This is a genomic window from Macrococcus equipercicus (genome assembly GCF_004359525.2).
Taxonomy (GTDB): Bacteria; Bacillota; Bacilli; order Staphylococcales; family Staphylococcaceae; genus Macrococcus; species Macrococcus equipercicus.
The window spans coordinates 56,668-111,371 of sequence record NZ_SCWC02000005.1; the positions used below are offsets into that span (position 1 = coordinate 56,668).

71 protein-coding genes and 11 tRNA genes (2 of these 82 only partly in view) are annotated in these 54,704 nt (G+C 43.9%); 16 read left to right on the forward strand and 66 right to left on the reverse strand.

Annotation, left to right across the window (positions count from 1 at the left end; all coding sequences use genetic code 11):
- The 24 genes from ERX35_RS07885 to ERX35_RS07995 all read right to left on the reverse strand — a co-directional run.
- On the reverse strand, positions 1 to 734 hold the beginning of the coding sequence (locus ERX35_RS07885) for a terminase large subunit (protein WP_149459385.1). The gene continues 961 nt to the left of window position 1, outside the view; only the first 734 of its 1,695 coding nucleotides appear in the window; it begins with the start codon at positions 732 to 734; its stop codon lies beyond the left edge, outside the window.
- A complete protein-coding gene (locus ERX35_RS07890; RefSeq protein ID WP_149459386.1) occupies positions 734 to 1,249 on the reverse strand; it encodes a phage terminase small subunit P27 family in 516 nt (171 codons plus the stop codon). Before ERX35_RS07890 ends, ERX35_RS07885 begins: the two co-directional genes overlap by 1 nt.
- A gap of 133 nt (positions 1,250 to 1,382) precedes the next feature.
- Entirely contained in the window at positions 1,383 to 2,135 is a 753-nt protein-coding gene (locus ERX35_RS07895; protein WP_170234584.1) for an HNH endonuclease, read from the reverse strand.
- A gap of 245 nt (positions 2,136 to 2,380) precedes the next feature.
- Positions 2,381 to 3,079 (reverse strand): hypothetical protein, encoded by a 699-nt coding sequence (locus tag ERX35_RS07900; RefSeq protein ID WP_149459388.1) that lies wholly within the window; start codon positions 3,077 to 3,079, stop codon positions 2,381 to 2,383.
- A gap of 108 nt (positions 3,080 to 3,187) precedes the next feature.
- Positions 3,188 to 3,652: an ArpU family phage packaging/lysis transcriptional regulator gene (locus ERX35_RS07905; protein ID WP_149459389.1), complete on the reverse strand. Its 465-nt coding sequence runs from the start codon at positions 3,650 to 3,652 to the stop codon at positions 3,188 to 3,190.
- Positions 3,653 to 3,721: 69 nt separating this feature from the next.
- Complete coding sequence (locus ERX35_RS11440) at positions 3,722 to 3,880, reverse strand: hypothetical protein (protein ID WP_170234585.1); 159 nt, start codon at positions 3,878 to 3,880, stop codon at positions 3,722 to 3,724.
- Positions 3,881 to 4,076: 196 nt separating this feature from the next.
- Entirely contained in the window at positions 4,077 to 4,343 is a 267-nt protein-coding gene (locus ERX35_RS07910; protein ID WP_149459390.1) for a hypothetical protein, read from the reverse strand.
- A complete protein-coding gene (locus ERX35_RS07915; protein WP_149459391.1) occupies positions 4,343 to 4,675 on the reverse strand; it encodes a nucleoside triphosphate pyrophosphohydrolase family protein in 333 nt (110 codons plus the stop codon). The genes ERX35_RS07910 and ERX35_RS07915 overlap by 1 nt, the downstream gene beginning before the upstream one ends.
- On the reverse strand, positions 4,672 to 5,055 hold the full coding sequence (locus tag ERX35_RS07920; protein ID WP_149459392.1) for a hypothetical protein: 384 nt from the start codon (positions 5,053 to 5,055) through the stop codon (positions 4,672 to 4,674). The genes ERX35_RS07915 and ERX35_RS07920 overlap by 4 nt, the downstream gene beginning before the upstream one ends.
- Before the next feature lie 15 nt (positions 5,056 to 5,070).
- Positions 5,071 to 5,475 (reverse strand): RusA family crossover junction endodeoxyribonuclease, encoded by a 405-nt coding sequence (locus ERX35_RS07925; RefSeq protein ID WP_425463266.1) that lies wholly within the window; start codon positions 5,473 to 5,475, stop codon positions 5,071 to 5,073.
- Positions 5,476 to 5,488: 13 nt separating this feature from the next.
- A complete protein-coding gene (locus ERX35_RS07930; RefSeq protein WP_149459394.1) occupies positions 5,489 to 5,773 on the reverse strand; it encodes a hypothetical protein in 285 nt (94 codons plus the stop codon).
- Positions 5,774 to 5,975: 202 nt separating this feature from the next.
- Positions 5,976 to 6,371, reverse strand: coding sequence for a hypothetical protein (locus ERX35_RS07935; RefSeq protein WP_149459395.1), 396 nt, complete (start codon positions 6,369 to 6,371; stop codon positions 5,976 to 5,978).
- Positions 6,358 to 6,738 (reverse strand): hypothetical protein, encoded by a 381-nt coding sequence (locus ERX35_RS07940; RefSeq protein WP_170234586.1) that lies wholly within the window; start codon positions 6,736 to 6,738, stop codon positions 6,358 to 6,360. Before ERX35_RS07940 ends, ERX35_RS07935 begins: the two co-directional genes overlap by 14 nt.
- Complete coding sequence (locus tag ERX35_RS07945) at positions 6,723 to 6,926, reverse strand: hypothetical protein (RefSeq protein ID WP_149459397.1); 204 nt, start codon at positions 6,924 to 6,926, stop codon at positions 6,723 to 6,725. Before ERX35_RS07945 ends, ERX35_RS07940 begins: the two co-directional genes overlap by 16 nt.
- A gap of 10 nt (positions 6,927 to 6,936) precedes the next feature.
- Positions 6,937 to 7,185 (reverse strand): hypothetical protein, encoded by a 249-nt coding sequence (locus ERX35_RS07950; RefSeq protein ID WP_149459398.1) that lies wholly within the window; start codon positions 7,183 to 7,185, stop codon positions 6,937 to 6,939.
- A gap of 84 nt (positions 7,186 to 7,269) precedes the next feature.
- Positions 7,270 to 7,545 (reverse strand): hypothetical protein, encoded by a 276-nt coding sequence (locus ERX35_RS07955; protein ID WP_149459399.1) that lies wholly within the window; start codon positions 7,543 to 7,545, stop codon positions 7,270 to 7,272.
- Positions 7,546 to 7,560: 15 nt separating this feature from the next.
- Entirely contained in the window at positions 7,561 to 7,812 is a 252-nt protein-coding gene (locus ERX35_RS07960) for a hypothetical protein (protein WP_149459400.1), read from the reverse strand.
- The gene (locus ERX35_RS07965; protein WP_149459401.1) at positions 7,799 to 8,221 is read right to left on the reverse strand and encodes a YopX family protein; all 423 of its coding nucleotides are present in this window, start codon (positions 8,219 to 8,221) and stop codon (positions 7,799 to 7,801) included. Before ERX35_RS07965 ends, ERX35_RS07960 begins: the two co-directional genes overlap by 14 nt.
- A 13-nt stretch (positions 8,222 to 8,234) precedes the next feature.
- Entirely contained in the window at positions 8,235 to 8,729 is a 495-nt protein-coding gene (gene ssb / locus ERX35_RS07970; RefSeq protein ID WP_149459402.1) for a single-stranded DNA-binding protein, read from the reverse strand.
- Positions 8,719 to 9,033, reverse strand: coding sequence for a hypothetical protein (locus tag ERX35_RS07975; protein ID WP_149459403.1), 315 nt, complete (start codon positions 9,031 to 9,033; stop codon positions 8,719 to 8,721). The genes ssb and ERX35_RS07975 overlap by 11 nt, the downstream gene beginning before the upstream one ends.
- A 3-nt stretch (positions 9,034 to 9,036) precedes the next feature.
- A complete protein-coding gene (locus tag ERX35_RS07980; RefSeq protein WP_149459404.1) occupies positions 9,037 to 9,225 on the reverse strand; it encodes a DUF6877 family protein in 189 nt (62 codons plus the stop codon).
- A gap of 12 nt (positions 9,226 to 9,237) precedes the next feature.
- On the reverse strand, positions 9,238 to 10,140 hold the full coding sequence (locus tag ERX35_RS07985; RefSeq protein ID WP_149459405.1) for a helix-turn-helix domain-containing protein: 903 nt from the start codon (positions 10,138 to 10,140) through the stop codon (positions 9,238 to 9,240).
- The gene (locus ERX35_RS07990) at positions 10,118 to 10,411 is read right to left on the reverse strand and encodes a hypothetical protein (RefSeq protein ID WP_149459406.1); all 294 of its coding nucleotides are present in this window, start codon (positions 10,409 to 10,411) and stop codon (positions 10,118 to 10,120) included. The genes ERX35_RS07985 and ERX35_RS07990 overlap by 23 nt, the downstream gene beginning before the upstream one ends.
- A complete protein-coding gene (locus tag ERX35_RS07995; RefSeq protein ID WP_149459407.1) occupies positions 10,411 to 11,166 on the reverse strand; it encodes a BRO family protein in 756 nt (251 codons plus the stop codon). The genes ERX35_RS07990 and ERX35_RS07995 overlap by 1 nt, the downstream gene beginning before the upstream one ends.
- Positions 11,167 to 11,287: 121 nt before the next feature.
- Here ERX35_RS07995 and ERX35_RS08000 point away from each other — a divergent pair, with 121 nt between their 5' ends.
- Positions 11,288 to 11,644, forward strand: a complete 357-nt coding sequence (locus ERX35_RS08000; protein ID WP_149459408.1) for a hypothetical protein — start codon at positions 11,288 to 11,290, stop codon at positions 11,642 to 11,644.
- A gap of 31 nt (positions 11,645 to 11,675) precedes the next feature.
- Here ERX35_RS08000 and ERX35_RS08005 read toward each other — a convergent pair whose 3' ends face one another.
- From ERX35_RS08005 to ERX35_RS08020, 5 genes are all read right to left on the reverse strand, one after another.
- Positions 11,676 to 11,879: a hypothetical protein gene (locus ERX35_RS08005; protein WP_149459409.1), complete on the reverse strand. Its 204-nt coding sequence runs from the start codon at positions 11,877 to 11,879 to the stop codon at positions 11,676 to 11,678.
- Between the two features lie 16 nt (positions 11,880 to 11,895).
- On the reverse strand, positions 11,896 to 12,030 hold the full coding sequence (locus ERX35_RS11660) for a hypothetical protein (protein ID WP_281290591.1): 135 nt from the start codon (positions 12,028 to 12,030) through the stop codon (positions 11,896 to 11,898).
- Complete coding sequence (locus tag ERX35_RS08010) at positions 12,027 to 12,233, reverse strand: hypothetical protein (protein ID WP_149459410.1); 207 nt, start codon at positions 12,231 to 12,233, stop codon at positions 12,027 to 12,029. Before ERX35_RS08010 ends, ERX35_RS11660 begins: the two co-directional genes overlap by 4 nt.
- Positions 12,233 to 12,544 (reverse strand): DUF771 domain-containing protein, encoded by a 312-nt coding sequence (locus tag ERX35_RS08015; protein ID WP_149459411.1) that lies wholly within the window; start codon positions 12,542 to 12,544, stop codon positions 12,233 to 12,235. The genes ERX35_RS08010 and ERX35_RS08015 overlap by 1 nt, the downstream gene beginning before the upstream one ends.
- A 97-nt stretch (positions 12,545 to 12,641) precedes the next feature.
- Positions 12,642 to 12,848 (reverse strand): helix-turn-helix transcriptional regulator, encoded by a 207-nt coding sequence (locus ERX35_RS08020; protein WP_425463264.1) that lies wholly within the window; start codon positions 12,846 to 12,848, stop codon positions 12,642 to 12,644.
- Positions 12,849 to 13,004: 156 nt separating this feature from the next.
- Here ERX35_RS08020 and ERX35_RS08025 point away from each other — a divergent pair, with 156 nt between their 5' ends.
- The 3 genes from ERX35_RS08025 (at position 13,005) to ERX35_RS08035 (ending at position 15,911) form a co-directional block, all read left to right on the forward strand.
- Entirely contained in the window at positions 13,005 to 13,625 is a 621-nt protein-coding gene (locus ERX35_RS08025) for a LexA family protein (RefSeq protein WP_149459455.1), read from the forward strand.
- Positions 13,626 to 13,683: 58 nt separating this feature from the next.
- Positions 13,684 to 14,748 (forward strand): thermonuclease family protein, encoded by a 1,065-nt coding sequence (locus ERX35_RS08030; RefSeq protein ID WP_246143144.1) that lies wholly within the window; start codon positions 13,684 to 13,686, stop codon positions 14,746 to 14,748.
- A 95-nt stretch (positions 14,749 to 14,843) separates the two neighbouring features.
- Complete coding sequence (locus ERX35_RS08035) at positions 14,844 to 15,911, forward strand: tyrosine-type recombinase/integrase (RefSeq protein ID WP_149459412.1); 1,068 nt, start codon at positions 14,844 to 14,846, stop codon at positions 15,909 to 15,911.
- 164 nt (positions 15,912 to 16,075) lie between these two features.
- Here ERX35_RS08035 and ERX35_RS08040 read toward each other — a convergent pair.
- From ERX35_RS08040 to ERX35_RS08095, 12 genes are all read right to left on the reverse strand, one after another.
- Positions 16,076 to 16,164 (reverse strand) — tRNA-Ser (locus tag ERX35_RS08040).
- A 40-nt stretch (positions 16,165 to 16,204) separates the two neighbouring features.
- A tRNA-Glu gene (locus tag ERX35_RS08045) sits at positions 16,205 to 16,276 on the reverse strand.
- Positions 16,277 to 16,351 (reverse strand) — tRNA-Asn (locus ERX35_RS08050).
- Between the two features lie 7 nt (positions 16,352 to 16,358).
- A tRNA-Gly gene (locus ERX35_RS08055) sits at positions 16,359 to 16,432 on the reverse strand.
- A gap of 5 nt (positions 16,433 to 16,437) precedes the next feature.
- Positions 16,438 to 16,510, reverse strand: a tRNA-His gene (locus ERX35_RS08060).
- 12 nt (positions 16,511 to 16,522) lie between these two features.
- Positions 16,523 to 16,595: transfer RNA gene (locus tag ERX35_RS08065), tRNA-Phe, on the reverse strand.
- A gap of 10 nt (positions 16,596 to 16,605) precedes the next feature.
- Positions 16,606 to 16,678: transfer RNA gene (locus ERX35_RS08070), tRNA-Asp, on the reverse strand.
- Between the two features lie 4 nt (positions 16,679 to 16,682).
- Positions 16,683 to 16,756, reverse strand: a tRNA-Met gene (locus ERX35_RS08075).
- Positions 16,757 to 16,823: 67 nt separating this feature from the next.
- Positions 16,824 to 16,898: transfer RNA gene (locus tag ERX35_RS08080), tRNA-Glu, on the reverse strand.
- Between the two features lie 232 nt (positions 16,899 to 17,130).
- Positions 17,131 to 17,218: transfer RNA gene (locus ERX35_RS08085), tRNA-Ser, on the reverse strand.
- Between the two features lie 2 nt (positions 17,219 to 17,220).
- A tRNA-Asn gene (locus ERX35_RS08090) sits at positions 17,221 to 17,295 on the reverse strand.
- Positions 17,296 to 17,375: 80 nt separating this feature from the next.
- Positions 17,376 to 17,939, reverse strand: coding sequence for a competence protein ComK (locus tag ERX35_RS08095; RefSeq protein WP_170234587.1), 564 nt, complete (start codon positions 17,937 to 17,939; stop codon positions 17,376 to 17,378).
- 217 nt (positions 17,940 to 18,156) lie between these two features.
- Here ERX35_RS08095 and ERX35_RS08100 point away from each other — a divergent pair, with 217 nt between their 5' ends.
- Entirely contained in the window at positions 18,157 to 18,366 is a 210-nt protein-coding gene (locus tag ERX35_RS08100; RefSeq protein ID WP_149459414.1) for an IDEAL domain-containing protein, read from the forward strand.
- Positions 18,367 to 18,440: 74 nt separating this feature from the next.
- On the opposite strand, the gene lplA is transcribed toward ERX35_RS08100, so the two are convergent.
- From lplA to hemE, 4 genes are all read right to left on the reverse strand, one after another.
- Positions 18,441 to 19,421, reverse strand: a complete 981-nt coding sequence (gene lplA, locus ERX35_RS08105; RefSeq protein WP_149459415.1) for a lipoate--protein ligase — start codon at positions 19,419 to 19,421, stop codon at positions 18,441 to 18,443.
- Between the two features lie 145 nt (positions 19,422 to 19,566).
- A complete protein-coding gene (hemY, locus tag ERX35_RS08110; RefSeq protein WP_211360003.1) occupies positions 19,567 to 20,946 on the reverse strand; it encodes a protoporphyrinogen oxidase in 1,380 nt (459 codons plus the stop codon).
- A gap of 18 nt (positions 20,947 to 20,964) precedes the next feature.
- Positions 20,965 to 21,885, reverse strand: coding sequence for a ferrochelatase (hemH, locus tag ERX35_RS08115; RefSeq protein ID WP_149459417.1), 921 nt, complete (start codon positions 21,883 to 21,885; stop codon positions 20,965 to 20,967).
- A gap of 13 nt (positions 21,886 to 21,898) precedes the next feature.
- Positions 21,899 to 22,945, reverse strand: coding sequence for a uroporphyrinogen decarboxylase (gene hemE / locus ERX35_RS08120; protein ID WP_425463265.1), 1,047 nt, complete (start codon positions 22,943 to 22,945; stop codon positions 21,899 to 21,901).
- Between the two features lie 136 nt (positions 22,946 to 23,081).
- On the opposite strand from hemE, the gene ERX35_RS08125 reads away from it, so the two are divergent.
- Complete coding sequence (locus ERX35_RS08125; RefSeq protein ID WP_149459419.1) at positions 23,082 to 23,579, forward strand: hypothetical protein; 498 nt, start codon at positions 23,082 to 23,084, stop codon at positions 23,577 to 23,579.
- 71 nt (positions 23,580 to 23,650) lie between these two features.
- On the opposite strand, the gene ERX35_RS08130 is transcribed toward ERX35_RS08125, so the two are convergent.
- Both ERX35_RS08130 and ERX35_RS08135 read right to left on the reverse strand, forming a co-directional pair.
- Positions 23,651 to 24,868, reverse strand: coding sequence for an ABC transporter permease (locus tag ERX35_RS08130; protein ID WP_149459420.1), 1,218 nt, complete (start codon positions 24,866 to 24,868; stop codon positions 23,651 to 23,653).
- A complete protein-coding gene (locus tag ERX35_RS08135) occupies positions 24,861 to 25,598 on the reverse strand; it encodes an ABC transporter ATP-binding protein (RefSeq protein ID WP_149459421.1) in 738 nt (245 codons plus the stop codon). Before ERX35_RS08135 ends, ERX35_RS08130 begins: the two co-directional genes overlap by 8 nt.
- Positions 25,599 to 25,708: 110 nt before the next feature.
- Between ERX35_RS08135 and ERX35_RS08140 the strand changes: the two genes are divergently transcribed.
- The 5 genes from ERX35_RS08140 (at position 25,709) to ERX35_RS08160 (ending at position 28,772) form a co-directional block, all read left to right on the forward strand.
- Positions 25,709 to 26,122: an HIT family protein gene (locus tag ERX35_RS08140; RefSeq protein ID WP_149459422.1), complete on the forward strand. Its 414-nt coding sequence runs from the start codon at positions 25,709 to 25,711 to the stop codon at positions 26,120 to 26,122.
- Between the two features lie 47 nt (positions 26,123 to 26,169).
- A complete protein-coding gene (locus ERX35_RS08145) occupies positions 26,170 to 26,526 on the forward strand; it encodes a YtxH domain-containing protein (protein WP_149459423.1) in 357 nt (118 codons plus the stop codon).
- 84 nt (positions 26,527 to 26,610) lie between these two features.
- A complete protein-coding gene (locus ERX35_RS08150; protein WP_149459424.1) occupies positions 26,611 to 27,156 on the forward strand; it encodes an HTH-type transcriptional regulator Hpr in 546 nt (181 codons plus the stop codon).
- A 45-nt stretch (positions 27,157 to 27,201) separates the two neighbouring features.
- Positions 27,202 to 27,747, forward strand: a complete 546-nt coding sequence (locus ERX35_RS08155) for a DUF3267 domain-containing protein (protein ID WP_170234588.1) — start codon at positions 27,202 to 27,204, stop codon at positions 27,745 to 27,747.
- 98 nt (positions 27,748 to 27,845) lie between these two features.
- Positions 27,846 to 28,772 carry a foldase protein PrsA gene (locus ERX35_RS08160; RefSeq protein ID WP_149459426.1) on the forward strand — a complete coding sequence of 309 codons (927 nt, stop codon included), beginning with the start codon at positions 27,846 to 27,848 and terminating at the stop codon, positions 28,770 to 28,772.
- A gap of 38 nt (positions 28,773 to 28,810) precedes the next feature.
- On the opposite strand, the gene yhaM is transcribed toward ERX35_RS08160, so the two are convergent.
- From yhaM to xdrA, 6 genes are all read right to left on the reverse strand, one after another.
- Positions 28,811 to 29,752 carry a 3'-5' exoribonuclease YhaM gene (gene yhaM, locus ERX35_RS08165; RefSeq protein WP_149459427.1) on the reverse strand — a complete coding sequence of 314 codons (942 nt, stop codon included), beginning with the start codon at positions 29,750 to 29,752 and terminating at the stop codon, positions 28,811 to 28,813.
- The gene (locus ERX35_RS08170; protein WP_149459428.1) at positions 29,752 to 32,655 is read right to left on the reverse strand and encodes an ATP-binding protein; all 2,904 of its coding nucleotides are present in this window, start codon (positions 32,653 to 32,655) and stop codon (positions 29,752 to 29,754) included. The genes yhaM and ERX35_RS08170 overlap by 1 nt, the downstream gene beginning before the upstream one ends.
- Positions 32,652 to 33,833, reverse strand: coding sequence for a metallophosphoesterase family protein (locus ERX35_RS08175; protein WP_149459429.1), 1,182 nt, complete (start codon positions 33,831 to 33,833; stop codon positions 32,652 to 32,654). Before ERX35_RS08175 ends, ERX35_RS08170 begins: the two co-directional genes overlap by 4 nt.
- Positions 33,834 to 33,989: 156 nt before the next feature.
- Complete coding sequence (locus tag ERX35_RS08180; protein WP_149459430.1) at positions 33,990 to 35,465, reverse strand: coproporphyrinogen III oxidase; 1,476 nt, start codon at positions 35,463 to 35,465, stop codon at positions 33,990 to 33,992.
- Between the two features lie 57 nt (positions 35,466 to 35,522).
- Complete coding sequence (locus ERX35_RS08185; RefSeq protein ID WP_149459431.1) at positions 35,523 to 35,885, reverse strand: YlbF/YmcA family competence regulator; 363 nt, start codon at positions 35,883 to 35,885, stop codon at positions 35,523 to 35,525.
- A 105-nt stretch (positions 35,886 to 35,990) separates the two neighbouring features.
- Positions 35,991 to 36,455, reverse strand: a complete 465-nt coding sequence (gene xdrA, locus ERX35_RS08190; RefSeq protein ID WP_149459432.1) for an XRE family transcriptional regulator XdrA — start codon at positions 36,453 to 36,455, stop codon at positions 35,991 to 35,993.
- Between the two features lie 306 nt (positions 36,456 to 36,761).
- On the opposite strand from xdrA, the gene ERX35_RS08195 reads away from it, so the two are divergent.
- Positions 36,762 to 37,628 carry a cation diffusion facilitator family transporter gene (locus tag ERX35_RS08195; protein WP_149459433.1) on the forward strand — a complete coding sequence of 289 codons (867 nt, stop codon included), beginning with the start codon at positions 36,762 to 36,764 and terminating at the stop codon, positions 37,626 to 37,628.
- A gap of 4 nt (positions 37,629 to 37,632) precedes the next feature.
- Positions 37,633 to 38,337 carry an SDR family NAD(P)-dependent oxidoreductase gene (locus tag ERX35_RS08200; RefSeq protein ID WP_149459434.1) on the forward strand — a complete coding sequence of 235 codons (705 nt, stop codon included), beginning with the start codon at positions 37,633 to 37,635 and terminating at the stop codon, positions 38,335 to 38,337.
- 51 nt (positions 38,338 to 38,388) lie between these two features.
- On the opposite strand, the gene ERX35_RS08205 is transcribed toward ERX35_RS08200, so the two are convergent.
- The 3 genes from ERX35_RS08205 to ERX35_RS08215 are packed head-to-tail and all read right to left on the reverse strand — an operon-like array spanning position 38,389 to position 41,674.
- A complete protein-coding gene (locus tag ERX35_RS08205) occupies positions 38,389 to 39,021 on the reverse strand; it encodes a response regulator transcription factor (protein WP_149459435.1) in 633 nt (210 codons plus the stop codon).
- 4 nt (positions 39,022 to 39,025) lie between these two features.
- Positions 39,026 to 40,129: a GAF domain-containing sensor histidine kinase gene (locus ERX35_RS08210; protein WP_149459436.1), complete on the reverse strand. Its 1,104-nt coding sequence runs from the start codon at positions 40,127 to 40,129 to the stop codon at positions 39,026 to 39,028.
- 6 nt (positions 40,130 to 40,135) lie between these two features.
- Positions 40,136 to 41,674, reverse strand: coding sequence for a bifunctional GNAT family N-acetyltransferase/carbon-nitrogen hydrolase family protein (locus ERX35_RS08215; RefSeq protein WP_149459437.1), 1,539 nt, complete (start codon positions 41,672 to 41,674; stop codon positions 40,136 to 40,138).
- Positions 41,675 to 41,754: 80 nt separating this feature from the next.
- Between ERX35_RS08215 and ERX35_RS08220 the strand changes: the two genes are divergently transcribed.
- Entirely contained in the window at positions 41,755 to 42,576 is an 822-nt protein-coding gene (locus ERX35_RS08220; RefSeq protein WP_149459438.1) for an RluA family pseudouridine synthase, read from the forward strand.
- A 64-nt stretch (positions 42,577 to 42,640) separates the two neighbouring features.
- Positions 42,641 to 43,252 (forward strand): nitroreductase family protein, encoded by a 612-nt coding sequence (locus ERX35_RS08225; protein ID WP_149459439.1) that lies wholly within the window; start codon positions 42,641 to 42,643, stop codon positions 43,250 to 43,252.
- A 35-nt stretch (positions 43,253 to 43,287) separates the two neighbouring features.
- Here ERX35_RS08225 and ERX35_RS08230 read toward each other — a convergent pair whose 3' ends face one another.
- From ERX35_RS08230 to ERX35_RS11445, 4 genes are all read right to left on the reverse strand, one after another.
- Positions 43,288 to 45,447: an RNA degradosome polyphosphate kinase gene (locus ERX35_RS08230; RefSeq protein ID WP_149459440.1), complete on the reverse strand. Its 2,160-nt coding sequence runs from the start codon at positions 45,445 to 45,447 to the stop codon at positions 43,288 to 43,290.
- Positions 45,448 to 45,511: 64 nt separating this feature from the next.
- Positions 45,512 to 47,038 (reverse strand): exopolyphosphatase, encoded by a 1,527-nt coding sequence (ppx, locus tag ERX35_RS08235; RefSeq protein ID WP_149459441.1) that lies wholly within the window; start codon positions 47,036 to 47,038, stop codon positions 45,512 to 45,514.
- Between the two features lie 50 nt (positions 47,039 to 47,088).
- Positions 47,089 to 48,474 (reverse strand): class II fumarate hydratase, encoded by a 1,386-nt coding sequence (gene fumC / locus ERX35_RS08240; protein ID WP_149459442.1) that lies wholly within the window; start codon positions 48,472 to 48,474, stop codon positions 47,089 to 47,091.
- 87 nt (positions 48,475 to 48,561) lie between these two features.
- Complete coding sequence (locus tag ERX35_RS11445; RefSeq protein WP_170234589.1) at positions 48,562 to 48,714, reverse strand: SAS053 family DNA gyrase inhibitor; 153 nt, start codon at positions 48,712 to 48,714, stop codon at positions 48,562 to 48,564.
- Between the two features lie 110 nt (positions 48,715 to 48,824).
- Here ERX35_RS11445 and ERX35_RS08245 point away from each other — a divergent pair, with 110 nt between their 5' ends.
- Positions 48,825 to 49,733, forward strand: a complete 909-nt coding sequence (locus ERX35_RS08245; RefSeq protein ID WP_149459443.1) for a nuclease-related domain-containing protein — start codon at positions 48,825 to 48,827, stop codon at positions 49,731 to 49,733.
- 207 nt (positions 49,734 to 49,940) lie between these two features.
- On the opposite strand, the gene ERX35_RS08250 is transcribed toward ERX35_RS08245, so the two are convergent.
- The 6 genes from ERX35_RS08250 to ERX35_RS08275 all read right to left on the reverse strand — a co-directional run.
- Entirely contained in the window at positions 49,941 to 50,555 is a 615-nt protein-coding gene (locus tag ERX35_RS08250) for a 6-phosphogluconolactonase (protein WP_149459444.1), read from the reverse strand.
- A gap of 21 nt (positions 50,556 to 50,576) precedes the next feature.
- Positions 50,577 to 51,719, reverse strand: a complete 1,143-nt coding sequence (nagA, locus tag ERX35_RS08255; RefSeq protein WP_149459445.1) for an N-acetylglucosamine-6-phosphate deacetylase — start codon at positions 51,717 to 51,719, stop codon at positions 50,577 to 50,579.
- Between the two features lie 221 nt (positions 51,720 to 51,940).
- Positions 51,941 to 52,684 carry an oxygen-insensitive NADPH nitroreductase gene (nfsA, locus tag ERX35_RS08260; protein WP_149459446.1) on the reverse strand — a complete coding sequence of 248 codons (744 nt, stop codon included), beginning with the start codon at positions 52,682 to 52,684 and terminating at the stop codon, positions 51,941 to 51,943.
- Between the two features lie 11 nt (positions 52,685 to 52,695).
- Positions 52,696 to 53,172 (reverse strand): tRNA (uridine(34)/cytosine(34)/5-carboxymethylaminomethyluridine(34)-2'-O)-methyltransferase TrmL, encoded by a 477-nt coding sequence (trmL, locus tag ERX35_RS08265; RefSeq protein WP_149459447.1) that lies wholly within the window; start codon positions 53,170 to 53,172, stop codon positions 52,696 to 52,698.
- Entirely contained in the window at positions 53,159 to 54,295 is a 1,137-nt protein-coding gene (queG, locus tag ERX35_RS08270; RefSeq protein ID WP_149459448.1) for a tRNA epoxyqueuosine(34) reductase QueG, read from the reverse strand. Before queG ends, trmL begins: the two co-directional genes overlap by 14 nt.
- A 105-nt stretch (positions 54,296 to 54,400) precedes the next feature.
- On the reverse strand, positions 54,401 to 54,704 hold the final stretch of the coding sequence (locus ERX35_RS08275; protein ID WP_149459449.1) for an amino acid ABC transporter ATP-binding protein. It continues 419 nt past the right edge of the window; the window shows 304 of its 723 coding nt (coding positions 420–723); its start codon lies beyond the right edge, outside the window — the gene reads right to left on this strand; it ends in the stop codon at positions 54,401 to 54,403.

Consider the following 54,704-nt stretch of genomic DNA (forward strand, 5'->3'; position numbering starts at 1 on the left):
CAAGGCTTATTGAGGTCACTACCAGCTGTTGTGATGATGAAAATTAAGGGCTGCGAACGGGCACCCATACCAGTCAGCAGTACGTCATATACTTCAGTCGTATCATGCAAGTGATATTCATCAATCAATCCTGACTGCGGGTTAAAACCGTCACCTTTTTTGTTATCTTCTTTCGATAGCGATTTGATGATAGAGTCAGATTTTTTGTGAATGATCTTACCGTATTTCGCTTCGAACTTATCCTTAAACTCTGACTGCTTAATCTGCGCGGCCATTTCGTTATAGATGATGTCAGCCTGTTCTTTCTTCGTCGCACCGATATAGACTTCGGACATCCCTTCACCAAGTGCACTTGCTTCGTAGCTGCCCACGCAGGATAATGATTGCGACTTTGCATTCTTACGTGCGACTTGCCAGTATGCCAAGTTAAATCGTCTGTAGCCGGTCTGATAATGGACCCATCCGTAAATATTTGAGAAGTTAAAGATCTGAATAGGATGCGGCATGATATAAGTACCGCGTAATGGCCCTTTAGTGTGTTTAAATTTCGTCATCCACTTCATGAAACGTAATGCTTTCTGTTCATCGAATACATAGGGAAACTGCTTATGCTTCTCGCGTTCAACGTCATTTAAAAAGCGAAGACATGCCCACTTGTGTTTTTCACAAGCGATTATATCTCCGCTCAGTACATCATTTGAATATTGAATTAAGAAGTCTTTAAGCTCAGCCATCAAACATCATCAAAGTCATCATCCTCTTCCTCCTCAGCTGCCTTAGCCTGTGCGAGTGCCATCTTAGCCCGGGCAGACGGCGTGAATCCGAACTGAGTTCCAAGCTGTCTGACCTGATCATAGAATTGCTTCTTGCGCAGTATCGATTCCTTATCCATTTGATTCATGTAGATGTTCTTACCAGTCTCCTGGTCAACATCAATCAGTACTCTCCGGATAAGTCCGTTCTCATTGATTGCCTTCGTGACTTCAACATAGTTAGAGTAAGCATCGCAGTACATGGCCAACGCGTGCACGTCCAGATTGTTCAGAACATCCAGCTCTGCCATCTCATTTACGATATATTTAAACTCTTTTTTTGCACCTTTATCGAGCCAGGATGGCGGCTTCAGTTTATCCTTTGCAGCCTGTAATGCTGCTTCCGCTTTTTGTCTCCGTTCGATTTCATCCTTGGTACGACGGTTTTTGTTACCATGTACGAGTTGTAATCCAATCGGAATTGCTTGATTGCCCACAGCATCACCTCCTTATCGATTTTTGCCCAATATGAATTTTTTTTGAGCGAATTTTGTGTGCGCTGAGCTGGGGCGCCGTTGTTTTCGTTTGGTTTTCCAGAGATTTAGATAGGGGGGTATCATCCGAGAAAAATTATTTCTGAATTTTTTGGAACGCCGTGAAAGTTTCGACAGTCACTCTGCCTCTAACTTTTTCAATGTTCATTTCAATTTGTGTGAAAACATTCGGCGCTATCGTTCGTCCTGCGTCCCTCACATGCCTCTCACATATGAATCGATCTCTCTCCATACAAATGAACCTGGCACCGATTGTCTTTAGCTTGCTGGCCTGTGACGGTGTTACAGCACTGCGTATAATCCATACTGACTTGAAGTTGTACTTATCCAGCACAATGTTATCAATGATTGCATCAGCCATATCGTTCGCCATACTGACAGCGTCATAGGCGCTATGCTGACGGTCGTGAAGCGGCCTGTCTGTCATCACACTGATCAACTTGTCAATATCAATCACGATGTCTCTTCCTTCATCCTTATTAAGGTCGATGAACGTCCTCTTGCCACTGCCAGGCAGGCCAATGACCACATAGACTTGCTTCTGAGTGCTTGTACCTAGTCCCTTCTTGACCTTGACATGCTCCTTGTTGTGACATGCAGTACACACTGTCTCAAGGTTAGTCATATCAAGTCGCTTGTCCCAGTCATCCTTCAGTTCAACAATGTGATGCACTGTGTTGGCTACAGTTGTAATGCCTTGAGCCTTACACTGCTGACACATATAGAAGTCACGTTGAAGTACAGCAGTCCTCACCATCTTCCATTCACTCGTGTTATAGAACGCCACCTCATCTACATCAACACGTTCATTGTTATAGGTCTTATGCACTGACTTAATGACATCACTATGCTGATCGCAGTACCTGTTAACTGTCAGTCTACTGCAACCAGGATGACTACATATACTCTCGGACTTACTGGCCATCACATCCACCCCAAACAAAAAGACAGACAAAGCATGACCGCTTCGTCTGTCTATATATTACTCTACAATAATAGTATATCAGCTATCGGCCAATGATTTGTTCTTTGATTGACCGTTTATTGACCGCTGAAAGTTCGCGAAAAATCAAATTATCTAGTACGCACACGATTGAAAGTGTCATCTGTACTATCATAATATAGATCAAAATCTGGTAGATGTTGCTTTAATAAAAGTGTACTCTTTTTTGGAGATATGCCTAATTGTACTGCTAGTCTTCTCTCAAGTGACCTCCTTTTGATTTTATCTATATTTAGTTCTTTTATATAATGTCTTGCCATTAATATCATACTATTAGGAAATATTTCATGCTCGCCTATTGATATTAATGTGTTATTCATTTCAGTGAATTTACTTTCAATTATTTCCGCAACTTTTTGTGGGTCTTCTGTACTGCTTATTCCTTCTAGAATCTCTTGTTTAGTAGCAATTAATTCTTCTTTAAACAATTCTCTTTGAGAGGTAATATTCTCGTTTATTTCATTCATCTTATCTAATAAGATTTGATTTTCTGATATGGAATCTGACAACTTTTCTGTTTGTTCAGATAAAGTATTAGCAACATTTGTAAGGGTATTTACACTCTCCTTCTGACCAGTTGAATCCATTAATGTATAAAGTATAGCTATAACTCCTAATATAATAGAGACTACTGTTGCTGCAAAATTTAATGTGTCATTTATAGCATTGTCATCACCAAATTTTTTAGATAACACTGCTACTAGCATTAGTAACAATATTAAAACCCAATATGCCATATCTTTTCTAGTTACTTTATCAAATACCTTCAAAAGTTATCAATCCTTTACTATTAATTATATTATTCATTATGCACTATTCATCAAAATTATATAAGATTTTATAACAATTAAAAATAGGTCTGGCATCTTCCAGACCTATTAGTTAAACGCTTCAGTTGTTTCATCATGATACTCTTCTACTCCCAGAAAGAAGCCGAGCCTAATGATGGCATCATTCTTAATCGTGTAGTACTTTGTCTTTCCTACACCTAAGTCAGTGTATATTTCATAGTCACTGCCCAAATCATCCTGAAGATACTTATGTACAATGATATATCTCTCTTCTGGTTTAAGGTTGTCGATAGCAGCATGCATGCGCTCCAACAGGTCCTTACGTTCATCAAGTAACTTCTGTCTCAGGATGTTCTTCTCTGCCGCCGCTTCAATGCCGTTCAATGTCATTGTCGTGGCAGGAGGAACAAAGCTGAATGATTGAGTAACTGACGGCATAGATCTGACTGGTGCAATCCTTAATAGCTTGTTATAGCGTCTGAATAAGTTATATACATTCGTACGCGTCTGTTTAAAGTCCAAGTGCTGCATATCCAATAATAAATTTGTCATATAGCCCTCCCGCTTCCGTGGTATAATATAGGTGTCGATATATTAAACGGGAGCCGAGAAGGCTCTTTTTTATTTGATGTTATATCGTTCTTTCATCTGTTGAATGTCTTCTTTAACTTCTTCTAATACGTTCTTCTCCTGGTTCAAATCTTTTTCGCTCGCTCCAGATCTTTTGATGTAATATTCCAGTGCATGCTTTATGATGTGTTTCTTCTTGTATTCCTTCATTTCCGCACCTCATTTTTACTTCTAAACATGCAACCTAATGACTCACCATACTGACATCTATTACAATGAAGCCATTGTTCACTCAGTACGCCATTACTGTATGCTTCGATGATATCTACATCTTTACTTCTACATTTCTTGCACACTTTAGGTTCTACACCTGCATAATTACTTGATGACCACCGATTGTTGAATGTCATTGCTCGTTCTTCCATCCGAATTGTTTTTGTGCATCTTGTTTCATCTTTCTGAGTTCAGACTTTTCTTCTAGCCGCTTCATCATTTCCTCATGTCTCTTGTTCATTGCAGCGATTCTAATTTTCTGTTCTTCTCTTCTTTGCTCGTGTTCCTTAGACGCTTCGACATAACCCTTAATAGCCAAATAGGCAACAGTTATGAATATAATCAGAAAGATGACTATCGTGATTATCGCTACTGTAATTAACATTTCTAATGGCATCATTACCTTACGTCCTCCCTGTTAATGCTGTCTGCTTGACTGAATCCTTCTGGGTACCGCTTCTTCAGTTTACTAATATTCAGTTCTGCAACTTCAGATAGGTTTATGGCATTGACTGCAGCAAGATTAGCGATGTACCATAGCACGTCTCCTAGCTCCTTCTTCAGCTCGTCTTGGTCCAGTTCGTGACCATGGAACACATGCTTCTTTATCTGGTCCGCTACTTCACCTGCTTCACCAGTAAGACCAAGCGCATAGTTCGCTAACGCCTCCGGTTGCGTTAATGATGAGTTATGTGTACGTCCTGCGAGTTCCTGGTATGTGTTTAGATTCATTCTATTTCCCCCTGATTGTGTTTTCTGTTCGTTCCTTTTGTTCCACAATCCTGACAATAAAGTATAGGACTATTTATATCCTGAAAAGAGTAAACAAAGGTGTTATAGCGCGTGATGTTATAGCTTTCACATACGCTGCACTGATGATAAGTTTTATGTGGTTTTTCACTTAAATCGTGATACTGATGAAACACTGGAAGCGGCTTGACTTCTTCTACTTCTGGCACGATAGTTAGCTGCTTCTCGGACGTTGCCATCTCACGTCTATATTTCTCATCCTCCTCTTTTACTTTTTTGATCAACCGCTTTGTTTTATAGCGCTCATAAATCATCCAACAGACAATCGTTATCAGCATCAACAATATTGCAATATAATCCATAGTCAGTTCTCCTCCCTATACTTCTTCAACTGTCATCAGTATCTTAGGCTCTCGTACATACCGCTTCTCTGTCACCATTGATACGATCTGACCATCATCTATCCATATATGTTTGTTAGCAGCATCCAGGACGGTCTTGACCAGATTATCAATGTCAGGCTTTTTGCTGTGATATGTACCAGACAATGCCTCTTTATTGACTTTTGATAGTCTTGCCGGCATTGGCAGGCCAAACATGATTGTTACTTTAAGCTGTCCTGTCAATAGGAGCCGTGGCATCTGCTGGGCAATGAATGCCTTGTGATGCATATAGGAAGCGGGCATGTACGTCTGCACGTTTCTGCCCACTCTTTTAAATCTTGGCCGCGGCGATGGCATGGGCTTCTCAAATCCCTCAACATCTTTATAGGTGATCGTTATCTCATGCATGCAGCTACTCTTCACCTCGTTGGATGTCTGACATATCTTTTAGTATCATCAAGACTTCATGCTTGCTGGTACGCCATAACTTGCTTTCGTTTTCATCGTGTTCCCATGCTTCAAATTGTTGTTCAAGATATTTATACTTTTCAGTGACTTTCTTTTTTAGTTCATCCCAACGATAATTACTTTTCGCTAAATCAATCCTTAAAGATTTGACTAAATCATAAACTCTCTCATCCACTCTTACGTATTCATCATCAATTAGGATAGTGTGTTTCGCATTATCATTTTCCATCACGCTTCACCTCGTTCATATCCCACTCTTACTACTCGATGAGATATGCTTTCATTGTTTTTTCTTACAACTTTAAATTCACCCGTATAATCGTAATAAGCGACTGGTTTATAGCAGCAGGTGCCTAAGATGTTATTATTGAGAAGGTAATGACAGTCGCTATATGTGTTTATATAACGACTACACTCCCGACATTCAGCGGTCATTCATCTTCACCTCGTTCGAGTTGTTGCATCTCTTCTAAAATTGATGAATATAATCTATATTTGATTGTGCTATCCATGTCACGCAAAACAGAGATAGTATTTTTGTGATTTAAAAGTGAACCTTTCAACCTCTCCCACCTCGCCTCCGCAGCGTCTGCACCTCGTTCTTCATATCTGAATATAGATTCTTCACTCACGCCCTTATAAGTTAAAACTTTAATTTCTACTATTTCTCTAGTCAGCGGTATGTTAGCAGGATTCAAATTAAACGCCTTTTGTGCCTGTTTAGGTGCTTCATTTATACTCGGTGCTTCTACATAAAAACACGGGTGAAAAAGGAATAATGGATTGCCGGTAGGGTGCGTTTCAAACGTGACTTTAAATAGTTTCATCTACTTCTCCTTGTCTCTTTGTAAAGGTTTTTTTAAAATTTTCATCAACAAGCTTCTGAGCCTCTATCGCTTCCTCAGTGGTCATTCCAATACTGCTAATTCCTTGTGGTCGATTCGTTGCTAATTTAAGGGCTAAATCATTTATATTAATTTCTGACCGTTCAGCGGATTCAGAGAGTATATCTACAACTTGCTCGCTTTGTTTCTCTTCACGCAAAGTCTCGCGATCAACTGGATACTCCAGACCCGCTTCAATTCTTATGAAGTGGTGGCCTTTAATCATGACGTGACGACCATATACTCTAAATTCAATGTCATCAGCTTTATAAATCCCGCTATATAAATTGCTGCTCATGCCTTTTTCCACCCTTCACGTATTATGGTGTAGTCATCATGGAATACTGGTTTAGGTATTGCCCCGGAAATCTGAGGGCCTCTGATGCTCTGATAATAGACGTAGTGCTTGCTGAGTGATGTGATCTTAAATTCTTCAAATGACTTCTTGTCTTCGATGACAGCTCCCACTGATAGACGATTGATGACTGCTGTTTTCATGATTCATCCCTCATTTCAGAAATCTTGGTCTCAAATGATTCTCGCTCACGTAATCTTTCGGGCCATCGACTGCGTCAGCCTTCGTGCAGGTGATGTAATAGTCGGCCATTGCCTTGCCCGCTTCCCACGCTGCGATTGTCAGGACTGTCTCAGTTAAGATACTTCCTAGTTTCTTTTTCTTCCGAGCTTTCTTCGTATTCAAGCGGTTCAGACGATTGTGCGGCATCGAGCTGCGGCTCAAGTCATATTCCTGATTCACTGTTGCTCCCCCTTGTTTCTTGCTGCTATCTTCGCAGCGGATTGTTTGACTATGAGATTAAACTGGTGCATGTAATTCAGGCTTTTAATGGTACTGGCCATTAATATCATTCCATCTCTCTTTAGGTCTGTGTTTCCGTCTGAAAAGCCCGTCGTTCATAATGGCGTTCAGCTGATAAGCTACTTCATTCCAGCTGATTCCTCTGATATGCTTGGGCCCGCCTGTAATATTAAATATGGTCAGCCGCTTTGTCTTTTTGTTTAAAAACTCGTAATCACATTCGGTCATGCGTCTATATCTCTGGAATATTTGACTGGCATAGGTCTCTAAATTCAATTCTTTAAATGGCAATGGTTTCAATGTCTGCCCTCCTTATCAAGTGTGATGCATCATAAAGTCAAATATGCTCGGCTGCTTCAGGTCATTCTCTGTCATGAGATTATTTAATTCCTTCAGCTGCTCAAACTCTTCGGGTGTAAATGAGTAGCCATTCGCACGGCCGCTTCCAGTGCCAGGCTTCGGCAGTCCCTCCAGCTTCACGCTGTGAGGTAGAATCATAAAAATACCATTGGCCCTTGTATGTGAGTAATGAGCAATAAATTTTTCATTGCGGTCAAATAGTTCCATGTTCGTCTCCTTTTAACAACGCAGGATTTTCATAGATGTTGCCGATGATTTCTAATTCTTCATCACTATTTGCAACGTGAGAAAATATATTGGATTCATACCAAAACCCGTTAGGTGCTTCAATATCAAAGGCTGGGTAGTCGTCATGAGTAAATTTCTCAACTTTCCCTATCCATTCGTATTCGGACAAATCTATGAAGCACCTAACAATATCTCCTTCAAAAATCTCCACGCTATTCTTGTCAGTTAGTCCCGTTGATTGCATGAGGTATTCATCCTCTAACGGTACTTCTAAGCAGTCCATCAATTCGTGGTCAAGCATGCTGATGATTTTACTTTCAAAATCAATAGTTAAAACTGGATACATTTTTTTGTTGTATTTGTTCAACACTCTAAATTTCGGTATCATATTCTACTTCTCCTTAGAACGGGAGATCATCATCACTGATGTCTATCGGCCCTTGATTATTTGCAAATGGATTACTGCCTGCTCCCGCCGGTAGATTAGTTTGAGCAGCGGAAGCGGCTGTGTTCGTCACCTGTGACTCTCCGCCTGTATATTCGTTGTAGATGTCCTCTGCCTGTTTCTCACGGCTACCTTTCGGCTCGAGAAACTGCACTGAGTCACAGACGACTTCAGTCACATACACTTTGCGGCCCTCCTGATTGTCGTATGATCGTGACTGCAGGCGACCATCGACTCCTGCCAGATTGCCTTTGCTGAGGTAAGCGTTGACGTTCTCAGCCTGCTTGCGGAAGACGATGCAGTTCAGAAAGTCTGCCTGGCGTTCTCCCTGCGCGTTAGTAAAGTTGCGGTTGACTGCCAGTGTGAACGTGGCCACTGCCACGCCTGATGGTGTCACTCTGTATTCAGGGTCTTTAGTTAGACGTCCGACTAATACCAATCTATTTATCATCTGATTTACTCCAATCCATCTTAAGTTGGATATCATGATACTCACTCTGGTGCGTGTCATACATCACTACTACATCGTCTCCGTAGTTCTCATTAATCATTTGGGCCATAATTTTGATGTTCCCAACCATAAAAGCCGTGATGCAATCAGGCGTACCAGGCATGTGCGAACGGTATTCCAAGTAAGTTCTCCCCTTAGCGCCAGCCTTGAGAATGTCCTTATCAAGCTGTTTCAATACTTTTTCTTTATTATTCTCAATCCATTCATTCTTCATGGAGAGAGATTTTTTGATAGTTTCATTCATGATTTATAGCCCCTTCCTTTCGACTTCGGTATATTTAATTAAGTTTTGTAAATATCTCAGCTGCAGCTGTACATAATGTTCATCCTGACTACATAGCAGGCGGTAATGTATATCTTCGACTACGCTTAACGGGAAGTTATATTCACTGATCAGCTGATTGATTTGCTCGGTAGCAGTTAACTGCTTATTCATAGTCATCACTCCTTAGTAGCCACTGGCCATATCTCGATTAAAGAAAAGATTCACGTCATTTTCATCAACGTCGATTGTTATATCCTCTTCGGAAAAAATGACATTGCTATGAAATACTTTTACGAATGATGAGAAGAGATAAGCTTCCAGTGATCTAATCGATTCGCCCGAAGATTTACGTTTGACGTTCACCCTTTTTAGTAACTGGATTAAATCCGTTTCAACGTCCTCAATCGTCAGTCGTTCGTCAACCTCGACTTGACTATAAAACTTAGCTTTAGATTTAAGTAGTGTTGATTTGATAGATCTTATTTCGTCTATATCAAAATTCATGAGATATGATGCTAGCACTGGAGGTAGATTTTGTGTCATGACCTCTTTTTCATCTTCAGTGAAATCATGTTGCTTAGCAGGCAGATGATTCGTATGATTTGAATGATTTGTAATTTCGACATCCTCTTTATCATTCATATCATTCAAGTCATTATTAGTACTGTTATTATTATTTAAATTATTATTATTACTTTTATTATTATTAGTGTCGGGTTTTCCTATGTAGGTTTTTCCGTTGTTGGATTCTCCTACATTGGTTTTTCCTACATTGGTTTTTCCGCTCTGGACTGGTGTTTCATATACGTCATAGTCATAGCCGCCTAACCTGCCTTTATCGTCTCTCTGTCGATTCCGGACAATGTAGCCTGCTTTCACTAATTCATCGATACCGCTTCTCACGCTGTCTCTTCCGTCCTTACAGTTCTTTACTATCTCAGTCTCATAGAACTGCCAGTTATCAGCTTTGCTCATCATGTAAGCGTGAAGACCTTTTGCTTTCAAGCTGAGGTTCGGGTCTTCCACCGCTGTTTTGTCGAGGATCATATACTTTCCTGATTCTTTATTTGTGCGATATGTCGTCATTGCTTCCACTCTCCAGTTTATTCAGTTCAATTAATCGTTCGTACTTTTCAACCAATGGATCTAATGCATCATAGGTCTTAATAAAGACATTCTTCACGCAGTCCATTGCATTGTTCAGTCTCGTGACTGTCAGCGTCCAACCTTTGCTGTCAAATTTGATGTAGAACCGGAAGTCTTGAATCTCTTTCTCATACTCGAGCAGCACGCCTTTACGCTCTTTGAATCCCATTTGCTCCACTCTGATCATTTCGCCACATATTACTTTGACCATTAAATCACCGCTTCCTGATTCATAATGTCCTGAATAACCTTGAGCGTAGCTCTGCTCGGCGTCCAGTTATAAACGATGTCTAATGCTGCCTCTGAGTCTTTTTGTCTAATCTGCGTACGCTGATTAACTCTGCATGCCTTAAACACTTCATGATTGATGTCTTTATAAAGTTCGTTATGAACAAGTCTTTGCTGGTCGTCTGTCGTTGCATACAGCTTGTGTAATTCTTTGATCTGCATCACTTTCTTGTTAATCGTTTTAGTGAGATGACCATATTCTCCAGGAGAAAGTTTCTGATTCTCCTTTAAATCGATGACATCACTTTTTATCTGCATGACTTCTTCCTTGGTATTCTTCTGTTCTTGGAAGACCAGTTCCAAGATCTCCATAGGTGATGTTGGCAGCTTTTGATAGCCACCCGTTTTTCTGATTGCAGGCAAGACCTCACTCGTAATGAATCTTTTAAATTTACGTGCCGTTTCTTTAATTTGAGGATTAACGCTCTGTTTTGCCGCTTCAATGATCATGCTGTATAACCCTGACTCGTTGATAACAACCTGACCTTGCATTCCTCCAGGGGTGTCGAGTTTCACGACTACCTTATCTTCGCTGTCTACATGTCTGATTAAGGCGTCTCGAGTATTTGAGTAACCTAATATTTCAGCAACATCCTTGCCTACAAAGTGAGGTTCCCCCTCAACATCGATTGTTCTAACGGGTAACTGTTCAAAGTTGAATAATTGTAATTCGCTCATGACATAACCTCCATGTTTTGTTATAATTAAGTTGTTAAATTTATCAATCGCTCGACACCTGGTTCTTCTCCAGGTGTCTTTTTTATTGGTATAATTTCCTTAGAAAGGAGGTGATTATACGGTGGATAAGTTTCAAGTAGATTTTTTAAATAATAAGTTCAAAATGTTGAACGGGCTGATTAAAAATCTGTCTAACGAAGTATTAGAACGGCCAGGTTCTAATTACGGCAAAGATGCGCTTAACAATCTGAATCAAATTTATTCTTTGACACTCAACATCGAGTTCTTCCTAAAAACGCATGATGATTTTGATAGATATGAGTTTGATGATCTAGTTGAATATGCCTATCATGTGCATCATGAACTGAGTGAAGTTATCTGCAAAGATGACAATAATACATCATGGCTATATAGCAGAGTTAATCAGTACGCAGATGTATACAAATCAGCGAGCGAAACAATCAATGCCTTTCTTTAACTGAGTGCCTCTCTTATTAGCAGAGAGGCTATTATATTTCAATCGACCGGACATATTGTTCGATCTTGTCTCTGTATTTTCGTCTGATGTGCATGGCAACAACTTCTGGATAAGATGAAAAATCAGGCGTATAAGCATAAAGTTCTCTAACATCGAATGCCTCATCGATGGCGTCTCTAAAGTGACGTTCTGCTTCCTCGAAAATTTTATCCCTTAAATCGTTATATTCTTTCATACGTTTCACCCCCTCATTATTTTTTAATTATTCTTAAGGCTTCTTCGAGATGCGGATTGGGGCGTCCCGTTCTAATAGCGTCTTTAAGTAACTTGATGGCTTCGCGCTTAAGTTCTCTTCTCGCTTTCCAGTCTTTAATGATCTGTCTCATCGTCTCTCACCTCCTTTAAAGTAATTGACTACTAGCCACATCAAGATAGGTAATCCAAGTGCGTTTGCCAGGATAACCGCTCCTGGGATCATCACCGGATTGATTATGATAAAGTAACTCATAATGTACAGTGCAATGATCGCTGCAGTGCTTAATGTGATGCTCAGTGTGACTAACCCTCTACCTCTCAGCTGTGTATGCATCAGCTCTCCGCCCTTTCTTTAATGAGTTCAAAGTTTTCGTCTAAGAACTTTCTCATCTGCCTGCGATTGAAAGAGTATTCACCACCTTGATTGCTTGGAAAGATAGTAAAGGCACTTATCCGCTTCTTCATGTACTCGTCATTGATGATGTACTTCATGAGCCACTTACGACCTTTCTGTGTGGTATCCATAAGATCTTGCATAGTCCACCAAACATCAGAGGCTTCATCCTGAAGTTTCTCGTAATCAACTTTCTTCAGCACCACAAGTTCTGAAGGAAGAGTTATTACAGCCTGTATACGTGTTGTCATGTAATCACTCCTTTTTCAAGGTCATTTTGTTACTTATGAGCAAATTGTTCATTCAATTTTTTGATATTACTTAAAGTAATATCAAGGTCAAAAAAATTTAGACCTCGATATAATCTACTTCAGTTTTGTAAAGCTTTGCTAATGCATAAATAATTAGTCCATTCGGTTTAGTTTTGCTTTTTTCCCAATTGATCACCGTTTGTTTTGTAACACCGAGAATGTCTGCTACGTCCTGCTGAGTAAGGTTCGCATTAGTTCGCCATGCTTTGATAGAAAGTTTTTTATACATAACGTCATTAGTCATATAATCACCTCACTTCTACCATTCACTTTATATTACTTAAAGTGATATGTCAATTCTTAAAGTAATATATTTTTACTTAAAGTAATATAATCGTTGTACAATATGCTTACTAATGGTATATTTATTTTACAAATAGTAATAAAGGGGATAATTGACATTATGAGCGCTCGAGAAACTCTCGCTAAGAATTTAAGTGAACTGATGCATAAAAAAGGAATTGACCAAAATAGATTAGCTGATGATATAGGCGTCTCGCAATCAACTATTTCCAACTGGCTACAACAGAAAAAATACCCGAGAATTGATAAGATAGAAATTTTAGCTAAATATTTTGGAGTGCCAAAATCAAAGCTGACAGAAACAAAAGAGTCACTTCAAGCGATTCCAGCTATTAAAGTTCCAGTAGTTAATAAAATTTCAGCCGGTTTGCCTTTATACGATGATAGTAACATCATTGAATATTCACATGTGCCTGCTCATGTGAATCGTAAAGGCAGAGAATTATTTTATTTGAGAGTGTCTGGAGATAGCATGAATAAAGAATTTTCTGATGGTGATCTAGTATTAATAGAAAAGGATTGCCCTATCGAAAATGGGCAAATCGGTGTAGTGCAAGTAAATGGCTACAATGCTACAGTAAAAAGAGTTAGGTATGATGAAGATAAAATTATTTTATACCCTGAGTCAACCAACCCAGATCATTTACCACAAATTTATACTTTAGACGATTCTGTTCAGTGTATTGGAAGAGTCATATCCGTTCAAAAGTTTTATTGATTGATTTATCCATCCATAAGGATGTTTAAATATATATTAATAACAAAGGGGAATGCGTGTGGATAATCTGTTTACTTTATTGTTCTTAGTTTCACTCGTTGCAATACCTGTCTTATTAGTTATTGCAATCGTCAACATTTTCAGAAAGAGAGCTGTTAAAAAGTTTTTTCTTGGCGCCTTAGCTAGTTTTGTTGCAATGATCATTTGCGGTTTCACCATTGCTGAGTTAAATCCTGTAGATGAAGCAGCAACAACTACCGCTTCATCCAGCGATAAGAAGATGATTGCAGAAAAACCGACTACTGAAAAGCCTACGACAGAAGAACCAACTACTGAAAAGCCTACGACAGAAGAACCAACTACTGAGAAACCGACTACTGAAAAGCCTACGACAGAAGAACCTACGACAGAAGAACCTGAAACTAAGAAAAAAATAACAGATGACAATAAAAAAGGTACTGTTGCTCGCCTTCCGGTAACATTAGCTAAAACAGTTGATGGAGATACAGCCTATTTTAATGATGACAACAATGAAATTAAAGCAAGATTTCTGCTGATTGACACTCCTGAAACGAAGCACCCACGGATGGGCGTTCAGCCTTTCGGACCTGAAGCCTCAGCGAGAACAGCTGAATTATTAAATAATGCTGCCAGCATTGAAGTTGAGTATGACGTCGGCGAAAAACAGGATCATTATGGCAGAGACTTAGTCTATGTATATGCTGACGGGAAAATGGTTAATGAGACATTAGTACGCGAAGGACTGGCGCGCGTTACCTATGTTTACCCACCAAACACGCGTTACCTTGACACGTTAAAGACAGCCGAGAATCAGGCCAAAGCAGAGCAAATCGGTATCTGGTCATTAGATAGTGCATTCGAAGATACTACAGAGGCTCCTACTGCTCAACCTGTTACAACCGAGCCTCCTACAGTAGCAGCCCCAGTAACTGAAGCACCGCAACAATTTGTTCAGCCTGCTCAACCAGCAGCTGCATCTGAAGTCTTTGCAAACTGTACAGACTTGAGAGGAACGTATCCTGGTGGCGTGCCTCAAGGACATCCAGCTTATACAGATAAGATGGATCGCGATAATGATGGTTATGCTTGTGAAATTAACTAATCAATAAGAAATAATAAAAGATGAACAGCTCAAACTGATTCATCTTTTATTTTACTCATACAAGAACATACGTTCCATTGAAAGGAGGTGAAATCATGAAAGTATATCAACGAGGGAAAACGTGGTCTTACTACTTCAGCTTTGAAGGTGAGCGAAAACGTGCTGGAGGCTTTAAGAACAAAACTGAAGCAAAGAAAGCAATGACTGATAAGCTGGCAGAACTACAAGGCGGTTTCAGGGTAGATGAAAAGACTCCGTTCATCGAATACTTTGATAAGTGGATCGATGTGAATAAACGCGGAGAGGTTCAAGACGTGACATTAAACCGCTATATTAATGCCAAAAACGTATTTGAAGAGAAGTTTGGTAATATAGCTATCTCCAAAGTGACTCAGATGATGTACAAGGAGCTGCTTAAAGAATACGCTGAAGGCAAGTTCCTGGGCGATACTAGGCTTACTAAGGGCCGTACAACCAACGCAGTGAATAAACTGCACGGCGCGTTAAATGCTGCCTTTGAGGATGCTGTATATGATGGGATCATCACACGGAATCCTGCTCAGAGAGCCAAACAAAAAGGTAAGAAAGCTTCTAAACCTGAGGAAGAAAAATACATGGAGCTGGATATGTATATAAAGTTTAAAAAAGAGATGCTTGATAGTAATGAGCTATCCCATTTTTTGAATTATCTCCTTAGCATAACCGGCGGCCGGTTTGGCGAGGTCCAGAAATTACGCTATGAACATTTTGACTTCAAAAAACGCACCGTCTTTTTACCAGGAACAAAGACAGATGCCGCACCACGTACAATCATCCTATTAGACATTGAGATTAAAAACATCAAAAAATTTTTCGCTGCTACAGGTATTAAAAAATCTGGTTATATCTTTGACACTGGCAAGAACTTACTCACCCACAATTCTGCTTTAAAAGTGATGCAGAGATTTTGTCTAAATAATAAATTAGGCAATCATACCCTCCACGCGCTCAGACACACCCATTGCTCGGCTCTTTTGCATGAGGGTATATCTATCTACTATATTTCAAAACGGCTCGGTCACAAGAGCATAGACATCACTATGTCGACATACAGTCACTTATTAAAGGATACACACGAACAAGAAGAAGATAAATATGTCGCAGCTATGAAGAAATATTCTTAGCTTGTGGAAGATATTTGTGGAAAGCTGGTCTGAAATAGATGATTCTGTGGAACGTTGTGGAAAGTTGAAGGGAAACGTGAGCAAACGTGAGCAAACGTAAAATTAAAAAAACCCCGTTTATCAAGGTTTCAGGAAACCAAGACAAACGAGGAAAAACGCGGTAACGGAGGGCAAGGGATTCGAACCCTCGAAACGCTTGTGACGTTTACACACTTTCCAGGCGTGCTCCTTCGGCCAGCTCGGACAACCCTCCATATTAAAAAATCAGAAGCGATATTTCACCTCTGATTGTATGACCCCTACGGGATTCGAACCCGTGTTACCGCCGTGAAAGGGCGGTGTCTTAACCGCTTGACCAAGGGGCCTGGCTCCACAGGTAGGACTCGAACCTACGACCGATCGGTTAACAGCCGATAGCTCTACCACTGAGCTACTGTGGAACAACAATGGAGCGGGTGATCGGAATCGAACCGACGACATCAGCTTGGAAGGCTGAGGTTATACCATTTAACTACACCCGCACAGGGGCGACTGATGGGAATCGAACCCACGAATGCCGGAACCACAATCCGGTGCGTTAACCACTTCGCCACAATCGCCATAGAAAAAGATGGCTCAGGACGGAATCGAACCGCCGACACATGGATTTTCAATCCATTGCTCTACCGACTGAGCTACTGAGCCAAAAAAAAAGCGGTCCCGACCGGGATCGAACCGGCGATCTCCTGCGTGACAGGCAGGCATGTTAACCGCTACACCACGGGACCTTAGTTGCGGGAGGCGGATTTGAACCACCGACCTTCGGGTTATGAGCCCGACGAGCTACCAGACTGCTCCATCCCGCGTCAATAAAAAGTACTTTTCAAATATATCATTTGTAAATGCAATGAGTCAATAAGTAAAAAGTGTAAATGGTGACCCCTACGGGATTCGAACCCGTGTTACCGCCGTGAAAGGGCGGTGTCTTAACCGCTTGACCAAGGGGCCTCATTTAAGGACTTTTTTAGTATATAAATAATCTGTAAAGACGTCAACACCTTATTTACAATCATTTTCACTTTTATCATGCTGTTGTTCACTGCCTTAAGTTATCACACCATCCTCGTCAGCTGTGCCGGTCAGCATTAGAGATCAATCTGCTAGTTAAAAGTATAATGCACAGTGTCCTGTTGTACTGTTAACCTAAAAAAAACCATCACATAAGTGATGGTTTTCGTTACGGAGATGGAGAGATTTGAACTCTCGCGCCGGTTACCCGACCTACACCCTTAGCAGGGGCGCCTCTTCAGCCACTTGAGTACATCTCCAATGGCTCCACAGGTAGGACTCGAACCTACGACCGATCGGTTAACAGCCGATAGCTCTACCACTGAGCTACTGTGGATTAGTTTTAATGAACAAATATTATTATATCAACTCCACTTAATATTACAAGGTTTTTCAGTAAATTTTTTTATGGAAGATTTACACCTGCCGTTCCAGCAGTGCATACATGGCTAATAATTCATATATATTTGTGTACGTCTGCCTCATTTCGGCTTCCCGCCGCATCATTTCTACTTTCTTCTGCGCTTTCGTTCTCAAACAATATTCAAGTTTAACGGCATGCAGAAACTGGGTATTGATAATATAGTAGCTGGTCGGCACTGCTATCACACTGCCATCATCAAAGCATATCTCAGTATCATTATATTTACCTTTACGGTAATACTTGATCATATCGAGGTTGAACCAGTGCATTTCTTTTACGCGGTCGCTGTGACTCGGAAAAAAATACGTCCCTGTCTCAGGCTTGAGCACAATCGGGGGCTTCTGACAGATGTCCGCCACGATTCTCGTCTTTTCTTTGCGTGCACTATAAGTGGTGTTATAGAAATAGCATGACTGTTCAATCAGTTCCAGCGGTTGATGATTGATGATAAATACAGGTTGTTCATATTCTTTCACTTCAGAATAAATACAGTCGTCAATGATTACCGGCCGGATATACATCGTCGTTTCATGAATAATATAACGGGCGCCTGTCATACAGTCCTCCATCAAATAGTAAGTTGTTATATGATGTTAATTATAATATATTCGGCTATATTCTAGTTAACATTTCGTTTAGTTTTACAATTTTTACATCATTTTAAAACATCAGTATAAAATAACAACATATTATTATCAAATATTCTGAATATTCATTGTTTTTTGGGTATAGTTAATTTATACTTAGACAAATCATATCTAGGAGGGATTTCCAATGAACCATTATTCACAAGTTAAACAAAATGGTCTTGAGACTTTTGTCAGCAATTTGAACAATCTATATATCGACTTACTGATCGATGATGTCCTTAAAACACATCAGAAAGCTGAGTACAGCCAGCTCATCGACCAAGCACTGCTCGACCACGATGAAACCGCCTTTCTTACTTATACAAATGCTCTAAAACAGCTGGAGGACAATTAAATTGACCTGCTATCATCATTACCAATAAAAAAGATGTTATTCACTTCAACTTTGAAATGACTAACATCTTTTTATTATGACAATAAACTTAAAAACTCTTCTTTCGTGACACGGCCGAAGTAATGCGCAAAGTCAATATCTTGCAGTTTGTCCGCAACGGCCTGCTTCTGATGCGGCACACCAATCAGCCGCTGTTCTATGTCTGTGATCTCTCCGACACCGAAGAAATCCCCGAAAATTCTGATCTCGTCAATCATTCCTTTTCTGACGTTCATCTTCAGCTCGAGCAGACCCCCTGGAAACTTCTGACGGACTTCATAGTTGTACTGCGGGTTCTTACCGTAGTTCCATTCGAACGTCTGATATTTCTTCCGGCTTAACTGATGGATAGCTTCCCAGTCTTCATCTGTCAATTTATATTCTTCGACATGACCTTCAAATATATGATCAAGCAGGCGCACTTTGAAATCTTCAATCGTAATCGGCTCGTCTAGAAACTCACTGATGTTGGCTACACGTGACCGGATGGAACGGATACCTTTAGTGATCAGCTTCTCCTCATTCACTGTCAGACTGCGGACGACTTCTTCCACATCACTGTTCAGCATGAGCGTCCCGTGTGAAAACATTCTATTCTTAGACTGGAACATCGCATTGCCGGAAATTTTGCGCTCGCCGACCTGCAGGTCATTACGACCGGACAGTTCAGCTGCGACACCCATCTCATTCAGCGCTTCGACAATCGGCATCGTAAAGCGCTTGAAGTTGTGAAAGCTGTCCTCATCTGCCTGCGTGACAAAACTGAAGTTTAAGTTGCCGAGGTCATGATAAACGGCCCCACCTCCGGAAATACGACGGATGACATGGATATGATGTTCATCGACATAGGCCTGATTGACTTCAGCATATGTGTTCTGGTTTTTGCCGATAATGATGGAAGGCTCATTAATATAGAACAGAAAATATGAATCATCCATTAAATTCGTCAGCACGTACTCTTCCATCGCCAGGTTAATGGCCGGGTCTGTAATATTATTATTGCTAATGAACTTCATAGTCATCCTCCTTTAAATCGTAAATCATTCAATATGAATAAAGATTTATAGTGTAGTATATAGTTATTATATCGCTGTTATATAAGGGATATCAACGAAAACAATCGCCCTGGCTGCAAACTACCAGGGCGAAAGAAAAAACCATCTATTTGTTCAAGTCGGCAGCCAGCGCTACTGCCGCTTCTTTCCCCTGCTTGACACAGTCAGGAAGTCCTACCGCTTCAAATGAAGCGCCTGTCAATAAGAGCCCTGGATACTGAGCTTTCATATACTGCTGCACAGCTCTTACGCGGTCAATGTGCCCTACTTCGTACTGCGGCATACTTTCCATAAGCCGCGTCACAATCGTGAACTCAGGCGCTCCTTTGAGCTCCATCATTTTATCGAGATCGTGTCTTGCAAGTGCTACCAGTTCTTCATCGCTGTTATTTTTAACAACATCATCACCCGGTCTGCCGACATACGCCCGCAGCAGTACTTTGCCCGGCGGTGCGGCATGCGGCCATTTCTTATCCGTCCATGTGCAGGCGGTAATGACAGTATCTGAATTACGTGCAATGACAAATCCGGTGCCGTTCTCTTCATTGTTGACCTGGTCTTCATCAAACGCCATGACGACAGTCGCAACACTTGTCGCCCCCATATGTCTGAAGTAGCGGAGCGGTGCATCTTCAAACCACTTGCTGAAGACGGTATGAGGCACCGCGATGATAACACCGTCATAGTGCTGTTGTTCACCGTTAATTGTCAGAGCATACTTGTTATTGCGGGATTCCACGGCAGTCACCGCACTGTTATAGCGAATCACCGCACCATTCTCTGCCACTGTTTCTGCCAGCTTATCGATGAAGCTCTGCAGACCATGACGAAACTGACGGAACTGCCCTTTCGGTGTGCCCGCAGGTTTCGGTGCACTGCTTTTCTGGATACGCATTCCTTTGATCAGGCTGCCATGCTTCTCTTCCTGTTCTTTGAAGTTCGGGAATGTGGATTTCAGACTCAGCTTATCGATATCCGCTCCGTAAATACCTGACAACAGCGGTTCAATCAAGTTTTCCAGTGCTTCATTGCCGAGGCGTCTCCTGAAAAATGCACCGACAGAGACATCAGTCGTCATCTTCTTCGGCTTGATGAAGTAATCCATACCGGCTCTCAGTTTGCCTGCCGGTGACAGCAGCCCTGTCTTAATAAACGGCTTCAGCTCTGTCGGGATGCCCATAATAGAACCCCCAGGCATCGGAAACAGCTGATTGCGCGCATAAATATAAGATTGTCCTGTGTTATTCGTCACCAGGTCATCTTTCATGCCGAGCTCATCAGCAAGCTCAGTCATAATTGTCTTGCGGGCTAAATAAGACTCCGGACCAAGTTCAATCGTATAGCCGTCACGCTGATAAGTTTTGATTTTACCGCCGGGACGGTCCGACTGTTCGATGATATCAATTTGAGCGTCACTTTGCTGCTGCAAATAGTAGGCGGCTGATAGACCGGTAATACCTGCACCAATGACTGCTACTTTTGTCATGATACTTCACTTCATTTCTTATGAATTTAATACTGAATGGATTTCGTCGGCCATCGCTTCAATAAACAGCTGGTGTGTGTCAGGCATCGCAGGACGATGATAGACCGCACCGACTTCGCGGCAGACCGTCTGGCATTCGACGTCGTTGTCATACAGTACTTCCAGGTGTTCACAGACGAAGCCGACCGGTGTATAGATGAAATGTTTGTAGCCGTGCTGTTGATACAGTTCACGCGTTAAATCCTGGACATCCGGTCCAAGCCACGGATCCGGTGTGTTCCCTTCAGACTGCCAGCCGATGGCAACGTTTCTTATTTGAGAGGCATCGCTGATCAACTGCGCTGTATGTGCCAGCTGGTCTGGATACGGATCGCCTTTCTCCTTGATTTTTTCCGGCAGACTATGCGCGCTGACGACAAGCACAGTATCAGCTAATTCATTATCCGGAATGGACTTCAATGTATCATCGACCTGGTTGCGCCAGAATGTGATGAATTTCTGCTGACGATAGAAATCTTTGACATGTGTCAGTTTGATGCCGTATTTAGCTGCTTCTTCAGCGGCACGGTCATTATAAGAAGCGACAGAGAATGTTGAATAATGCGGCGCCAGTACAATCGTCACTGCTTCTTCAATACCGTCATCATGCATCTGTTTCACAGCATCTTCAATGAACGGTGCAATATGTTTCAAGCCGATATAAAGAACATATTCAACGTCTTTATCTTTGTTAAGTTCGTCACGCAGTGCTGCTGCCTGACGTTCTGTTGTTCCGGCAAGCGGTGAAATGCCGCCGATCGCTTTGTAGCGGTCCTTTAAATCCTGCAGGCTTTCTTCAGAAGGTTTTCTGCCGTGTCTAATATGCGTGTAGTATGGTTCGATATCTTCTTCTTTATAAGGCGTACCGTACGCCATAACAAGTAATCCTCTTTTTTTCATTGCGCTGAACTCCTTAATGTTTCGATTTATAATCTGCTGAATACGTATGAACAAATTCTGAGACGCGTCTTAACGTTTCAGGCTTCACTTCAGGAAATACGCCGTGGCCTAAATTAAAGATATAACTGTCTGACTGCAGCCCCTGCTCTAAAATACGCGTCAGGCGCTCTTCAATCACTGCCCAGGGTGCAAGCAGAATAGCAGGATCCAAGTTGCCCTGCAATGTTTTAGTGATGCCTTTTTGGCGTGCTTCATCGATCTGCAGACGCCAGTCAAGACCTACTACATCGACCGGCAGTGCATTCCATTCTTCGACTAAATGACTTGCGCCGACGCCGAACGTTGTCACAGGTACATTCTTCTCTTTAATACCGCTGAAGATGCGCTGCATATGTGGTGCAATAAACATCCGGTAGTCCTCACGGTTCAATGCACCGACCCATGAATCAAACACTTGAATCATCTTGCAGCCTGCATCAATCTGCGCGTGCGTGTAAGTGATGCACATATCAGCCAGCTTCTCCATCAAGAGGTGCCAGCTTTCAGGCTGTTCATACATAAATGCCTTAGTTTTATTATAGTTCTTTGAAGGTCCGCCTTCTATCATATAGCTCGCCAGCGTGAACGGCGCACCTGTGAATCCAATCAATGGTACATTCAGCTGTTCAGTCGTCAGCAGTTTAATCGTATCAAGAATATAAGGGACATCCTGCTCCGGATGGATTTCACCGAGTTTCTGAACGTCACTGATATGACGGATCGGGTTGCCGATGACCGGGCCGATGCCTGACTTGATCTCTACATCGACACCAAGCGCACCGAGCGGCGACATAATATCTTTGTATAAAATAGCTGCATCAGTGTTGTACTGGTCGACCGGTAATTTCGTGACATAAGCACACAGCTCAGGGTCATGTGTGATCTCAAATAAAGAATGTGTTTCCTTGATCTTTCTGTACTCAGGCTGACTGCGGCCTGCTTGACGCATGAACCAGACCGGTGTATGTGTCGTTTTCTCACCATATGCGGCCTTTAAAATTGTATCGTTGAACGGCTTCAAAGCTATTCCTCCTACTTAATAATGATTATAAATTATTTTAACACAACCATTGATATGCCGCTGTTGAATATGGATTTGTCATAAAACTGACATAATACAAAATAATTGGGTAAAATATTAAAAAAGGAGTGATAACATGTTCACCTATTTAACGCACGGCTCAGAATATTATATGCAGCGACTGATCGATAAACATGAAGACCGGACATTTCTGAAATTTGCCGGTCCGGAAGATATAGTGCTCTATGAAGAAAGCACCGCCAAATCCGTGTTCAGTTCTCCGGAAGCATTTGAAGTCGTCGAAGCAGACGGAACGATGACGTCAGATGTTCCGGTCTTGCTGCGCTACTTCCAGGTCAGTGACGAACGCCGCAAAGTGGCCGAAAGCAGCTTGTCCCGTCCGGCAAACTTCAGTGATTATGAGGGTTACCAGGCTTACCGGCTGCTCAGACCACTGCGCGGACAGACGTTCTGCGTCGTGCTGCAGTTCAGCGACGAGAGCACGTTAAGTGATTTCAAGAAAAGTTCAGTATACCGTGAGCGTTACGAGGACAGCGTATTGAAGCAGTATCAGACTGCTGACTTTATCTCGAACATTCATTTCACAAAAACTTTGCTGCCTGTTACTGACTGACGTTTTATACGGTATTTAAAAAAGCGGACGCCTTATAAAGGTGTCCGCTTTTACATATTATGATAAAACACCTAATCTTTCAGCAGTGTCATCTTCTTCTTCAGCTTGCCCATCACCTGCTGATTCGTCCACCACATGATGACAAAGAACAAGACCGCATAGTAGAAATGACCTGGATAACAAGCGATATAAAGCAATGCGATTAAGAGCGCCGCACTTAGTGACAGCTGCCATAAAAACTTGCGGAAGCCGTCCATCACCAGCTGTTCTCTCACCGGCCACACTTGCGGCCATAACTGATACGCCTGCTGCTTGTAAAACTGGGAGGACTGCAGCACGATAATATAGACGATGAAAATACCGATGATTACAGCTATAACGGGCTGTCTGACGAGCCAGATCACTATCCCGCCGATGACAACCAGTCTGATAATGATCCAGAACGCATCTTTACTGCGGGCAAAGTTGCGTTTGAACAAATACAGGAACATCCCTTCATGATTATAATCTGCAGCCGGCTGCTTCAGCAGTCCGTCTAAAAATCTGCGGCGTCTGACATTGTCTTTCAGTCCTTTGACGTCAGTGAACATATTGATTGTCTTATACTGGCGCTGTGTCAGCTCCTGCTCATAATCAATAATGTCATCCCACTTAAACACATAGTTCTTCGCTATGCTGTTCATTAAATACAGCAGACCTCCGAGAAACAGGAGTTCTGTCAGTGCTGTAAAATACACACCTTCCAGCGAGTTATAAATGCCGGCCATCAAGATGATGAACAGCAGAATGTTAACTGATAGATTGCTGATGCCGAGCTTCATCGCTGACCAGCGGACAAGCAGACCAAGCAGAATGGCTGCCACACCGAATAAATAGGCACCTATCATACCGATGAAATAAAAGTGAGCGCCTGCGTGATAGAGCGGATACAATAAGGCAAAAAACAGCGACCAGATTACTGCATGCTTGATGAATGCTGCTCTGATCGATTTCTTCACATAATCTTTCAGCTGCCGCTCATAGGCCAGCAGGAACACTTGGTCCGCTTCCTTGAAATACGTCCTGAGCGGCGCGATGCCGCCTAAAGAGAGCAGCAGAGCGATGATAAGGTGATAATTAATGCCTTTCGGCAGATGTTTCAATAATTCAGCGTACTGCAGCATCAGCGCCCCGAACGCGATGGACAAGAATAAGATGAAGTGGCCGTTAAAGATAAATCTGCTGTAACGAAGCACTTCAGCTCTATTGTCATTTGACCGTTTGGCAAACAATGTTTGTGCGTTAACCATTCACATCACCTTGCGTCAGACGGATGTAGATGTTATCAAGTGACTGTCCCGGCATGCTGAGAGCATCCTGCAGCTCCTGCATATTACCTTTAGCGACGAGCCGGCCCTGATGCATAATGAGGAAATAATCACAGTACTTCTCAGCGGTTGCGAGTATATGGGTGCTCATCAGTACAGTGCGGCCTGCCTCACGTGCTTCGACCATCAGTTCAAGCATCGATTGAATGCCGAGTGGGTCAAGCCCTAAAAACGGCTCATCGATGATATGCAGCTGCGGCTGACTGATGAACGCACAAATAATCATTACTTTCTGCTTCATCCCTTTGGAGAAGTTCTGCGGGAACTGCTTCAGCTTATCCTGCAGCCGGAAAATGCGAAGCAGCGGCAGACTTCTTGCCACCGCTTCGTCTTTAGTCAGGCCGTAAGCCATCGCCGTCATATCGATGTGCTCCTCTAAAGTCAGTTCATCATAGAGGACCGGGGTCTCCGGTATATAGGTGATCATCCGCCGGTAGTCATACGGCGCCGCATCCAATGACAGGCCGTCAATAGCAATCTCTCCCGCCATCGGTCTCAGCAGTCCGAGCATATGCTTGATCGTCGTGCTTTTACCTGCCCCGTTCAAGCCGATAAGCCCTACGATCTGCCCTTTCTGTAATGTGAAATCAATATCATGAATAACAGGCTGATTACCATAACCACCTGTCAGCTGTTTTACTTCTACAGTCACGCTTGCACCTCCAGCTTTTCTTTAATTCATATTGTATCAAATAACTTATCCATTCACCTATCGAAATCAATTAAATGCTATAATATCATTAAATGATTGGAGGGACTCCTATGACAACATGTATTTTCTGTAAGATCATCAGCGGTGAGATTCCATCGTATAAAGTATACGAAGATGACCATACGCTCGCTTTCCTGGATATTTCTCAAGTATCAAAAGGGCATACGCTCGTCGTACCGAAGCAGCACAGCGACGATCTGCTGAGCACTGATCCTGAAGTGCTACAGCATACGACAGCTACTCTACAGAAAGTCGCGCAGCAAATTGATGATGCGTTAAAACCGGATGGCATCAATATTCTTCAGAACAATAGAAGCTTCGCTGACCAGAGTGTCTTTCATCTGCATTTCCATATTATGCCCCGCTATAAAGATGATGTAGACGGCTTCGGCTACAAATGGCAGACACATGATGTGGACGCTGACGAAATGACGGAACTGCTGCAGACGATTAAGGATGCTTGATTCTCCTCAGTCGGGGTATAACTAACAAAACTATTGGAGGAATTAACATGAAACTAAGAACTGTGCTAATCGGCTTCACTTCCGGCGTGGCGACAGGTATCATCACAGCATTGATGAAATCACCGCGTCCGGCAGGAGAAACTGAACAAAACTTCGTCTCTAACTCTTACGAAACAAAGTCCTTACTCCGCCAGCTTAAAATTGAAGCGGTAGAAGTGAAAGATTACGTGATGAAAACTAAAAATGAAAGCCAGTCTGCGATGAAGACGATGGGCGATGAAGTCAAAACGATGATCGCTACGTACAAAAGCGATATTGACCCAAATATCACTCATCTGAAATCTAATATCGAAAATATCAAAAATCGTGCAGATGAAGTAAAACAAACGTTTTCAAAAAAATAACAGCTATGCTAAAATAATAATTAATAAGTACAAAAAGCATGATGCGACCATCATGCTTTTTCTTTATATTAAGGAGGTAAAGCGATGAAGAGAGACCGGGAGACCATCGAGAAAATGTTATACACCCATAGAATTTCACAGCTCAGTAAAGCATTGTGGAAAACTGTTGAGAAAGACTGGCAGAATTGGATCAAACCTTTCGACTTGAATATTAATGAGCATCATATTCTAATCATTATCAGAAATCTTGAGAAGGCCACAATATCTGAAGTTTCCCAGTATGGTGTCATGCATGTCTCAACCGTGTTCAACTTTGCGAAAAATCTTGAGAAGCGCGGTTATTTAACGATGCCGAAAAGTGAATATGACAAACGTAACACTTATCTTGAACTGACTCAAAAAGGACGAGATCTGCTGTATGAGACATACATCGGCTACAGTGATATCGACAACCGCATTTATGATGCAGCCGAAGAATACAGTGAGCTGATGCTGTCTTTACCTCCATTCACCGATATCACGTTTATGGTCGGCCAGATTTACGGCAAGGAGTTTGTTGAACAGCTGAATAAAAGTCATGATGATTTGTTGAAGCTTCTACTTGACGAAAATGATAGTGATAATGCATAATGCATAAGATATGTCTGCCCATTATACAAACAAGGAGTATTTATCGTGTTTTCATGCACAAAAAATTTCAATATTAAAACCACTTATGGTATTCAGCGCATTGTGTTTATTTCAGCTATTATCACAATTATCGTATTCCTTATTTCGTTTGAAATCTTTATTTCATTAGTCAGCAACCGGTTCACCGATAAGAACTTTCTGCTGTTCCTGTTCAGTCTGCTGGCTATTTATCCGGTCCATAAAATCATTCATCTGCTGGCTTTTATCGGCGACACGAGATCACTCGTCATCCAGAAGATCACAAGAAAGTCATGGCCGCCGCTGCTTAACATTCGTGTTAATCATCCGGTCAGCAAGCTGCACTTCACCATCGCACTGCTACTGCCTTTCACCCTGATCACGGCTGCTGCGGTCACTGCAGCCGTGATGATGCCGCAATACGGGCATTATTTATTATTTATCGGCTCAGTCAATGCAGGCATTTCATTCATTGACTTTATTTATCTGAAGTACATCATCAAAACACCAAGAGGCACATTCATTGAAGAAAGACGCTATGGCCTGGAGTTATTAATTAAATGTAATGGTTAATTCTCATCTGATTTTAATCAGTAAATGATAGAGTAAATTGCAATCAATTATTTCAGTATGCTATATTGGGTGTACGTTTTCAGAAAAGGAGAATTATAATGAACAAATTCAAAACAGCTGTACTGCCTGCTGTGTTATCAGTTTCAGTCCTTGGGCTGGCAGCGTGTGGTAATAACAACGGAGAAACTTTGATTACATCTAAGGCAGGAGACGTCAGCTCTGCAAACGTCATCGACCAGTTGGGAAAAGATGAAGTAGCTAAAACAGCTTTTCAGATTCTCATTACAGACATTTTAAAAGATAAATACGGCAAAAAAGTCGATGAAGATAAAATCAAAAAAGATGTCGACGCTGAAGTTAAGAAATACGGCGGTAAAAAACAATTTGAATCTATTCTGCAGCAGCAGCAGGCCGGTATGACTATCGCTAAATACAAAGAATCCCGCATCAATGACGCTTATCAGAAAAAACTGATGGAAGAGACAGTGAAAGTCTCCGACGCTGATTTAAAGAAAAATGCGAAAAAAGCTTCGCACATTTTAATCAAAATCAAATCCTCTTCTGATCCATCCGGATTAACAGCTGACAAAGCGAAAGCAAAAGCTGAAGAAGTTCTGCAGGAAGTAAAAGCACATCCGGAAGACTTTGCTAAAATCGCGAAGAAAGAATCAGGAGATACTGGTTCTAAAGCAGCAGGCGGTTCACTCGGCTATGTCGTCAAAGGCCAGACCGTAGAAGCATTTGAAAATGCACTATTCAAACTTAAAGAAGGCGAAATGTCCGGCCTTGTGAAATCTGATTACGGCTACCATATCATTAAAGCAGATAAGCAGGATGACTTCGATAAGAAGAAAGCTGACTTGAAAGACCAGGTCCGTCAAGCTAAAGTTCAGAATAATCCTCAAGTGATGATTGATGCTTATAAGAAACTGCTTAAAGAATATAATGTAGACTACAAAGATAAAGATATCAAGAAAGTCGTAGAAGAACAGATTTTGACGGCTTCAAGCGCTCAGCAGCAATAAAATAAAAGCACAGCCGCCGGCTGTGCTTTTATTTTGTCTCAGTCAAGTGAGGAAGGCTTATAAAACTGTCTGTTCTCCAGTGCAAATATTCGTTCTGTGAACTGACCTTTCTCCACTTTTTTCAGGTGTTTATCAAACATCTGCATACGCGCATCGATGTTATCAATGAAATGCAGAATTTCCGCCTCTTTGACCATCGGCAGTTTCGGTGAACCATATTCATACTTACCGTGATGCGACAGTACTAAATGTCTTAAGAGAAGAATCTCCTCCCCTTCAATATGGTGCTCTTTCGCCATATCAGCAATTTCATCACTCATGATCGAAATGTGTCCGAGCAGATTGCCTTCCACTGTATAACTGGTCGCGACAGGTCCGGACAGTTCTTTCACTTTGCCCATATCATGCAGGATGATGCCTGCATAGAGCAGACTGCGGTTCAGTGACGGATAAATATTGCACAGCGCTTCTGCCTGCTTCAGCATCGTTACAACGTGATAGAGCAGCCCGGAGACAAAGTTGTGATGGTTTGAACTCGCTGCTGGATACGTGATAAATTCCTGCTGATATTTCTTCAGCAGCAGTCGTGTCACCCGCTGCAGGTTCGCATTGCTGATGTCCATCACATAAGTCATGAGCTGATCGGTCATCTCATCAGCTGAAACTGGTGCAGACTCGAGGAAGTTCTCGAGCCTTACACCATCTTCTGGTGTCACTAAGCGGAACTGGTTGATTTTCATCTGCATTCTGCCGCGATAATCAATGACATCCCCTTTAACGCGGATCAGTTTTTCGGGGACGAGCTTTTTGATGTCTTCCTCAGTGACTGTCCACACTTTCGCTTCAATGTCACCACTTTTATCTTTTAAGTATAATGTCAAGTAAGGCTTCCCCTGCCCTGTCACACCTTGCACAGCCCGGTGAATCATGAAATAAGCATCCACAGATTCCCCCGGCTTCAACGTTTCAATCGTTCTCATTATTTAGTCTCCTTGTCGTGACGCTCAAGTACAAGCGTATTTTTACCCGGTATGTTTGTTGAACGGTTAGGCGTAAAGTAGAGAACCTGGTTGTCTTCTTTCCTCATCAAATAATCAATAATGAAGTCCTTCCGCTGCTTATCAAAATGGACGAACGCATCGTCGATAATAATCGGCAGTGGATACAGGTGATGCAGATGCTGGATCAGACTCAGCCGCATCGCGATATAGAGCAGCTCTTTCGTCGACTGTGACAGTTCTGTCGGATGATACACTTGACCGTCCTTATGTTTGACCACCAGCTCTACTTCATACATTACAGCAATATATCTACCTTCTGTTAGTGTACTAAAGATACGCGATGCTTCACTAATGATATGCGGTATTCTTTCTTCTTTGACTTTCTGCCGGTGCGATGCGATGAGTGTTTCGATATAATTCAATGCGCCGTATTCTTTAGCAAGTCTGTTCACAATCTCTCGTTCAATCGCATACTGATAGTTCAGTCCAGATAATGTCGTATCCTTCTCCAGTTCAGCCATTTCCTGTTCCGTCCGGTGCAGCTCAAACTGTTCTTGCTGGAGAGCATCTTTGAGCTCATGAATTTGATCGCTGATTTCTGCTTCTGACCTTCTCAAGTCTTCCGCTGAAGTATGAGCGAGCTCTGTGTTCATCTCATAAGTGAAGTTTTCATCTTCCAGCTTACGGCTTAACTGCTGATGACGTTCAAGGTCCTTCTTGTACTGCTTATATTCAGCAAACCTGGCATAATATGCAGCTTCATCTGCTGCAGCTGTATCGCTGAAAAGCTGGGCGATCTCTGCATTCATCTCATCGGCTGAAGTTTTTACTGCGGCGAGCTCTCGTTCACTGATGGTGAGCTGTTCGTCGCGGCGGAGCTTATGCGTACGCTTCTTTTCTTCTGATTTTACGATAGCGCTCAACTCCTGGAACGCAACGGTCAAGTGTTCATGATTAGTAATCCCGCCGAAGTCAGCCAGCCGTGCTCTGAAATTCTCGATGACTGACTGCTGAGCCAGATACTGCGTTTTCAGCTGATCAATCGCTGTTTTTAACTGCTGCATCCTGCTGACTGTGCGATAAGCATGGTGCAGCAGACTATCTTCAAAATGTGCTGGAAGCCGGAGCTGCTCCTTTGTTTTCTCCAGCTCCCGGACAATCACAGCATAAGCTGCCTGCTTCTTCTCAAGACTGTTGTTCAGCTGCTGCTCTTTTCTTTTATGAAGCTTCTGTTCCCTGTCAAGTACAGTCAGCCGCTCTCTATAATCACGCTGTACTGAAAGATCAAATGAGTCATCAAGACTGCCGGCCAATGCAGCAATGGAACTCTCAAGAGCTGAAATTTCATCATCCAGTATGTTCCATTCATAAGTACGTGGTTGTTTATTCAGCAGAAATAATATTATCATGCCGATCGGGATGACGATCATCGCTAGAGCTGGAATCAGCATGGCACTGAAGAAGAAGTAAACAGCCGCAGCCACTGCTGCAAGTGCAATAATCCCATACGCGATGTTTAATTTTTTACGCTTTACTTCATCGACTGCTGCATTTCTCTTCTGCTCGGCGCTCAATTTGTTGTACAGCTCTGTTTTCTGAGCCAGTTCATCCTGCTGAGCGCCTAGCTGTATACCGTTACTGTACTGATCATCGGAGACGATATGAGGTTCAAGTTCTGCCCGCTCCTGCGCTGTCATCGCTGCTTCTGACTTTGCCTGCTCTCGTTCACGGTTCAGCTGTTCAAGCTGTGACAGCAGCCGCTCTTTTTCAGCGACGTTATAAATAATCTGCTCTTTCAGTGAGTCGCCGAGCGGAATATCTTCATAGCGGGACCAGCCGATATCTGTCTGCAGCGAATGCATGGCAGCCTGCTTATCCAGTATATCGCGGTCCAGATTGTTCAGCGTCTTTTCATGCTGCTTGATGACCGGCTCTTCTTTAAGGAGCCCCTGTGCCGTCTCATAAGCAACATCCGGCATCAGTTCAATGGCCGCCTCTTTTGTCAGCTGCTTCACTTTTTCAGCGCGGAGCATAATATCGCGTTCATTATTATAACGCTGCCGTTTTAATGACTCATAGCGTTCAATCCCGTTGTCAGGAAACACGACCGGTTCAATGTTCAGCTGATGCTCCAGCTGTTTCCATTCTTTCATATCAGCATGGAACATCATTTCCTTCTGCTTCCGCTGCTGGATTTCTGTCAACTGGTCAATATGAGAACGCAGCATGTCTATCTTGCCTTTCAGCTGATACGCACGGCTTGTGTGGACATCATAGTGCTGGAGTTTGTTCTCCTCTTCTCTGATCTGTATTTCAAGGTTATTAAGCGTAAGCAGATGGTCATACAGTTCCCCTGATTCGTGGTCATGAGTAATAATTTTCAGCTTCTCCTCTTCCAGCTTGCTTTCCAGACTGGAATATTCAGTTGAACCGAAGACACCTGCCTGCAGTAGATAAGTCTGCAGTTTATTCTCTGTCAGCTGGTGGACATGCTGCAGGCTCAAGACATCAAAAGAGAAAATCTGTCTGTACGTCTCTTTAGTGATGAAACTCAGCTTCTGGTTCAACCAGGCTGCATCTTTCGGCTGATCCTGATACATCACGGTCAGCTCTTCTTTATGCTCGCGGTAGACACGTTCGACAAATAGTTCTTCACCATCTATCTCAATGATCAGATTACCGCCGTAAGTCGTCGCAAATCGCGGCATCAGCTTCGGTTCATCAGGACCCGGAAAGCCGAATAAAATAGAATGGATAAAGAGCTGCATCGTCGATTTGCCGGTTTCATTTTCTCCGTAGATTTGAGTGAATGAGCGGTTTAACTGATACTTTCTCTGCTGCAGTCTTCCGTAACCGTATATTTCAAGTGATTTTATGTTCATTCGTTATCCCTCATTCGTGCTTTGATCTTTCTCTCGCCGGTAGCAAGCAGCTCTTCTTTACTGAACGTCTCATAGTTATCAAGGAAGCGGCTGAACGTCTCATCGTGATAGAGAGGACTTAGTGCGTCATTGAACAATGTACTGTCATTCAATGACGCAGTGTCAAATTCGTGATGCAGCGTTGTGCCGTCATGCGGCTGCGTGAGTGTCAGCTGGTCAATCCAGATAAAGTTCTGTTCGTGCGTCTCATACTGCTGAAGCAGCGACAGCAGCTCATCAAGCTGACTTTGTTTGACCAGTGTCTCACTGTTATTGATCAGTTCAATCTTATAAATACATTTACCGTTCGTTCTCTGGTCATTTTTGAAATCAGTCACGTCCTGATAAATCGCATTCTTCCCTGTATCCGTCAACTTAATCTGAGCTTCTTCAAAGCGGATGAACTGGGTCGGCACAAAGACCACATCCATCGATACATGGTCCCCCGTTACAAGCAGATAACCTTTCTTGCCTGATTCGTCCATCGTAGTCCCTTGAATATTACCTGGATAATGAATATGAGGCAGTTCGCTGATCAGTCTTCTGTCATGCACATGTCCAAGTGCCCAGTAATGATACAGCTTTTCGTTGAGTTCTTCCTGACTGAATTCAGTCAGCGGATCCCGGGCCTGATGCTTCACGAATGTCCCGTGCAGCAGCCCGATATGTATGCTGGAATCTACTTGATTAGTCGGATACTGTTCAAGTTTATTGTGATAGTTCATATGTTCTTTGTAACTGAAACCATGGATATAGACAACATTGCCTTCTTTAGTGATAAATTCATATGTTTCCACTTGTTCGCCGAAAACCACTACATTGGACGGCCAGTTAATGCGTGAATATTTGATATCATCAGCTTCTCCGCGAATGACATAGACAAAAATATGTGCATCCTTCAGCCGCTCGAACTGCTCCTTCAGGAAAATCATCGTTCGTAACGACTGGTTCTTAGCATCAAATAAATCACCGGCTATCAAGATGAAATCCACTTCCTGATGAATAGCATCTGTTACAAGCCTCCTGAAGCTTTCAAAGCTAGCTCTGCGGATATCTTCCATAATTGCGTCTGATACATGATAGTTCAGTTTAAAAGGTGCATCCAGATGTAAATCAGCACAATGGATAAATTTAATCATAAGAATCCCTCATTTCCAGTATTCAATTTATTTTACAACAAAAATTAAGCGAGTTGTATGACTTGAGGAATCTTTCCTTAAAATAAAAGATGTTCCTTCATCTATGTTAATGAAGGAACATCTTGTGAAATTCAGCTGCTCTCGTTGCGCAGAATGTTATTCGACTACAGCTGTGCCGTTATACAGCAGCTCGAGTTTCCTGATTTTTTCTGTAGTGTAATGTTTGTATGACTTGTTGTAGCTCTTCGGGTCTTTCGGGTTCAAGTAATTTTCTATTTTCCCTGTTTCAGGATGAATCAACTTACTTGAAGCACCGCAGCCGATGCCGAGGATAGTCTGGACTTCCTCCATAATCAGAATATTATAGAGTGAATATTCCTTATCAATCGCATAACCTATGTTCTCAAGATTACCGAGAATATTTTTCTGGCGGTATAAATAATAAGGAACATAGCCATGATCACGGGCATATGTCTTTGTCAGTCCCATCATCGTCATAATCTCATCGCGGTCAGCGACAGGATATTTCGCTTTATTGCGCGTCATTTCACTCGCACGCTTGAAACTCAGCGTATGGACAGTGATCGACTCGGGTCTCAGCCTGGCCACTTCAGCAAGGGAATGCTGCACATGTGTCCGGTCTTCGTTAGGCAGACCAATGATCAAGTCCATATTGATGTTATTCATCTGGTGCTCCCGTGCAAGCTTGAACTTCTCCACTGTCTCTGCCACTGAATGATGTCTGCCGATTGCTTTCAATGTCTCATCAGTGAAGCTCTGCGGATTAATGCTGATGCGGTCGATATGAAAGTCATTCAGTACATCCAATGTCGCGGGATCAATCGTATCCGGCCGTCCTGCTTCAACGGTCACTTCGCGCACAGCCGTCATATCAAATGAACGGTAGCATTCGTCGAGCAGCAGCTTCAAGTCTTCCGGTGTAATAGACGTCGGCGTACCGCCCCCGAAGTAAATAGAAGTGACTTTAACGTCGTTTTTCTTCAGCCACTCACCTGTCTCCTTGATCTCATGGAGAAGACCGACGAGAAATTCAGGTACATCATTTTTGTGGACAAGAATGCTGTAGGCAGGAAATGTGCAGTAGGCACACTTCGTCGGACAGAACGGAATACCGATATAGACGCTGACTTCTCGTTTCAAGTCATATAAATCCGGTATCGCTTCATTTTGAATACGGACGATATCACGCATCAAGTCCAGCTTCTCGCGGCTGATCAAATAATCGGCTGCAAGCTTCTCGCATATCGCTTCATGACTGAGTCCCTGCCGGTACAGCCGGTGATACAGCTTTGTCGGCCGGATGCCGGTCAAAGTCCCCCAGCTCTGAGTGATGCCTGTATGCTCGGTCAACATGTTGACCAAAGTTTTTGCTATCGCCTGCTTCACTGACTTCTTATCTGTTTCAGGCCGCACTGCTTCTGACTGGTAACTTTGTCCTGCTATCGTCAAGCAAGCTTTGACGTGTGTCATCGTATGGTTCGTTATATTGAAGGTGAGCTGATTGTCACCTTTGCCGTTCAGCACGAAGACATCCTCGAAATACAGGTTGAATATATTTTTGATGAACAGGAGCTGCGGCTCAAGTTCCGGATGATCTACATATATCTTCATCTTTGTTTACCTCTTAAAAAAAATAAACGAAATCTTCATTCCGTTTATTTTTCACTATTATTGTTCAGTCGGTTCGTTGACACCATATAAGTCCTGTAATGGTCTCATGATGATGCGGTTTAAGTCTTCGATGATCTGGCTCATGCGCTGTTCTGCCTGCATTAACTTAGCGATATTTTCATCCTGCTCAATTTTAGCAGCGACGTTGTTCGCACTTGCGATATCTTCTTCAGTGATCTCCTGGCCGGACATCTGTTTCTCCTGCAATGTCAGCTGGATGTTTCTGAACTCATCGAACAGCTGCTTTGATTCAGGGTTATTATTGATTGCCTCGAAGTAAGTTTTTACTGCCGTGTATTCGTCACTTTGACGTAATGCACTTTCCAGGCGATTTGCTTCATCATAAATATTAACTGTCATTTTGAATGGCTCCTTTAAGTAATGTCTGTTAATAATGTACCATAATTCAGCAGATTAACCAATCGATACTATAGACATAAAAAAAGCAAACGACGTGTCGTCTGCTTAAGCGTTGATTAACTGATCCGCCACTCTTCTGTTGAAGAAAGTATCAGCTTCACGTTCTTTGTTTGAGCCGAATAACGGCTGATTAGCTGAATCAATAACGCGGTAAAGGTTTGAAATTTTATTGAACTGAAGTGTGTAGCCTGCTTCTTTCTGCTTTGTTTCCCACCACAGCTCATCAAGATTCTCATTTTTAGGGTATGCACATGCACCGCGTGAGATGACTTGAATGACTTCAAGCGGATCTCCGCCGAGTGTCGTCTGCAGCACTTCTGAATCTCTGAATAATGCACATAACGATACGCATGTTGTCCAGTTGGGTAGCACCCGTTCCTTTTCAATTTGCACTAATGTTTTTTTAGACAGACCGATCGTTTGAGCCATTGTATCCTGTGTGTAGCCTGCTTCTATACGGACCATTTTGAATTTTGTCTGCAATAAATCTGTGAAGTTCTGTTTATCCATTATATACGACCTTTCTTCTATATATTTACGCTCAACATATGCACTGAGCATTAAATTGAAATAATACACATCTTTTTAAGACACATTTACCATCTTAATATAATTTACAGCAAATTAAAAGAGGAAAAACTCGAAGTTTTTCCTCTGTCGCAAATTTGTCACTTATTGAGCGGTGATACGATTTAATTTTCTTTTTTCACGCTGTGCTGTGCTGCCTGATTTCATTATTCCGGGAAACTATCACTAGATATTTCACCGGTAATGCCTCATAATAAGACGGTACAAAACGTAAAGGACGCGATGATATTGCATATTAAGGATAAGCTTGAGCAGGCTAAAAAAGGTGCCCGGCTCAGTATTTTAATGTATATAGTTCTGACGCTTGCCAAGTTATTATTCGGCTGGATCAACGGTTCACAGGCACTGATTGCGGATGGTCTGAACAACGCGACTGATGTCATTTCATCTATTGCGCTTCTTGTCGGCTTATCTATCTCCATGAAGCCCGCAGACTCCAATCATAACTACGGGCATTACCGCTCAGAATTCATCGCTTCTCTTACAGCATCGTTCATCATGTTTGCAGTCTCTGTGCAGGTTATTGTGCATGGTGTGACAAACTTTCTGAGCGGCACGTATTCAACGCCGACCGCTGAAGCGGCTGTAGTCGCCATCATTTCGGCCGCTGTCATGTTCTGCGTCTACTTATATAACCGGAACCTTGCCAGGAAAGTCGATTCCAGCGCTCTGAAGGCTGCCGCTTATGACAACTTATCCGATGCATTGGTCAGCGTCGGCACATTTATCGGAGTGATGGGTGTATACGTCGGTGTTCCGATGCTCGATACTATCGCCGCTATCGTCGTCGGCTTCATCATCATGAAAACAGCAGTCGATATATTCAGGGATACGGCGATCACTTTAACTGACGGCTTCGAAGTAGAAACATTAGACAGGATGAGACATCTTGTCTCCTCCATCCCCGGCGTCATCCAGGTCGTCGACTTAAAAGGCAGAAATCACGGTGTCATCTCTTTTGTCGACGTCACCGTCACCGTACTACCTACACTTTCTGTGAAAGAAAGTCATGACATTGCAGAGCAGATTGAACAGCAGATGAAAGAAGAGTTCGGTTCTGTCGAAACAATCGTCCATATTGAACCTGAGGAGTGATTCGATGTTTAAAGAGCGAGTAGTGGTCATTACCGGTGCCGCAAATGGTATCGGCAGAGCTGCAGCAGAAGCATTCAAGAAAGAAGGGGCACATGTCGCGGTCATTGATATGGCACCTAATGATTATTTCACAGGTGATATCGCTGATGAGCAGACGCTCATTCAGTTCAAGAACCAAGTCATCCAGGACTTCGGACATATCGATATACTTGTCAACAACGCGCTGCCTTTAATGAAAGGGCTCGATGACTGCTCTTATGAGGAATTCAACTATGCCTTAAAAGTCGGTGTGACAGCGCCTTTCTTTCTCACCCAGCTCTTCCAGCCGCACTTCAGACAAGGAGGTGCGGTCATCAATATTGCATCGACGAGAGCGACGATGAGTCAGCCGCAGACTGAAAGCTATGCAGCTGCTAAAGGCGGCATCAGCTCCTTGACTCATGCATTGGCAATCTCGTTAAGCGGCAAAGTCAGAGTCAATGCGATTGCACCCGGCTGGATAGCTACTACAGGACAGACGTTTTCAGGTGCGAACAACAGCCAGCATCCCGCGGGACGCGTCGGTAAGCCGGAAGATATCGTCGACATGATACTGTTCCTTGCTTCAGATAAAGCAGGCTTCATCACAGGCGAACAGATCACGATTGACGGCGGCATGACTAAGCAGATGATCTATCATAACGACCAAGGCTGGACTTATCAGCCATAACAAAAACAGCACACTTTGTTAAAGTGTGCTGTTTTACTGTAGTTTTGATGCTTATTGCTTTTTCACTAAATGATAAGTCATCGCATAGATGGCAGCCTGCGTCCGGTCGTTGACCTCAAGCTTTGAGAAGATGTGGCTGACATGCGTTTTGACGGTTTTCTCAGACACGAATAAAATACCCGCTATTTCCTTGTTCGTCAGTCCTTTGACCATCTGCTCCAGCACTTCCAGTTCACGCTTGGACAGCTTCTTCTGTAAATGCGGCAGCTGTTCGGCGTTTCTGACAGCAGTCATGACAGACGGATGAAAGATTTTTTCTCCGGCGACTACCCGGCGGATTGTTTCTATCAGCTTACCGGGTTCTGCATCCTTCACTTCATAGCCGTCTGCACCAGCTTCCATCACACCGAGCACATGCTCTTCGTCAATATAACTTGAAAGCACAAGAATCTTAAGGTCGGGATGCAGTGCCTTCAATGTCTTCGTCGTCTTGATGCCGTCCATCTTCGGCATGACAAGGTCCATTAAAATACAGTCCGGTGGTTCATGTGTCGTTAAATAATCGATGACTTCGAACCCGTCGCTAAAATCAGCCGCAATGGTATAATCCGTCATCGAACTGATGAGGAACTTCAGTCCCTGTCTGACGATATGGTGGTCATCGACCAGTATAATTGAAGTCATTCCGTCATCCTTCCTGCAGCGTAAATGTAACGACTGTGCCGGTGTCCATACTGCTCGTAATGAACAGCATCCCGCCGATTGACTCTGCCCGCTGCCTCATATTAGCCAGTCCATGCGTCGGCAGCTGCTTCGCCGATTGCACAGCGAATCCTTTACCATTGTCTTTGATCGTCAGGCTGAATGCCGTCAGCTGATTGATTGTGATTTCCACTTCAGCTGTTCCTGCATGCTTCTTTATATTATTCAGTGCCTCCTGGGCAATTCTGAAGACGACCGTCTCTTCTTTGTTATCCAGCTGAATCAGTCCATTGATGTGCATCGTCACGTTCAAGTTAAGGACATCCGCATACTGATGGATGGCATGAGCAAGGCCCTGCTCAAGTCCGATAGGCTTCAGCTGCCAGATCAGTGCGCGCATCTCATTGACTGCCGACTGACTGGTTGCTTCTATAATTTCAAATGCAGATTTCGCTCTGTCATCCTTTGTATTGGCGGCGGCAGCATGCGCAGTCAGTCTGAGTGAGAACAGCATCTGGTTGACTGAATCATGAAGGTCACGCGCAAGACGGTTCCGTTCATTAGTCAGTGCAATCTCACGTTCGCGCTCTGTCAGAAATATGCGTTTAATAGCGCTGCCGATCTGAAACGCGACGGACTCCAGCAGTTCCAGCTCATCTTCACTGTAGCTTGTTTTATGTGGAGCGGCGACATTCAGCAGCCCGAACCGTTCCTGCCCTGACTGGAGCGGCACTGTTGCATGGTGCGTAATATCAGCGGTCCCGTCCGGATGCTGACGATTAGCCTTGACGATGCGGGAGCACGTGATGATATTGGATGCTTTCGTCAGCTTCCCCTGATGATATCTGGACACACACCAGCACGGTCCTGCCGTCATATAGTGACAGTCATTCTGCTCAAGTGCATCCGGCAGCCGGTAGTCAGAGATCAGCTGATGGCTGCCTTCATCATCAATGAAGAAAATCCAGCCGGTCGAAAAATCAGTGCCTTCGACAAGCCGCTTCAGTGCACCGTCCAGCATGGAATAAGTCTCTGTCTCTTCATTCAGAAACTCCGCGATCTCTTTAAGTAAAGCGGTCCTCGACTTCATGGTCTCTTATCTCTTATATTCGACGCGGTATAGGTCATGACGTCTGTCACGCAGCTGTCTGACGGTACCATCTTCACGGCCGCGGCGCAGCACTTCCAAGTCGACGTCTCCGATCATGACCATCTCCAGATTCTCCCCTGTTTCACCTATAATACCATCACGGGCAAACCCGAAATCACTCGGCGTATATATACCTGACGCTGAATACTGGATGTCCATGTTTTCAGTCTGCGGCAAGTTACCACATGTACCGCTCGTCACCGTGTAAATCTGGTTCTCGATTGCACGGGCCATTGAGCAGTATTTAACGCGCAGATAACTCTGACGGTCTTCTGTTGAGAACGGTGTGAAGATGATCTTCGCACCTTTTTCGGTTGCGATACGTGCCATTTCAGGGAACTCAGCATCGTAACAGATCTGGATTGCAATCTTACCGCAGTCTGTATCGAACACTTCGACTTTCTTGCCCGGAGAAATTCCCCACCAGCGGCGTTCGTTCGGTGTCACATGGATTTTGTACTGCTTCTCAATAGAGCCGTCACGGCGGAATAAGTAGGAGATGTTATAAATGTCATCGTTCTCCTCAACGAAATGCGAGCCACCGATAATGTTGATGTTATAGCGCAGCGCAAAGTCATTGAACATCTCAATGTACTGCTCTGTGTAATTGGTCAGCTGGCGGATAGACTCAGCAGGACTCCGCTTCTCATCAAAGCTCATAAGCTGTGTAGTCAATAGTTCCGGGAAGACGACAAAATCACTGCCGGCATCATAGGCCACGTCGACAAAGTATTCAATCTGATTCGCAAACTCCTCAAAAGAATCGATCTTACGCATCATGTAGTTGACCGTGCAGATACGTATCGGATGACTCGTCTTGAAATGAAGATTTGATTTCGCCACAAAGTCAGGATTGTTCCACTCCATCAATGTCGCGTATTTGCTGCTTTTCACGTCATCCTTCAAATAACCCGGATTGATACGCATCAACGTGAAGCCGTTCATAAACTGGAACGTCAGCACCGGGTCCTTAATTTTGCGCTTCATGACATCAGTCACATACTCACGCGGTGTCAGTTCATCTTTGTAAAGATGATAGTTCGGGATGCGGCCGCCGATAATAATACTCTTCAAGTTCAATTCATAGGCAATTTCGCGGCGTGCCTCATACAGCCGCTGTCCGACGCGCATGCCACGGTAGTCAGGGTGAACCATCACTTCAATACCGTATAAGTTATGACCGTTCTCATTATGATTCGTAATATAACCGTTATCGGTAATATCATCCCATGTATGTCTGTCATCATATTCATCAAAGTTAATAATCAGACTAGAGCATGAGCCGATAATGCGGCCTTCATATTCTATGACCATCTGGCCGCGCGGGAATAAATTCAGATGCGATTCCAGCTGCTCTTTCTTCCACGGATCCATACCCGCGAAACAGATTTTCTGCAGCTGCATCACTTCTTCTATATCTTCAAATGTCATCTGACGCGCTTCTATAGACTTGTTAAACTTCTCAAGATTCAATTCTTCTGTCATGTTCAAGCTCCTTCATGTAAACTATACATATATTATACACGATTATAAGTACTATCAAACGAACTGCTCTGGAGGAAACAATGAAAATAACGATAAATGATCAATTTAAAGGAATGACAATCGAAGAACTGCTCAGACATTGGGTGCTGCCGAAGAAAATGATTCATGAGCTGAGAATGTCTAAAGCGCTGACCGTGAATAGTCAGCCTGCTCTGTTCGCCACACAGCTGCACACAGGAGATGTTCTGGAGCTGCCTGTCGCTGAGGAGCACAGCCAGTATAAGTCGTCTCACCGGCTCTGTGAAGTCGTCTATGAAGATGACTATTTAGCGGTGCTCGTAAAACCAAAAGGCGTCAAGACACATCCAAACGACATGATGGAAACCAATACACTACTGAATCATGCCGTCTATACATTGAAATCTGACTATGTCGAACCGATTCACCGCCTTGACCAGGAGACAGTCGGCCTAGTGCTCGTCGCTAAAAATCCGCTGATCAAAAAAATTCTCGACCGCATGCTTGAACAGCGTGAAATTACCCGGACTTATAAAGCGAAAGTCAGAAGTCTTCTGCCCATTAAAAACCAGACGATTGAACTGCCGATCGGCAAAGATAAGTTCCATCCGAATAAACGCCGTGTGTCCGATACGGGTCAGCACGCAGTGACACATATCATCAGCTCTCAAGTGCTCGGGGACGGTGTCACTGAAGTCGAACTGAAGCTTGATACAGGACGGACGCACCAGATCCGGGTGCATCTCGCAGCTATCGGCCACCCTGTGCTCGGCGACCCGTTGTACAGTGACTCCAAGCTTCGCCAGCTCCAGCTGACAGGCTATAAGCTCAGCTTCATCCATCCGTTTACCGGTGAACTCGTACAGGCTGAATTGAAGCAGTAATATTGCATTTTCTCACTTTCAGTCTTACCATAATAACTAGGAAGATTTAACACGGAGGATTATTATGATACAAACACATAGAGATATTTTCTTTGACAGACGCTCAGTGAAAGAATATGATCCAGCCTTCAAGCTCACTCAGGACGAACTGTCAGAGCTGATCAACAAAGCCAATCAGGCACCATCAGCATGGAATCTGCAGCACTGGAAGTACTTGGTCATCCATAGTGACGAAGCAAAAGCTGCGTTACTGCCGATTGCATTCCACCAGCAGCAGATTGCTGACTCAAGTGCAACAGTGGTGATTCTCGCTGACCGGGAAGCACATAAACAGGCAGAGCCGGTCTTCAGCCGTGACGTCGCGGAAGGTCGTATGACCGAAGAAATCAAGGCACTGCTGACAAAGCAGATTGACAGTGCTTACGCGAAAGCAGAATATCGCTTTGAGTCCGGCGTGCTGAATGCCTCACTTGCAGCGATGCAGCTGATGAACGCAGCAACACTTGCCGGGCTCGGCACTTGCCCGATCGGCGGCTTCAAACGGACCGAACTGATCAGACAGTTCAATATTGAGGAGCGTTACTTACCGCTCATGCTCATCACCATCGGCAGAACGCGTCAGGAACCTCGTGCGACCGCAAGATTATCGGTCAAAGAAACTGCAACTTTTCTATAGACACTAAATAAAGCATCCCTTGCGGGATGCTTTATTTAGTTCTTTCTTATACGTGAAATCACACGGTCAAGCAGTTTAGAACGGCGCGACATGACTGGTTCCGGCACAGCGGGTTTCTCTTTCAGTGAGCGTCTGAACTGCTCTGCTTCTTTCACTAAATATTCCTGTGAATTAAGCGGCTCAAGTTCATTTCTCACGTAATGATACACACCATTCATATCCTGTTCACGCGCTTTCTGATTATCATTCAGCTGGAGCTGCAGAAAATCTTTCAGCCGTGTGACAATGTCCGGATCAAGGATCGGGAATAGAATTTCCACCCGTTTGATCATGTTTCTTGTCATCATATCTGCTGACGATAAGTACATTCTTTCTTCGCCGTTATGATAGAAATAATAAATTCTTGAATGCTCGAGGAACCGTCCGACGATACTAATCACGCGGATATTGTCACTGACGCCGGGAATGCCGGGTTTCAGACAGCAGATACCGCGGATGATCAAGTTCACTTTAACGCCGGCCTGACTCGCTTCAAACAGTTTTTTGATGACCGCTTTATCCGTCAGCGAATTCATCTTTGCAATGATCAGGCCATTGCCATTCTGACGGTGTGATTCAATCTCCTGATCGATGTGATCCAGAAACTCCTCCCGTATCTCAAATGGTGCTACATGCAGCTTATTGTATTCCGGCTTCTCAGAATAACCGCTTAAGTAATTGAAGAAGTTCATCGCGTCCTGCCCGATTTCCTTGTTCGTCGTAATGATGCCCATATCGGTATAGATTTTCGCGGTTTTATCATTATAGTTACCGGTGCCAAGATGAACATAAGGCACAAGTTCATCGTTGATTTTCTTGATGACGAGCGTAATCTTACTATGGGTCTTCAAGTAGGTCATCCCGTAGATTACATGACATCCTGCTTCTTCAAGCATCTTCGCCCAGTGCACGTTGTTCTCTTCATCAAAACGCGCCTTCAGCTCTACAAGCACAGTGACCTGTTTGCCGGCTTCAGCTGCATTTTTTAATGCTTCAATAATCGGAGAATCACTGGAAACGCGGTACAGCGTCTGCTTGATGGCAAGCGTCGCCGGATCAACTGACGCTTCCTTAATGAAATCCACAATCGGCTGGAAAGATTCATACGGGTGATGGAAGAACACATCGCGCTCGCGTGCTGCTTCGTACACATTTCTTATGCCGAGTGAGGCAGGCGGTGCCGGCTCGAATTTCTTAAATTCGAACTGCGGGTACTTTTTCGACACCATGCCGGATAACTGGAACAGCATCGTCAAATCAAGCGGGCCGTCAATCTTGTAGACATCGCGCTCCTCGATCTCCAGTTCGTGAGTCAGGAAAGAACCACCGATTGTCGGATCGTTTCTCGTATCGATCTCAAGGCGGACAGCGGCACCGCTCTTTCGTTTTTTGAGGAACTTTTCGATTTCAATGAGCAGGTCTTCTGCACCGTCTTCATGAATCGATAAGTCGGCATTACGCGTGATTCTGAACGTAAATGCACGGCGTACTTCATGTCCACTGAATAATCTGCCGATGAAATGGATGATGACATCTTCCAGCATGACAAAAATCATGCGCTGATCATCCTGCAGCAGAATAATGCGGTTTAACAGTGCCGGAATCTGGACGATGGCTGATTTGTCCTCGCCTGTTGCATCAACTACATCCACAAAGACATTCAATGACTTATTGGACAGCTTCGGAAACGGTCTGTAGGCATCAATGCCGAGCGGCGTGAGTGTCGGCATAATTTCAAACTCAAAGCGCTGCTTGATTACCTCATAATTATGCGGTTCGAGTTCCTCCGGCTGCTTGAGAAAAACGTTATGCCCTTCCAGTTCCTGCAGCAGCTGGTGATACTGCTCATATTGCAGCCTGACATTCTCTCTGTTGTCTTTGTCGATAGCTACAAGCTGTTCTTTAGGTGTCATCTGCGTCTTGTTTTCACGCTCATTGAAGTTAAGTTTAATCTGGTCTTTCAGTCCTGCGACGCGGACCATGAAAAACTCATCTAAGTTTGAAGAAGCGATGGCAAGAAACTTCAATCGTTCTAACAGCGGATTTCTTTTATCCAGAGCTTCTTCAATGACGCGGTGGTTAAATGCGACCCAGCTTACTTCTCTATTGTTGTAATATTGCTTGTTGTTCAAATCAATCACGTTTGTCGTCTCCATATATTATCACTTCCACTTTTAATAGTTAAAATATTATCCCGACTTAAGTTATAACGAACTATTGTTAATTCTCTGTAAAAGTGATGTGAATTTTTGCTTTCACAATCTTCTCAAGGTGTTTCTTCTGTCTTTCAGCCTGATATTCTTCGGCTATCGGATCGCCTTTATACATTATAACTAAGTTATAGCGGTCTTTATGCTTTTCAAGATAAAGAGAGTTCACGACGCTTGTATTGCTGCTGTTCAGTGCATAGGCAAATTTCAGTATACTGCCGAGGAGCTGAATCTTGGCTTTTTCGGCTTCTGTGAACCATCCCGTTTCATCCGCGAAGAATTTCAGCAGCGTTTTATTCTTGTAGCTGGATAATAAGGCAAGCTTCACCCGGTTGCGGTGGGACACGCCGTTTAAGCTTGAGTTGGAAATGATATAGTACGTATGCTGGCTCGCTGCATCGGAATCGATGTAACTGCCGAGATAAAATAAGTAAGCTGACTGAAGCAGCAGTTTTTTATCCAGTTTGTTTCCGTCTATCAAGTCGTTCTTCTCAAGTTCATAATAGAGCATTTCAGCGAGCCTCTGACGCTGCAGCGCTTCCTGCCGCCCGATATTATAGCTGTAAGCCAAGTTGCGCAGACTTTCTTTGAACACTTCATGCTTATCAAACGGGTGTTTGTATTCTTTCTCGAGGATGGACATGATGACACCTTCACGCAGACCTTTACGGGAGAAGACAAACTCAGTTGCCTCCACTTCTTCATACAGTTCCTTGAACAGCAGTGTCGACGGGATGATGATGTCTCTCCGGTCGCGGCTCAGTCCGTCCAAGTCTTCCAGGTCATCCATCGTTGAACTCATCAGCTTCTTGTAGACGACACTAATGTCTTCCTCTTTCATGGAGTAGCCATGAACACCGGCTATCGGATATTCGACAAGCGACTGATGAATGCGGGCAATATTACGGGCAGAGCCACCGATGGCAATAATCGGCACTTTTCGTTTCGCCAGCCATTTTAAGCTCTGCAGCTGCTCTTTAATGAATGCACGTGCCTGAGACACAGCTTTGTCATCATTATGCTTCTTATTCTCAAAGAACAGCTTCTGCAGGGTCACGACGCCGAACGGGAAACTGTGCGAGAACTTCAGTTCCTTGTCTTCAAAGTAGGTGACTTCTGTACTACCGCCGCCGATATCCACTGTGACACCGTCGCTGAAGTTAAGCGTATGGACAACCGCATAGTAGCCATAGAACGCTTCTTCTTTCTCCGTGACAATCTGCATCGTGATATTTGTCTGTTCTTTGACGTAACTAATAATTTCTTCGATATTCTTTGATTGCCGGACCGCTGCTGTCGCCACTGGATATAAAGCTTCCACATGAAACTTCGCAGCTACCTGCTGAAAGCTTTGAAGCGTACTGCAGAGCACTTCTATCCCTTCCTGTGCCATCACTTTATCTCGATTCAGATACTGATACAGCCGGGCCGGCGTCTTGATGTTCTGGAGTTCCTGCAGGCCGGTTGACTCCGAGTATTCAAATATAACAAGGCGGATGGTGTTTGAACCGATATCCACTAATCCTATTCTTCTCATGGTGAACCTCTCTTTAGTAAAAAATGCCTGCTATCATGCAGGCATTCCAATTATTTTGGGTGGATCATCTCTTCTGGTTTAATCCACTCGTCGAACTGCTCTTCTGTTAAATAACCGCTGTTAATCGCGGATTGTTTTAACGTCAGTCCTTCTTTATGAGCAGTCTTCGCAATATATGCTGCTTTTTCGTAACCGATATGCGGGTTGAGTGCAGTGACCAGCATAAGAGAACGGTTTAAGTAATCGGAGATATTGTCTGCTATCGGTTCTATACCCACTGCGCAGTTGTCGTTAAACGAGTTCATGCCGTCAGCCAGCAAATAAATAGACTGCAGTGTATTGTACATGATCACTGGTTTGAAGACATTCAGCTCAAAGTTACCCTGGCTTGCCGCAATACCGACTGCCGCGTCATTTCCCATGACCTGTACAGCGACCATCGTCAGCATCTCACTTTGAGTCGGATTGACCTTACCAGGCATAATTGATGAGCCGGGTTCATTTTCCGGGATGGACAGTTCACCGAGACCTGCACGTGGTCCTGATGACAGCCAGCGAACATCATTGGCGATTTTCATTAAATCAGCTGCCAGTGCTTTTAAGGCACCGTGGACAAATGTCACTTCATCATGAGCTGTTAAAGCATGGAATTTATTAGGAGAAGAAATAAAATCATAGCCTGTCTGTGCTTTGATCTGAGCTGCGACTCTATCGCCGAATTCCGGATGCGCATTGATGCCGGTGCCGACTGCAGTGCCACCGATAGCAAGGTTAAGCAGTTCTTTCCGGGATAAGTTAAGCAGTGCTTCACATTTGTCGAGCATATATCTCCAGCCGGAAATCTCCTGACCGAGCGTCAGCGGTGTCGCATCCTGTAAGTGCGTACGGCCGATCTTGATGATATGATCGAACTGCTCTTCTTTCTGCTTCAATGTGTCACGCAGTTTTGCCAGTGCAGGCAGCAGCCGCTCTTCAATTTCACTGTACAGGCTGACATGCATCGCTGTCGGATAAGTATCGTTTGAACTTTGAGATTTGTTGACATCGTCGTTCGGATGAACAGATTCATCGCTGCCTGATTCCTGTAAATACTTGTTCGCTGCAAAAGCCACCACTTCATTGACATTCATGTTGCTCTGCGTACCGCTTCCTGTCTGCCAGACGACAAGCGGGAAGTGGTCATCCAGCTTACCGGATAACACATCGTCACATGCTTTGACGATCGCCTCACATTTAGCTTCGGATAGTTTGCCGAGGTCCTTGTTGACGATCGCTGCCGCTTTCTTCAGATGCGCGAATCCATAGACAACTTCAATCGGCATCTTTTCTTTACCGACCGGGAAGTTTTGTTTACTTCTCTGCGTCTGTGCGCCCCAGTATTTATCCGCAGGTACTTCTATTTCACCAAATGTATCATGTTCAATTCTTACAGACATTCTTTTCTCCCCTTATCTCTTAATAAGTCCATTCTACAATAAATAACGCTTTCATTCATCTGTTTTCATAGAAAAACAGCTGATTTCTCAACTGTTCTGCGCGTCATCTTCTTCCGACCAGTCATTGTCCCGGTCTTCTTCGTTGCGGAGTGAAATCTGCTCCATCTCCTTGCCCAGTTCGACAACATCGTCGAAGTCCTGCACCATTTCGTTGTCCTGATCTTGATAGCGGTCTGTCATTATCATGACCTCCTTTTTAAATGATTATACTACATAACGCTCAAAGTTGTGAATGTTAACAAAATGATATATCTTATAATTGTTAAATTTTATATGTAGCGGAGGTATGGATGAAATCATTGAAACCACGTGTATCATTGCACCAGGCAGAGTGTTTCCGGCTGCTGCAGGAACGCTTCCACTTTTTTGACGACACTGCTGCAAGGTGTGACAAGCTATTAAAAGGTGAATACGGTGAAACTCGTGTCGATGAAGTGCTGAGTTGTTTTTTTGATGGGTTTGATGGCATTTATATTAGTGACCTCAGATTGAATATTGATTTTCAGCAAGTGCAGGTTGATAGTTTGATTGTTCTGGACGACTGCGTGCTGGTGTTTGAAGTCAAGAACTTATCGTTCGATCTGCATGCTGCGGACGGCTTATTTTACATGATGAGCGGAGAGCCGTTCACAGCGCTGAACGATCAGCTGGCGCGCCTGAAGAAACTGCTGCGCGCTTATGTTGCGCAGTTCGATCCCTACATCGATGTTATCGTCTACCCGTTTTTCATAAATGACAGCCAGTGCATTCATGGCATGCTGCTCCGCGGCGACGTGCTGGCCACCAGTAACTTCGCGCTTGTACTCGCGAAATACCGTAGACGATTTAATTGGCGCAGCACCGTCCCATTAGTCAATCACCTAATGAAGCGCAGCGTTCCCAATGATTTCGATAAAAAGATGGACATCGACTATTCCAAAGTGACAAAAGGCACCTACTGCTCTGTATGTTATAACAAAGTAGAGCGGATTAGCCAGAGAAAGTTCCGGTGCCTGAAATGCAATACTGACATAAGCACGGCTGCCGTTATTTCTAATGGTGTTAAAGAAATCTCACGAATCTGGCCGGATAAACCGATAACTACTAAGTTAGTGACTGACTGGCTTGGAGAGTCGATTGACAAAAGAACCATCCAGCGAGTTCTGTCGAAAAATTATCTGCTGACTAAGGGTAATTATGAGGGCTGGCACTATAAATAATTAAATGGAAGACACTCATGAGAATTCGTAATCACGAGTGTCTTCAATTAGGACACTCAGCTCCACTTCTGCTTACGAGTGTCTTCAATCAGGACACTCAGCTCCATTTCTGCTTACGAGTGTCTTCAATCAGAACACTCAGCTCATCTTCCATGTTCCCACTCTTTACAAACAAAAAACATCGGCCGCAGCCGATGTTCTGTTATATCAGGAGAATAATGAGCGGTAATATTCGCGGATATCCGCAGGTAATCCTTGTGCTGCTTCGTTATCGAGGATAACAGTGACCATGCGGTGTCCTTTTAAGTTGGCCGCTTCAAACGTCGTCTGAGATTCAGCCGTTTCGTACAGGCGTTTGACTGCCTTTGCTTTGTCAGGTCCTGTCACCAGCACAATGACTTCACGCGCTGTCAGCAGACCTTCCTCGTTATCTGCATTGACTTCACGGTAGCCGATGCTGCCGTCTGCATTGAACGTCGTCACAAGCATCGTCAGCTTGCCTTTGTTCTCTTTAGTCTTCACTTTTTTCACGTCATGCTGCAGGCTGCCGTTTCTGTCTGCCTTATGCAGCTGTTCTGTGACGATGCCCATCTGTTTGAAGCTTGCTTCATTCTTGTCATAGTCGAACACATGGATCTGGCTGGCATCCACTGGATTTTTCGTCACATCCTCTATTAATGCACGATAGAAAAAATCCTGCTCATCATTCATAGCGAAAGCGATGATGGATGTTGGATTGTTGTTCATCTGTTTACGTACAAGGTCCGCTGCATATTTTGCTGCGATGCCTTTAGAATCAAATATTTTAAAGTTCATAGCCATGATGTTTTCCTCCTGTACAACCTAGTTTTTAATGAATTTCATATACCCTTTTTTCACTGCTGTTAAAACATTTAACTCGTGATCCACTAAAACGAGGTCCGCATACTTCCCTGCTTTGATGCTGCCGATATCCTGCTGCATGCCGAGAGCGACGGCCTGGTTATAGCTGACGACGCGCCATGCATTATCAAGTGTCTCACCAGTATAAGCCATAAAGTTGCGCAGCGCATCATTCATTTTCAGAATACTGCCGGCAAGCGTCCCAGAAGCGAGTACGGCCTTACCGCCTTTTTTGATGACCCGCTGACCACCGAGCTCATAATCCCCGTCAGGCATTCCTTTGGCACGCATCGCATCGGTGATGACCATGAAGCGGTCACGCCCTTTCAACCGGTAGGCAATTTTGACAGCGGCGGGGTGAGAATGAACACCGTCTACTATACATTCTGTCTTCAGTCCATCATTCAACCATGCTGCACCGAATGCCCCGGGTTCGCGGTGTTCAAACGGTGTCGCCGCATTATAGAGATGGGTGATATGCGCTGCCCCCGCTGCTGCTGCCTCGTTCAGCTCATCAAATGTCGCTACAGTATGACCGAGCGAGAAGATGATATCCTCATGTTTTTCCCGGATGACGTCCATCGCACCTTCCACTTCGGGTGCGATAGTCATAATTTTAATTTTACCACGCGCTGAGCGCTGCAGCTCCTCAATTAACTCGACAGTCGGACGCCTGACATAGTCCGGATTCTGGGCACCGACTTTATGCTCGGAAATAAACGGCCCTTCGACATGAATGCCGATGATCTCTGCACCAGGACCATCATAAGCGCTCGCAGCATCAAGTGCACGTTTCACACGGCTTAAATCTTCTGTCATCGTCGTCGCGAGAAAAGATGTCGTCCCCTCACTAAGGAGGCCTTCTGTCAGCGTAGTGAGCGCGTCCTTGTCAGCATCCATCGTGTCCACTCCGTAACCGCCGTGGATATGAATATCAATGAACCCCGGCAGCAGTATATGGCCGCCCCCGTCCATCACGTCAGTGCAGTCTCCGGCATAGTCTCCGGGCTCGACCGCCGCAATCCGTTCTCCATCTATTAGAACATAGCCCCGCTCGATGACTGCATGCTCCGTGTAAATTTTCACATTGTTTATAACCTGCATGTCCTAACGTCTCCTTTTCTTTAGTCTGGCTTTAGTATATAATAAAATCAATAATAGTATAGGAGGCCAACATCAATGGGCACAATTTTAATTGGTATGGTTGCTTTATCTTTCATTGTCGCTATGTTAACTGCCGGCAGAGAATCTAACTACGGAATTAGAGACGAAGATCTTAACAAATAAAAGACAGAATCGGCTGAGCCGGTCCTGTCTTTCTTTTATTACTGCTGCAAAAAGCCCTGGGTTTTAACGATGCCGTCTACGTCTGTGCGGGTCTTCCTGCTCAGCATATCAGTGACCTGGCTGCTCCACTTATCACTGCGTCTACCGTCCGTACGTTCACGGTAGTAGTCAGCAATCTCTTCATCATACGCTGCTATCTGCTGCAAGTACTCGGCACCTGTCTCATAACGGTTCTCGTGATAGACATGTTCAAACGGCAGGCGTGCTTTTCTGCTGCCCGTCTGTGCCGGATAGCCGACGACCATGCCGAATAACGGATACGTATAATCAGGAAGCCCGAGCAGTTCAATGACTTCAGCCATATTATTTCTCAGGCTGCCGATATAGCATATACCAAGCCCCATGCTTTCTGCGGCTACAGCCATGTTCTGTGCGGCAAGGCTGGCATCAACTGTGCCGACGATAAAGCTCTCTGTCGCACCGAAGTAATCATCGATGGAGACTTCTGCCCGTTCAGCGATTATATGGTGCCGTTTGAAATCGGCGATAAAAACAAAGAGATGGCCGTTATGTTCAACGTAGTCCTGTGTGCTGATGGCGCGCAGTGCCTGTTTGATCTCAGGATCAGTCACCCCGATAATAGAGTATGCCTGGACAAAGCTTGATGTCGATGCCTGCTGTGCTGCTTCGACCAGTATTTTTACCGTATCCTCGTCCAGTGATTTATCTTCAAATTTCCGGATTGAACGGTGCTCCATCAGCTGCTTCACTACTTCATTCATGTAATCAGTCCTTATTTAAGATTTGGGTAGTTCTGCTGTCTCAGCGCTTCGTATACTAAAATCGCTGCAGTATTGGATAAGTTCAGTGAACGTACATTGTCATTCATCGGAATTCTGAGGGCCGTGTCCATATACTTCTCTTTCACCCAGTCCGGAAGTCCTGTCGTCTCACGGCCGAAGATGAAGTAATGGTCGACTGACGTGTCTGAATAGTCGAATGTTGTATGCGGCTTTTTGCCGAACTTCGTCAGCAAATAGTAATTACCGCCTGCTGTCTTGTCGAAAAATTCCTCGATGCTGTCATAGTAGATGATGTTGACGAATTTCCAGTAATCAAGGCCTGCACGGCGCAGCATTTTATCGTCCGTTGAAAATCCGAGCGGACGTATTAAATGCAGTGTCGTATCCGTTGCTGCACAAGTTCTTGCGATATTACCTGTATTCGCCGGAATTTCCGGCTGATATAAAACGACATTAATTGATGACATGTTCAATCTCCTCTAAACCTTTTAATATTTCATTTCTGACTTCTGCGTCTTCTTCTATATTATACCGTTCCTTCAAAAACGGCGCTTCCAATTGGCCTGCGATTTTGCCGATGGCCCAGTAAGCAGTCCCTTTAATGACAGGGCGCGTGTCTTCGACGGCGACCTTTTTCAACGCCGGGACGGCTGACTCTTCCTTGAAATGCGCCAGCGCAATAATCGCATTGCGCTGGATCGGCTTCTTACCCCGCCAGCTGCCTGCTAGATGACTGTATTCATTTTTGAACATCTTGTTACTGATGGTCAGCAGCGGCTCGAGCAGCGGCTTCAGCTTCAGCGGCTCAAGAATGATATCATCCTGCAGTGTGTTAATACCGCGGTTTCTCGGGCAGACTTGCTGACAAGTATCGCAGCCGTACAGCCTGTTACCGATCTTTCCGCGGTACTCATCAGGAAGAAAGCCTTTCGTCTGCGTCAGAAAACTGATGCATTTCTGAGCGTTCAGCTGGCCGTTCCCGACCAGTGCACCTGTCGGACAGCGGTCGATGCATATTGTGCAGTCGAGACAGCTGTCGCTGACCGGCTTATCCGGCGGCAGCGGAATCGACGTCAGCAGTTCACCGAGATACGTCCATGTGCCGAGCTTGTCATTCAGTATAAAGCCATTTTTTGCTGCGTAGCCGAGCCCCGCACGCTCTGCGACTGCCCGGTCACTCAGCACGCCTGTGTCTACCATCGACAGGCATTCGGCAGACGGCATCCGTTCCTCGATGAATGCCTGCAGCAGTGTCAGCCGCTTCCTGAGCAGCGAATGGTAATCCATTCCCCATGACGAGCGGGCGAACATACCCCGCCGCTCCCCGCGTATGCTTCGCGGCGCATCTGGAAGCCGGTTCGGATAGCCGACTGCAATGGCAATGATGGAGCGCGCAGACGGCAGTGATTTCTTCGGATCGATTCTGAGCTCGATATCAGAACTCTCAAACCCGGATGCGTATCCCTTCGAATAATACTCTTCAAGCTTCGGCCGCAGCTCTTCGAACGGTTCAGCCGTCGTAAATCCGATGGCATCTATACCTATCGTTCTGCTGTAGGCGATAATCTCCTGCTTCAGCTGTTCTGACATGTACTCACCTCCAAATCAATGCAACTATTTTAACACAAAAACAAGCCGGCACCTAAATAAATCTTCGGTTGCCGGCTTATTTGATAGCTCTATTTTAGTCGCTTACTATAATACTTTAGATAGGAAGTTCTGCGTCCGTTCGTTCTGCGGGCTGCCGAATACTTGCGCCGGTGTCCCTTCTTCCTGGACGATTCCTTTATCCATGAAGACAACGCGGTCTGCTACTTCTCGTGCAAATCCCATTTCGTGTGTCACAACAACCATCGTCATCCCTTCACGTGCGAGGTCTTTCATAACTTGCAGCACATCACCGACCATCTCCGGGTCAAGCGCTGAAGTCGGCTCATCGAAGAGCATCACGTCCGGGTTCATCGCCAGTGCTCTTGCGATCGCGACACGCTGCTTCTGT

Coding starts and splice junctions, on each gene's coding strand:
- ERX35_RS07905 (WP_149459389.1), bottom strand. CDS start 3,652: ATGACAAATTTATTATTGGATATGCAGCACTTGGACTTTAAACAGACG.
- ERX35_RS11440 (WP_170234585.1), bottom strand. CDS start 3,880: ATGAAGGAATACAAGAAGAAACACATCATAAAGCATGCACTGGAATAT.
- ERX35_RS07910 (WP_149459390.1), bottom strand. CDS start 4,343: ATGATGCCATTAGAAATGTTAATTACAGTAGCGATAATCACGATAGTC.
- ERX35_RS07915 (WP_149459391.1), bottom strand. CDS start 4,675: ATGAATCTAAACACATACCAGGAACTCGCAGGACGTACACATAACTCA.
- ERX35_RS07920 (WP_149459392.1), bottom strand. CDS start 5,055: ATGGATTATATTGCAATATTGTTGATGCTGATAACGATTGTCTGTTGG.
- ERX35_RS07930 (WP_149459394.1), bottom strand. CDS start 5,773: ATGGAAAATGATAATGCGAAACACACTATCCTAATTGATGATGAATAC.
- ERX35_RS07935 (WP_149459395.1), bottom strand. CDS start 6,371: ATGAAACTATTTAAAGTCACGTTTGAAACGCACCCTACCGGCAATCCA.
- ERX35_RS07945 (WP_149459397.1), bottom strand. CDS start 6,926: ATGAAAACAGCAGTCATCAATCGTCTATCAGTGGGAGCTGTCATCGAA.
- ERX35_RS07960 (WP_149459400.1), bottom strand. CDS start 7,812: ATGGAACTATTTGACCGCAATGAAAAATTTATTGCTCATTACTCACAT.
- ERX35_RS07965 (WP_149459401.1), bottom strand. CDS start 8,221: ATGATACCGAAATTTAGAGTGTTGAACAAATACAACAAAAAAATGTAT.
- ssb (WP_149459402.1), bottom strand. CDS start 8,729: ATGATAAATAGATTGGTATTAGTCGGACGTCTAACTAAAGACCCTGAA.
- ERX35_RS07975 (WP_149459403.1), bottom strand. CDS start 9,033: ATGAATGAAACTATCAAAAAATCTCTCTCCATGAAGAATGAATGGATT.
- ERX35_RS07980 (WP_149459404.1), bottom strand. CDS start 9,225: ATGAATAAGCAGTTAACTGCTACCGAGCAAATCAATCAGCTGATCAGT.
- ERX35_RS07985 (WP_149459405.1), bottom strand. CDS start 10,140: ATGACGACATATCGCACAAATAAAGAATCAGGAAAGTATATGATCCTC.
- ERX35_RS07990 (WP_149459406.1), bottom strand. CDS start 10,411: ATGGTCAAAGTAATATGTGGCGAAATGATCAGAGTGGAGCAAATGGGA.
- ERX35_RS07995 (WP_149459407.1), bottom strand. CDS start 11,166: ATGAGCGAATTACAATTATTCAACTTTGAACAGTTACCCGTTAGAACA.
- ERX35_RS08005 (WP_149459409.1), bottom strand. CDS start 11,879: ATGAAAGAATATAACGATTTAAGGGATAAAATTTTCGAGGAAGCAGAA.
- ERX35_RS11660 (WP_281290591.1), bottom strand. CDS start 12,030: ATGAGACAGATCATTAAAGACTGGAAAGCGAGAAGAGAACTTAAGCGC.
- ERX35_RS08010 (WP_149459410.1), bottom strand. CDS start 12,233: ATGCATACACAGCTGAGAGGTAGAGGGTTAGTCACACTGAGCATCACA.
- ERX35_RS08015 (WP_149459411.1), bottom strand. CDS start 12,544: ATGACAACACGTATACAGGCTGTAATAACTCTTCCTTCAGAACTTGTG.
- ERX35_RS08020 (WP_425463264.1), bottom strand. CDS start 12,848: ATGACTAATGACGTTATGTATAAAAAACTTTCTATCAAAGCATGGCGA.
- ERX35_RS08035 (WP_149459412.1), top strand. CDS start 14,844: ATGAAAGTATATCAACGAGGGAAAACGTGGTCTTACTACTTCAGCTTT.
- ERX35_RS08095 (WP_170234587.1), bottom strand. CDS start 17,939: ATGACAGGCGCCCGTTATATTATTCATGAAACGACGATGTATATCCGG.
- ERX35_RS08100 (WP_149459414.1), top strand. CDS start 18,157: ATGAACCATTATTCACAAGTTAAACAAAATGGTCTTGAGACTTTTGTC.
- lplA (WP_149459415.1), bottom strand. CDS start 19,421: ATGAAGTTCATTAGCAATAATAATATTACAGACCCGGCCATTAACCTG.
- hemY (WP_211360003.1), bottom strand. CDS start 20,946: ATGACAAAAGTAGCAGTCATTGGTGCAGGTATTACCGGTCTATCAGCC.
- hemH (WP_149459417.1), bottom strand. CDS start 21,885: ATGAAAAAAAGAGGATTACTTGTTATGGCGTACGGTACGCCTTATAAA.
- ERX35_RS08125 (WP_149459419.1), top strand. CDS start 23,082: ATGTTCACCTATTTAACGCACGGCTCAGAATATTATATGCAGCGACTG.
- ERX35_RS08130 (WP_149459420.1), bottom strand. CDS start 24,868: ATGGTTAACGCACAAACATTGTTTGCCAAACGGTCAAATGACAATAGA.
- ERX35_RS08140 (WP_149459422.1), top strand. CDS start 25,709: ATGACAACATGTATTTTCTGTAAGATCATCAGCGGTGAGATTCCATCG.
- ERX35_RS08145 (WP_149459423.1), top strand. CDS start 26,170: ATGAAACTAAGAACTGTGCTAATCGGCTTCACTTCCGGCGTGGCGACA.
- ERX35_RS08150 (WP_149459424.1), top strand. CDS start 26,611: ATGAAGAGAGACCGGGAGACCATCGAGAAAATGTTATACACCCATAGA.
- ERX35_RS08160 (WP_149459426.1), top strand. CDS start 27,846: ATGAACAAATTCAAAACAGCTGTACTGCCTGCTGTGTTATCAGTTTCA.
- yhaM (WP_149459427.1), bottom strand. CDS start 29,752: ATGAGAACGATTGAAACGTTGAAGCCGGGGGAATCTGTGGATGCTTAT.
- ERX35_RS08170 (WP_149459428.1), bottom strand. CDS start 32,655: ATGAACATAAAATCACTTGAAATATACGGTTACGGAAGACTGCAGCAG.
- ERX35_RS08175 (WP_149459429.1), bottom strand. CDS start 33,833: ATGATTAAATTTATCCATTGTGCTGATTTACATCTGGATGCACCTTTT.
- ERX35_RS08180 (WP_149459430.1), bottom strand. CDS start 35,465: ATGAAGATATATGTAGATCATCCGGAACTTGAGCCGCAGCTCCTGTTC.
- ERX35_RS08185 (WP_149459431.1), bottom strand. CDS start 35,885: ATGACAGTTAATATTTATGATGAAGCAAATCGCCTGGAAAGTGCATTA.
- xdrA (WP_149459432.1), bottom strand. CDS start 36,455: ATGGATAAACAGAACTTCACAGATTTATTGCAGACAAAATTCAAAATG.
- ERX35_RS08200 (WP_149459434.1), top strand. CDS start 37,633: ATGTTTAAAGAGCGAGTAGTGGTCATTACCGGTGCCGCAAATGGTATC.
- ERX35_RS08205 (WP_149459435.1), bottom strand. CDS start 39,021: ATGACTTCAATTATACTGGTCGATGACCACCATATCGTCAGACAGGGA.
- ERX35_RS08210 (WP_149459436.1), bottom strand. CDS start 40,129: ATGAAGTCGAGGACCGCTTTACTTAAAGAGATCGCGGAGTTTCTGAAT.
- ERX35_RS08215 (WP_149459437.1), bottom strand. CDS start 41,674: ATGACAGAAGAATTGAATCTTGAGAAGTTTAACAAGTCTATAGAAGCG.
- ERX35_RS08220 (WP_149459438.1), top strand. CDS start 41,755: ATGAAAATAACGATAAATGATCAATTTAAAGGAATGACAATCGAAGAA.
- ERX35_RS08225 (WP_149459439.1), top strand. CDS start 42,641: ATGATACAAACACATAGAGATATTTTCTTTGACAGACGCTCAGTGAAA.
- ERX35_RS08230 (WP_149459440.1), bottom strand. CDS start 45,447: ATGGAGACGACAAACGTGATTGATTTGAACAACAAGCAATATTACAAC.
- ppx (WP_149459441.1), bottom strand. CDS start 47,038: ATGAGAAGAATAGGATTAGTGGATATCGGTTCAAACACCATCCGCCTT.
- fumC (WP_149459442.1), bottom strand. CDS start 48,474: ATGTCTGTAAGAATTGAACATGATACATTTGGTGAAATAGAAGTACCT.
- ERX35_RS11445 (WP_170234589.1), bottom strand. CDS start 48,714: ATGACAGACCGCTATCAAGATCAGGACAACGAAATGGTGCAGGACTTC.
- ERX35_RS08245 (WP_149459443.1), top strand. CDS start 48,825: ATGAAATCATTGAAACCACGTGTATCATTGCACCAGGCAGAGTGTTTC.
- ERX35_RS08250 (WP_149459444.1), bottom strand. CDS start 50,555: ATGGCTATGAACTTTAAAATATTTGATTCTAAAGGCATCGCAGCAAAA.
- nagA (WP_149459445.1), bottom strand. CDS start 51,719: ATGCAGGTTATAAACAATGTGAAAATTTACACGGAGCATGCAGTCATC.
- nfsA (WP_149459446.1), bottom strand. CDS start 52,684: ATGAATGAAGTAGTGAAGCAGCTGATGGAGCACCGTTCAATCCGGAAA.
- trmL (WP_149459447.1), bottom strand. CDS start 53,172: ATGTCATCAATTAATGTCGTTTTATATCAGCCGGAAATTCCGGCGAAT.
- queG (WP_149459448.1), bottom strand. CDS start 54,295: ATGTCAGAACAGCTGAAGCAGGAGATTATCGCCTACAGCAGAACGATA.